At 69.8% G+C, this 54,878-nt stretch carries 57 protein-coding genes and 1 tRNA gene (2 of these 58 only partly in view); 31 read left to right on the top strand and 27 right to left on the bottom strand.

Annotated features, from left to right (window positions below; all coding sequences use genetic code 11):
• Together GA0070561_RS05350 and GA0070561_RS05355 are read left to right on the top strand one after the other, a co-directional pair.
• Window positions 1–112, top strand: the final stretch of a protein-coding gene (locus tag GA0070561_RS05350) for a SpoIIE family protein phosphatase (protein WP_091395749.1). The gene continues 1,961 nt to the left of window position 1, outside the view; 112 of the gene's 2,073 nt are visible here — the last part of the coding sequence; its start codon lies off the left edge, out of view; its stop codon occupies window positions 110–112.
• Between the two features lie 48 nt (window positions 113–160).
• A complete protein-coding gene (locus GA0070561_RS05355; protein WP_091395752.1) occupies window positions 161–592 on the top strand; it encodes a hypothetical protein in 432 nt (143 codons plus the stop codon).
• A 69-nt stretch (window positions 593–661) separates the two neighbouring features.
• Here the strand turns inward: GA0070561_RS05355 and GA0070561_RS05360 are convergent, their stop codons facing one another.
• Window positions 662–2,020, bottom strand: a complete 1,359-nt coding sequence (locus GA0070561_RS05360) for an FAD-binding oxidoreductase (RefSeq protein WP_091397433.1) — start codon at window positions 2,018–2,020, stop codon at window positions 662–664.
• A gap of 96 nt (window positions 2,021–2,116) precedes the next feature.
• Here GA0070561_RS05360 and GA0070561_RS05365 point away from each other — a divergent pair, with 96 nt between their 5' ends.
• Window positions 2,117–4,213 (top strand): S9 family peptidase, encoded by a 2,097-nt coding sequence (locus GA0070561_RS05365; RefSeq protein WP_091395756.1) that lies wholly within the window; start codon window positions 2,117–2,119, stop codon window positions 4,211–4,213.
• A gap of 19 nt (window positions 4,214–4,232) precedes the next feature.
• Window positions 4,233–4,409 carry a hypothetical protein gene (locus tag GA0070561_RS33485; RefSeq protein ID WP_167362312.1) on the top strand — a complete coding sequence of 59 codons (177 nt, stop codon included), beginning with the start codon at window positions 4,233–4,235 and terminating at the stop codon, window positions 4,407–4,409.
• A gap of 25 nt (window positions 4,410–4,434) precedes the next feature.
• On the opposite strand, the gene GA0070561_RS05370 is transcribed toward GA0070561_RS33485, so the two are convergent.
• From GA0070561_RS05370 to GA0070561_RS05395, 6 genes are all read right to left on the bottom strand, one after another.
• Complete coding sequence (locus GA0070561_RS05370; protein ID WP_091395759.1) at window positions 4,435–6,552, bottom strand: bifunctional polysaccharide deacetylase/glycosyltransferase family 2 protein; 2,118 nt, start codon at window positions 6,550–6,552, stop codon at window positions 4,435–4,437.
• Between the two features lie 2 nt (window positions 6,553–6,554).
• Window positions 6,555–6,980: a superantigen-like protein SSL4 gene (locus tag GA0070561_RS05375; protein ID WP_091395762.1), complete on the bottom strand. Its 426-nt coding sequence runs from the start codon at window positions 6,978–6,980 to the stop codon at window positions 6,555–6,557.
• A 105-nt stretch (window positions 6,981–7,085) separates the two neighbouring features.
• A complete protein-coding gene (locus GA0070561_RS05380; RefSeq protein WP_091395765.1) occupies window positions 7,086–8,621 on the bottom strand; it encodes an ABC transporter permease in 1,536 nt (511 codons plus the stop codon).
• A complete protein-coding gene (locus GA0070561_RS05385) occupies window positions 8,618–9,319 on the bottom strand; it encodes an ABC transporter ATP-binding protein (protein WP_091395768.1) in 702 nt (233 codons plus the stop codon). Before GA0070561_RS05385 ends, GA0070561_RS05380 begins: the two co-directional genes overlap by 4 nt.
• The gene (locus GA0070561_RS05390; RefSeq protein WP_091397436.1) at window positions 9,316–9,852 is read right to left on the bottom strand and encodes a PadR family transcriptional regulator; all 537 of its coding nucleotides are present in this window, start codon (window positions 9,850–9,852) and stop codon (window positions 9,316–9,318) included. Before GA0070561_RS05390 ends, GA0070561_RS05385 begins: the two co-directional genes overlap by 4 nt.
• A 148-nt stretch (window positions 9,853–10,000) precedes the next feature.
• The gene (locus GA0070561_RS05395) at window positions 10,001–10,603 is read right to left on the bottom strand and encodes a TIGR03086 family metal-binding protein (RefSeq protein ID WP_091395771.1); all 603 of its coding nucleotides are present in this window, start codon (window positions 10,601–10,603) and stop codon (window positions 10,001–10,003) included.
• A 31-nt stretch (window positions 10,604–10,634) separates the two neighbouring features.
• Here GA0070561_RS05395 and GA0070561_RS05400 point away from each other — a divergent pair, with 31 nt between their 5' ends.
• Window positions 10,635–11,462, top strand: a complete 828-nt coding sequence (locus tag GA0070561_RS05400; RefSeq protein ID WP_091395774.1) for a helix-turn-helix domain-containing protein — start codon at window positions 10,635–10,637, stop codon at window positions 11,460–11,462.
• Window positions 11,463–11,476: 14 nt separating this feature from the next.
• Here GA0070561_RS05400 and GA0070561_RS05405 read toward each other — a convergent pair whose 3' ends face one another.
• From GA0070561_RS05405 to GA0070561_RS05430, 6 genes are read right to left on the bottom strand one after another with little or no spacing between them, the layout of a single operon-like run.
• Window positions 11,477–13,006 (bottom strand): SpoIIE family protein phosphatase, encoded by a 1,530-nt coding sequence (locus GA0070561_RS05405; RefSeq protein ID WP_208603685.1) that lies wholly within the window; start codon window positions 13,004–13,006, stop codon window positions 11,477–11,479.
• A 13-nt stretch (window positions 13,007–13,019) separates the two neighbouring features.
• A complete protein-coding gene (locus GA0070561_RS05410) occupies window positions 13,020–14,381 on the bottom strand; it encodes a sensor histidine kinase (protein ID WP_091395779.1) in 1,362 nt (453 codons plus the stop codon).
• A complete protein-coding gene (locus GA0070561_RS05415) occupies window positions 14,378–15,391 on the bottom strand; it encodes a SpoIIE family protein phosphatase (RefSeq protein ID WP_091397439.1) in 1,014 nt (337 codons plus the stop codon). Before GA0070561_RS05415 ends, GA0070561_RS05410 begins: the two co-directional genes overlap by 4 nt.
• Complete coding sequence (locus GA0070561_RS05420; protein WP_091395782.1) at window positions 15,388–15,807, bottom strand: anti-sigma regulatory factor; 420 nt, start codon at window positions 15,805–15,807, stop codon at window positions 15,388–15,390. The genes GA0070561_RS05415 and GA0070561_RS05420 overlap by 4 nt, the downstream gene beginning before the upstream one ends.
• Window positions 15,804–16,214 (bottom strand): STAS domain-containing protein, encoded by a 411-nt coding sequence (locus GA0070561_RS05425; RefSeq protein WP_091395785.1) that lies wholly within the window; start codon window positions 16,212–16,214, stop codon window positions 15,804–15,806. Before GA0070561_RS05425 ends, GA0070561_RS05420 begins: the two co-directional genes overlap by 4 nt.
• The gene (locus GA0070561_RS05430; RefSeq protein WP_091395788.1) at window positions 16,214–17,074 is read right to left on the bottom strand and encodes an STAS domain-containing protein; all 861 of its coding nucleotides are present in this window, start codon (window positions 17,072–17,074) and stop codon (window positions 16,214–16,216) included. Before GA0070561_RS05430 ends, GA0070561_RS05425 begins: the two co-directional genes overlap by 1 nt.
• Window positions 17,075–17,237: 163 nt before the next feature.
• Between GA0070561_RS05430 and GA0070561_RS05435 the strand changes: the two genes are divergently transcribed.
• Entirely contained in the window at window positions 17,238–17,594 is a 357-nt protein-coding gene (locus GA0070561_RS05435) for an STAS domain-containing protein (protein WP_091395791.1), read from the top strand.
• A gap of 13 nt (window positions 17,595–17,607) precedes the next feature.
• Here GA0070561_RS05435 and GA0070561_RS05440 read toward each other — a convergent pair whose 3' ends face one another.
• Window positions 17,608–18,759 (bottom strand): MFS transporter, encoded by a 1,152-nt coding sequence (locus GA0070561_RS05440; protein WP_244166105.1) that lies wholly within the window; start codon window positions 18,757–18,759, stop codon window positions 17,608–17,610.
• 179 nt (window positions 18,760–18,938) lie between these two features.
• Between GA0070561_RS05440 and GA0070561_RS05445 the strand changes: the two genes are divergently transcribed.
• The 4 genes from GA0070561_RS05445 to GA0070561_RS05460 all read left to right on the top strand — a co-directional run bounded on the left by GA0070561_RS05445 (window position 18,939) and on the right by GA0070561_RS05460 (window position 21,130).
• Window positions 18,939–19,655: a FadR/GntR family transcriptional regulator gene (locus tag GA0070561_RS05445; protein ID WP_091395796.1), complete on the top strand. Its 717-nt coding sequence runs from the start codon at window positions 18,939–18,941 to the stop codon at window positions 19,653–19,655.
• Window positions 19,656–19,694: 39 nt separating this feature from the next.
• Window positions 19,695–20,168, top strand: a complete 474-nt coding sequence (gene mscL, locus GA0070561_RS05450) for a large conductance mechanosensitive channel protein MscL (RefSeq protein WP_091395799.1) — start codon at window positions 19,695–19,697, stop codon at window positions 20,166–20,168.
• An 81-nt stretch (window positions 20,169–20,249) separates the two neighbouring features.
• Window positions 20,250–20,501, top strand: a complete 252-nt coding sequence (locus GA0070561_RS05455; RefSeq protein WP_030486188.1) for a hypothetical protein — start codon at window positions 20,250–20,252, stop codon at window positions 20,499–20,501.
• A 257-nt stretch (window positions 20,502–20,758) separates the two neighbouring features.
• Window positions 20,759–21,130, top strand: coding sequence for a hypothetical protein (locus GA0070561_RS05460; RefSeq protein ID WP_091395802.1), 372 nt, complete (start codon window positions 20,759–20,761; stop codon window positions 21,128–21,130).
• A gap of 67 nt (window positions 21,131–21,197) precedes the next feature.
• Here GA0070561_RS05460 and GA0070561_RS05465 read toward each other — a convergent pair whose 3' ends face one another.
• Complete coding sequence (locus GA0070561_RS05465; RefSeq protein WP_091395804.1) at window positions 21,198–22,538, bottom strand: benzoate/H(+) symporter BenE family transporter; 1,341 nt, start codon at window positions 22,536–22,538, stop codon at window positions 21,198–21,200.
• 55 nt (window positions 22,539–22,593) lie between these two features.
• Between GA0070561_RS05465 and GA0070561_RS05470 the strand changes: the two genes are divergently transcribed.
• The 8 genes from GA0070561_RS05470 to GA0070561_RS05505 all read left to right on the top strand — a co-directional run bounded on the left by GA0070561_RS05470 (window position 22,594) and on the right by GA0070561_RS05505 (window position 29,387).
• Window positions 22,594–23,151, top strand: coding sequence for an XRE family transcriptional regulator (locus tag GA0070561_RS05470; RefSeq protein WP_244166067.1), 558 nt, complete (start codon window positions 22,594–22,596; stop codon window positions 23,149–23,151).
• 115 nt (window positions 23,152–23,266) lie between these two features.
• Complete coding sequence (locus GA0070561_RS05475; RefSeq protein ID WP_091395810.1) at window positions 23,267–23,986, top strand: PP2C family protein-serine/threonine phosphatase; 720 nt, start codon at window positions 23,267–23,269, stop codon at window positions 23,984–23,986.
• 102 nt (window positions 23,987–24,088) lie between these two features.
• The gene (locus GA0070561_RS05480; RefSeq protein ID WP_091395813.1) at window positions 24,089–24,427 is read left to right on the top strand and encodes a PadR family transcriptional regulator; all 339 of its coding nucleotides are present in this window, start codon (window positions 24,089–24,091) and stop codon (window positions 24,425–24,427) included.
• The gene (locus GA0070561_RS05485; protein WP_091395816.1) at window positions 24,424–25,269 is read left to right on the top strand and encodes an ABC transporter ATP-binding protein; all 846 of its coding nucleotides are present in this window, start codon (window positions 24,424–24,426) and stop codon (window positions 25,267–25,269) included. The genes GA0070561_RS05480 and GA0070561_RS05485 overlap by 4 nt, the downstream gene beginning before the upstream one ends.
• Window positions 25,266–25,958: a hypothetical protein gene (locus tag GA0070561_RS05490; protein WP_091395818.1), complete on the top strand. Its 693-nt coding sequence runs from the start codon at window positions 25,266–25,268 to the stop codon at window positions 25,956–25,958. The genes GA0070561_RS05485 and GA0070561_RS05490 overlap by 4 nt, the downstream gene beginning before the upstream one ends.
• A 68-nt stretch (window positions 25,959–26,026) precedes the next feature.
• Window positions 26,027–27,217 (top strand): GNAT family N-acetyltransferase, encoded by a 1,191-nt coding sequence (locus GA0070561_RS05495; RefSeq protein ID WP_091395821.1) that lies wholly within the window; start codon window positions 26,027–26,029, stop codon window positions 27,215–27,217.
• A 54-nt stretch (window positions 27,218–27,271) separates the two neighbouring features.
• The gene (locus GA0070561_RS05500; RefSeq protein WP_091395824.1) at window positions 27,272–28,021 is read left to right on the top strand and encodes a ZIP family metal transporter; all 750 of its coding nucleotides are present in this window, start codon (window positions 27,272–27,274) and stop codon (window positions 28,019–28,021) included.
• A 181-nt stretch (window positions 28,022–28,202) separates the two neighbouring features.
• Window positions 28,203–29,387, top strand: coding sequence for a hypothetical protein (locus GA0070561_RS05505; RefSeq protein ID WP_091395826.1), 1,185 nt, complete (start codon window positions 28,203–28,205; stop codon window positions 29,385–29,387).
• Between the two features lie 178 nt (window positions 29,388–29,565).
• Here GA0070561_RS05505 and GA0070561_RS05510 read toward each other — a convergent pair whose 3' ends face one another.
• Window positions 29,566–30,648: an NAD-dependent epimerase/dehydratase family protein gene (locus tag GA0070561_RS05510; protein ID WP_091395829.1), complete on the bottom strand. Its 1,083-nt coding sequence runs from the start codon at window positions 30,646–30,648 to the stop codon at window positions 29,566–29,568.
• A 141-nt stretch (window positions 30,649–30,789) separates the two neighbouring features.
• The gene (locus tag GA0070561_RS05515; protein ID WP_091395831.1) at window positions 30,790–31,092 is read right to left on the bottom strand and encodes a hypothetical protein; all 303 of its coding nucleotides are present in this window, start codon (window positions 31,090–31,092) and stop codon (window positions 30,790–30,792) included.
• Window positions 31,093–31,303: 211 nt separating this feature from the next.
• On the opposite strand from GA0070561_RS05515, the gene GA0070561_RS05520 reads away from it, so the two are divergent.
• Window positions 31,304–31,375 (top strand) — tRNA-Lys (locus GA0070561_RS05520).
• A 130-nt stretch (window positions 31,376–31,505) separates the two neighbouring features.
• On the opposite strand, the gene GA0070561_RS05525 is transcribed toward GA0070561_RS05520, so the two are convergent.
• The 4 genes from GA0070561_RS05525 to GA0070561_RS05540 are packed head-to-tail and all read right to left on the bottom strand — an operon-like array spanning window position 31,506 to window position 35,073.
• Window positions 31,506–32,030: an SMI1/KNR4 family protein gene (locus GA0070561_RS05525; RefSeq protein ID WP_091395834.1), complete on the bottom strand. Its 525-nt coding sequence runs from the start codon at window positions 32,028–32,030 to the stop codon at window positions 31,506–31,508.
• A 60-nt stretch (window positions 32,031–32,090) separates the two neighbouring features.
• Complete coding sequence (locus GA0070561_RS05530) at window positions 32,091–33,311, bottom strand: tyrosine-type recombinase/integrase (protein ID WP_091395838.1); 1,221 nt, start codon at window positions 33,309–33,311, stop codon at window positions 32,091–32,093.
• The gene (locus GA0070561_RS05535; protein ID WP_091395841.1) at window positions 33,311–33,508 is read right to left on the bottom strand and encodes an excisionase family DNA-binding protein; all 198 of its coding nucleotides are present in this window, start codon (window positions 33,506–33,508) and stop codon (window positions 33,311–33,313) included. The genes GA0070561_RS05530 and GA0070561_RS05535 overlap by 1 nt, the downstream gene beginning before the upstream one ends.
• Window positions 33,505–35,073, bottom strand: a complete 1,569-nt coding sequence (locus tag GA0070561_RS05540) for a replication initiator (RefSeq protein ID WP_091395844.1) — start codon at window positions 35,071–35,073, stop codon at window positions 33,505–33,507. Before GA0070561_RS05540 ends, GA0070561_RS05535 begins: the two co-directional genes overlap by 4 nt.
• Window positions 35,074–36,591: 1,518 nt before the next feature.
• Here GA0070561_RS05540 and GA0070561_RS32945 point away from each other — a divergent pair.
• Entirely contained in the window at window positions 36,592–37,728 is a 1,137-nt protein-coding gene (locus tag GA0070561_RS32945; protein WP_141710316.1) for a hypothetical protein, read from the top strand.
• Between the two features lie 465 nt (window positions 37,729–38,193).
• Here the strand turns inward: GA0070561_RS32945 and GA0070561_RS32950 are convergent, their stop codons facing one another.
• Window positions 38,194–39,144, bottom strand: a complete 951-nt coding sequence (locus GA0070561_RS32950; protein WP_141710317.1) for a hypothetical protein — start codon at window positions 39,142–39,144, stop codon at window positions 38,194–38,196.
• Window positions 39,145–40,387: 1,243 nt separating this feature from the next.
• On the opposite strand from GA0070561_RS32950, the gene GA0070561_RS05550 reads away from it, so the two are divergent.
• Together GA0070561_RS05550 and GA0070561_RS05555 are read left to right on the top strand one after the other, a co-directional pair.
• Entirely contained in the window at window positions 40,388–41,356 is a 969-nt protein-coding gene (locus tag GA0070561_RS05550) for a hypothetical protein (protein WP_091395849.1), read from the top strand.
• 608 nt (window positions 41,357–41,964) lie between these two features.
• A complete protein-coding gene (locus GA0070561_RS05555; RefSeq protein ID WP_091395852.1) occupies window positions 41,965–42,978 on the top strand; it encodes a hypothetical protein in 1,014 nt (337 codons plus the stop codon).
• Window positions 42,979–43,177: 199 nt separating this feature from the next.
• Here GA0070561_RS05555 and GA0070561_RS05560 read toward each other — a convergent pair whose 3' ends face one another.
• Window positions 43,178–43,579, bottom strand: coding sequence for a GntR family transcriptional regulator (locus GA0070561_RS05560; protein WP_091395855.1), 402 nt, complete (start codon window positions 43,577–43,579; stop codon window positions 43,178–43,180).
• A 367-nt stretch (window positions 43,580–43,946) separates the two neighbouring features.
• Between GA0070561_RS05560 and GA0070561_RS05570 the strand changes: the two genes are divergently transcribed.
• The gene (locus tag GA0070561_RS05570) at window positions 43,947–44,165 is read left to right on the top strand and encodes a flavin reductase (RefSeq protein ID WP_091395861.1); all 219 of its coding nucleotides are present in this window, start codon (window positions 43,947–43,949) and stop codon (window positions 44,163–44,165) included.
• Complete coding sequence (locus GA0070561_RS33490; RefSeq protein WP_167362340.1) at window positions 44,162–44,335, top strand: hypothetical protein; 174 nt, start codon at window positions 44,162–44,164, stop codon at window positions 44,333–44,335. The genes GA0070561_RS05570 and GA0070561_RS33490 overlap by 4 nt, the downstream gene beginning before the upstream one ends.
• Before the next feature lie 225 nt (window positions 44,336–44,560).
• Here the strand turns inward: GA0070561_RS33490 and GA0070561_RS05575 are convergent, their stop codons facing one another.
• Complete coding sequence (locus GA0070561_RS05575; protein ID WP_091395863.1) at window positions 44,561–44,815, bottom strand: hypothetical protein; 255 nt, start codon at window positions 44,813–44,815, stop codon at window positions 44,561–44,563.
• A gap of 295 nt (window positions 44,816–45,110) precedes the next feature.
• Between GA0070561_RS05575 and GA0070561_RS05580 the strand changes: the two genes are divergently transcribed.
• The 5 genes from GA0070561_RS05580 (at window position 45,111) to GA0070561_RS05600 (ending at window position 51,242) form a co-directional block, all read left to right on the top strand.
• Window positions 45,111–45,350, top strand: coding sequence for a hypothetical protein (locus tag GA0070561_RS05580; protein ID WP_141710318.1), 240 nt, complete (start codon window positions 45,111–45,113; stop codon window positions 45,348–45,350).
• Between the two features lie 124 nt (window positions 45,351–45,474).
• A complete protein-coding gene (locus tag GA0070561_RS05585) occupies window positions 45,475–46,377 on the top strand; it encodes an SdrD B-like domain-containing protein (RefSeq protein WP_112680864.1) in 903 nt (300 codons plus the stop codon).
• Between the two features lie 180 nt (window positions 46,378–46,557).
• A complete protein-coding gene (locus GA0070561_RS05590) occupies window positions 46,558–47,328 on the top strand; it encodes an IclR family transcriptional regulator (RefSeq protein ID WP_091395872.1) in 771 nt (256 codons plus the stop codon).
• A gap of 450 nt (window positions 47,329–47,778) precedes the next feature.
• The gene (locus GA0070561_RS05595) at window positions 47,779–49,209 is read left to right on the top strand and encodes an extracellular solute-binding protein (RefSeq protein ID WP_091395875.1); all 1,431 of its coding nucleotides are present in this window, start codon (window positions 47,779–47,781) and stop codon (window positions 49,207–49,209) included.
• A complete protein-coding gene (locus GA0070561_RS05600) occupies window positions 49,206–51,242 on the top strand; it encodes an ABC transporter permease (RefSeq protein ID WP_091395878.1) in 2,037 nt (678 codons plus the stop codon). The genes GA0070561_RS05595 and GA0070561_RS05600 overlap by 4 nt, the downstream gene beginning before the upstream one ends.
• 23 nt (window positions 51,243–51,265) lie before the next feature.
• Here GA0070561_RS05600 and GA0070561_RS05605 read toward each other — a convergent pair whose 3' ends face one another.
• Both GA0070561_RS05605 and GA0070561_RS05610 read right to left on the bottom strand, forming a co-directional pair.
• Window positions 51,266–52,210, bottom strand: coding sequence for a GNAT family N-acetyltransferase (locus GA0070561_RS05605; RefSeq protein ID WP_091395881.1), 945 nt, complete (start codon window positions 52,208–52,210; stop codon window positions 51,266–51,268).
• Window positions 52,207–52,818, bottom strand: a complete 612-nt coding sequence (locus GA0070561_RS05610; protein WP_091395884.1) for a dihydrofolate reductase family protein — start codon at window positions 52,816–52,818, stop codon at window positions 52,207–52,209. The genes GA0070561_RS05605 and GA0070561_RS05610 overlap by 4 nt, the downstream gene beginning before the upstream one ends.
• A 137-nt stretch (window positions 52,819–52,955) precedes the next feature.
• Here GA0070561_RS05610 and GA0070561_RS05615 point away from each other — a divergent pair, with 137 nt between their 5' ends.
• Window positions 52,956–53,837 carry a LysR family transcriptional regulator gene (locus GA0070561_RS05615; RefSeq protein ID WP_091395887.1) on the top strand — a complete coding sequence of 294 codons (882 nt, stop codon included), beginning with the start codon at window positions 52,956–52,958 and terminating at the stop codon, window positions 53,835–53,837.
• A 54-nt stretch (window positions 53,838–53,891) separates the two neighbouring features.
• Here the strand turns inward: GA0070561_RS05615 and GA0070561_RS05620 are convergent, their stop codons facing one another.
• Window positions 53,892–54,536: a TetR/AcrR family transcriptional regulator gene (locus tag GA0070561_RS05620; protein ID WP_244166069.1), complete on the bottom strand. Its 645-nt coding sequence runs from the start codon at window positions 54,534–54,536 to the stop codon at window positions 53,892–53,894.
• Between the two features lie 56 nt (window positions 54,537–54,592).
• Here GA0070561_RS05620 and GA0070561_RS05625 point away from each other — a divergent pair, with 56 nt between their 5' ends.
• Window positions 54,593–54,878, top strand: partial view of a hypothetical protein gene (locus GA0070561_RS05625; RefSeq protein WP_091395890.1) — the 5' portion only. The gene runs 8 nt beyond the window's last position; only the first 286 of its 294 coding nucleotides appear in the window; its start codon is at window positions 54,593–54,595; the stop codon falls past the right edge of the window.

A 54,878-nucleotide genomic window follows, 5' to 3' on the forward strand; every position in this document is an offset into this window, starting at 1 on the left:
ATATTCGGCCGACGTGGTGGCCGCCCGACTGCGCGCTGCGGCGATCAACTTCTCGGTCGAGCCACCCCGGGACGACATCGCCGTCCTGGTGCTCCGCAACGACGCGACCTGACCGCAGCGCGGCCCCCGGCCATCGGGTCCGCTCGGTAGATTGACGGCCATGACGAGCGTCGCGCAGGTCACGTCGTACCCCCGGCGGGCGGTCCGGGCCCTGATCGTCGCGCAGTTCGCGACCATCGGCGCCTTCCTCACCGTGCTGCTGCTCTACGTCGGTCGGATGACGAGCGCCGGCGTCGGCCCGGCCGAGATGCTGACCGGCGCGTACGACCCGAAGGACATGGTCCCGTTCGGGACGGCTGGGCTGAACCCGTTCCTCTGGCTCTATGCCGTGGTCGGGGTGCTCTACCTGACGGGTGCGGTGCTCGCGCTGCCGTTGGCGATCGTCGCGGTGGCGCTGGTCGCCAGGGAGCGCGAGGCACTGCCCCGGGCGATCCGGTCACTGCTGCTGGCCGGCGCGGTCGGAGGCCTGCTGGTGCTGGTGGCCCGCTTCACCCCGCCGCTGCTGGACATGCACCGGTGGTGGCTGGACTGATCTCGGCCGGGCCGCACCGGCCGACGGGCTCACCCGGCCGCGCCGACGGCTCATATGGCCGGCCCGGCCTCACAGGCCGCCGGGGAGCCGCCCGGGCGCGAGGCGGTGCTCCGGATCCAGGTGCCGCTTCGCGGCCCGCAACTGGGCCAGGCCGGCCAGCTCGCCCCAGAGGTCGACCGCCTGGCGGACCGCCGCCGGGGCGGAGACCACCACGCAGCGGCCCTGCCGGGCCAACAGCACCCCTCGGACGGCGGCCAGAATGGACGCCACCCGATCGGCTGCCAGTGCCCCCGGCAACGCCGCGTGCACCACGCCCAGCCCGGCGGACCCCCGCACCGGCACCGGCGATCCGGCCGCGTCACGTAGCGCGTAGACGGCGGCGTGCAGGTCGCCGATCGGCACCTCCAGGCGCAGTGCCGTGTCACCGGGCGCGAACGGGTAGCGGCGCCACCACGTCGGCGCGGAGTGGGCGATCGTCGCCTCCCCGTGCAGCAGGCCGACCAGCCGCTCGGCACGCTCGGTGACGTCGGCGGGGCCGCCCTCCAGCAGCACCACCAGGCTGCCGGCCCGGGACGGAGCGCCGGCCCGGCCAGACATCGACGGATGACGCTCCCGGGCGGTGGCCGCCGGATGACCGGGCGGGTACGGCGCACGCGGGCGGGGGGTGCCTCCGGGCAGGTCCAGCTCGATGGCCGACGGTTCCAGCCGAGCGGCGAGGATCGTCCGGACCAGGTCGTGCACCTCCAACGGCGTCCACACCGGGCGGGACACCCAGAGCCTGCTCGCCGGCACCGGCTGCACCCGCAGGCTCGCCGACACCAGCACGCCGAGCGCGCCCTGGGAGCCGCAGAGCAGGCGGGCCAGGTCGAGCCCGGGCGCGCCACCACCGACGCTGATCAGCTCGCCGTCGGCGGCGAGGTAACGCACACCGAGCAGTTGGTCGCAGGGGCTGCCGTGGCGGTGGCGCAGCGGGCCGGCCTCGCCGGCTGCCAGCACACCGCCCAGGGTCGCGCCGGGCGAGGGGGCGTCCATCGCCAACCGCTGCCCGGTGCGCTCCAGGGTGGCCTGCACCGCCCGCAGTGGAGTGCCGGCCCCAACGTCGGTCACCAGCGCGTCGACCGGCTCGTGACCGATGCCGGCCAGCCGGCCGGTGTCGAGCAGGATGTCGACCTGGACCGGAGTGGCACCCCAGTCGATCTTCGTGCCCGCGCCTCGGGGCACCACCGTCAGGTCGTGCACGGCGGCCAGCCGCAGCACCTCGGCGGCGGCGTGCGGGCCGCCCGGAACGGCCACCCAACGCGCCGGTCGCCCCGCCACCTCGTCGGCCGGCCCGGCCAGCCGGGAGAACGGTGGACCGCAGATCGCCGCCAACCGCCGGGTGATCTCGAGGGCTCCGGACCGGCCGAGGGAACTCGCTGCTGCCGCCATGCCGGCCATCGTACATGTGTTCGAAAGCCGTGGTGGCGAGTATCGGGATGCCGCTGGTCCGGCGCGCTGCGCCTGCCGGCCGGTAACGTGGCCGCCGTGACCACCGAGACTGCCCCGCCCGCGGCGAAGCGGGTGCCCAGCGAGCGCACCCACCACGGCGACACCGTCGTCGACGAGTACTCCTGGCTCGCCGCCAAGGACGACCCGGAGACGATCGCCTACCTGACCGCCGAGAACGAGTACACCGACGCGCGTACGGCACACCTGGCCGACCTGCGCGCCGACCTGTTCGAGGAGACTCGCCGGCGCACCCAGGAAACCGACCTGTCCGTGCCGACCCGCAAGGGCGGGCACTGGTACTACACCCGGACGGTCGAGGGACAGCAGTACGGAGTGCAGTGCCGCCGGGCGGTCCGCGACGGTGAGACCGACCCGCCGGTCAGCGCGGACGGCGCCCCGCTCGACGGCGAGGAGGTGCTGCTCGACGGCAACCTGCTGGCCGAGGGGCACGACTTCTTCTCGCTCGGCGCGTTCGACGTCAGCCCGGACGGTCGCTGGCTGGCCTACTCCACCGATTTCTCCGGTGACGAGCGCTTCACCCTGCGGGTAAAGGACCTGACCACCGGCGAGCTGCTGCCGGACGAGGTGCCGGACACGTTCTACGGCACCGCCTGGTCGGCGGACGCCTCGGTGCTGTTCTACGTGACGGTGGACGACGCCTGGCGGCCGAACCGGGTCTGGCGGCACACCATCGGCTCCGCCGCCGCCGACGACGTGGTGGTCCACCAGGAGGACGACGAGCGGTTCTGGGTGGGCGTGGAGCTGACCCGGTCGGAGAAGTTCATCCTCATCGACGTGCACAGCAAGGTGACCAGCGAGGTGCTGGTGATCCCCGCCGGCAACCCGACCGGCGCGCCGGCCGTGATCGCACCCCGCCGACAGGGCGTCGAATACACGGTGGAGCACCACGGCCACCGTTTCCTGATCCTGCACAACGACGGCGCGGAGGACTTCGCGCTGGCGTTCACCTCGGCGGACCTACCGGGCGACTGGGTGCCGCTGATCGAGCACACCTCGGGCACCCGACTGGAGGCAGTCGACGCCTTCGCCAACCACCTGGTGGTGTCGCTGCGCACCGACGGGCTCACCGGGCTGCGGGTGCTGCCGGTGGGCAGTGACGACGGGTACGACACCGACTTCCCCGAGCCGCTGTACAGCGTCGGGTTGGACGCCAACCCGGAGTACCGCACCGGCCAGGTCCGGCTGCGCTACTCCTCGCTGATCACCCCCGACTCGGTGTACGACTACGACCTGGTCACCCGGCAGATGGTGCTGCTCAAGCAGAAGCCGGTGCTGCCCGGGCCGGACGGGCGACCGTACGACCCGGCCGAGTACGAGCAGCACCGCGACTGGGCGCTCGCCGACGACGGCACCCGGGTGCCGATCTCACTGGTCTGCCGCGTCGGCACCCCCCGGGACGGCTCGGCACCCTGCGAGCTGTACGGCTACGGCTCGTACGAGGCCAGCATGGACCCGTGGTTCTCGGTGGCCCGGCTGTCCCTGCTGGACCGGGGCGTGGTCTTCGCGGTGGCGCACATCCGGGGCGGCGGTGAGCTGGGCCGACGGTGGTACGACCAGGGCAAGCTGCTGGCCAAGAAGAACACCTTCACCGACTTCGTGGCGTGCGCCCGGCACCTCGTCAAGGCCGGCTGGACGGCCAGCGACCGGTTGGTCGCGCGGGGCGCCTCGGCCGGTGGCCTGCTGATGGGCGCGGTGGCCAACCTGGCACCTGACGCGTTCACCGGGATCGTGGCGCAGGTGCCGTTCGTGGACGCGCTCACGTCGATCCTCGACCCGTCGCTGCCGCTGACCGTCACCGAGTGGGAGGAGTGGGGCAACCCTCTTGAGGACCCTGAGGTGTACGCGTACATGAAGTCCTACACGCCGTACGAGAACGTGGCCACCGTGGACTACCCGGCGATCCTCGCGGTGACCAGCCTCAACGACACCCGGGTGCTCTACTCGGAGCCGGCGAAGTGGATCGCCCGGCTGCGGGCGGTGGCCCCGGGCGGCGACTACCTGCTGAAGACCGAGATGGGTGCCGGGCACGGTGGCCCGAGCGGTCGCTACGACTCCTGGCGCGAGGAGGCGTTCATCAACGCCTGGATCCTGGACCGCATCGGCCACGCCTGACGGCGATCGGGGGGCGGTCATGACCGACGAGGACGAGGACGGGGCGGAGGCCGGCGCGCCGGCGGGTGCGGCCCGGCGCGCGTCCGCCTGGATGATCCTCGCGATCGTGGCCGCCGCCCTGCTCGTCTGCTGCTGCTCCGCCGCCGTCGGCCTGCTGATCTCCTGGTCGGCCGGCCTCTTCCACACCCCGACCTGACGGCTGACGCCGCATCGAGGTGGCGTCAGCCGCGGCCGGCCCCGACCAACACTGCCGCCTCGCCGGTCCGCACCATCCGCTGCCAGCGCAGCCGGTTACCGATCAGCGCGGTGACCACCGACTGCACCACCACCAGGTACATGAGCTGCCGGTAGACCAGCTGCTGGAACGGCAGCGTCCACAGTGGGCCGTACCGCTCCCGGTCCAGTCGCAGCGCGTACGCGGCGGTGGCCGCCTGGAGCAGCAGCAGTCCCGCCCAGGCCAGGGCGAGGGTCGACCAGGGCAGGAAGAGCAGGCCGTACACGGCGAACACGTCGACCGCCGGGGCGGTGAGCGGCAACACGATCTGGAACACCGTGAGGTACGGCAGGCCGCGCCGGCCCAGTTTGCCTCCGGCACCCGACTCGCGCAGCGCGTGCCGGTGCTTCCACATCGCCTGCATGGTGCCGTAGCACCAGCGGTAGCGCTGCCGCCAGAGCTGGCGCAACGACGACGGGGCCTCGGTCCAGGCGATGGCCGACTCCTCGTAGACGACCCGCCAGCCGGCCCGGAGCACCTTCATGGTGAGGTCCGTGTCCTCGGCCAGCGTGTCCGACGGCACCCCTCCCACCCGCAGCAGCACCTCGCGGCGGAACGCGCCGATCGCGCCGGGGATTGTCGGCATGCACTCCAGCACGTCGTACATCCGTCGGTCGAGGTTGAAGCCGATCACGTACTCCAGGTGCTGCCACCGACCCAGCAGCCGACGCCGGTTGGCGACCTTGGTGTTGCCGCTGATCGCGCCCACCGACGGGTCGGCGAAGCCCTGCACCAGGCGGTGCACGGTGTCCGGCTGGAAGACGGTGTCGCCGTCGACCAGCACCAGAAGGTTCGCCCGGGCCGCCCTGATGCCCGTGTTCAGCGCCGCCGGCTTGCCGGCGTTGGCCTGCCGGATCACGCGTACCCCGCGCAGTCGCATCCGCTCGACGATGTCGGCGGTGCCGTCGTCCGACCCGTCGTCCACCACGATCACCTCCAACGCCGGGTACGCGCTGGCCAGCAGGGAACGCACCGTGGCGGCGATGTTCGCCGCCTCGTTGTACGCGGGCACGATCACCGACACCGGTACCCGCACCTCGGGACGGTCCCGGCGGGGCCGGCGGACGCGGCGCACGTGCCGCTGGGCGCAGATCACCTGCACGGCCAGACGCGCCACCCCGAGCACCAGTGCGGTGGCGAGGAGGAAGTTCATCACCTCGGCGGACCAGCGGGCACCGGTCTGGGTCCAGCGCAGTGCGGTGCCGCTCAGCCGGGTACCGGTGCCCGCCGGGACCATCGACGGTGCGGCGTCGATGCCGGCGGAGACGGTGGTGAACCGGTAGCCCTGATCGCCGAGCGCGGGCAGCAGGCGGTCCAGCGCGGCGAGGGTCTGCGCCCGGTCACCGCCGCCGTCGTGCATCAACACCACCGCTCCCTGTCCCCGCTTCGGGGTGGCCGCCCGCACGATCTGGTCGGTGCCGGGGCGCTGCCAGTCCTTGGTGTCCAGGTCGGTGAGCACCGCGACGTGCCCGGCACCGGCGGCGGCGCGCAACGCGGCGTACTCGGACCCGGTCAGCGCCGTCGGCACCGAGGAGAACGGCGGCCGGAGCAGGGTCACTTCCCGGCCGGTGGCCGACGCGACCGCCTTGCGGGTCAGCGACAGTTCGAGGTCACGCCGCGACGGCGACACCTCGGCGAGGTCGGCGTGGGTGAACGTGTGCGACCCGATCTCGTGCCCCTCGGCAAGGATCCGCCGGACCAGTTCGGGGTGCTCGTTGACCCGGGCGCCCACCACGAAGAAGGTGGCGTGCGCGCCGTGCCGACGAAGCACGTCAAGGACCTGTGGCGTCCAGCGCGGGTCCGGCCCGTCGTCGAAGGTCAGCGCGATGGTGCGGTCCGGCAACGCCCGGCTGACCGGTTCGGCACGATCCAGCCGTAGCACCGGGCCACCCGAGCTGACGGCGGCCGGCACGTCCGACGCGGGCTGTGCGGTGGCGTTTCCCGAGCCGCCCGCGAGACCGCTCAGCAGGCCGTTGACGGTGAGCGCCGAGAGCAGCAGGAGCAGCCCGAGCAGGAGCAGCAGCCAGTGCGCCCGAGGGTCCCGCCGGGCCACGTGTCTCGCCATCGTCACTGCGGCTTACCGGGCGACCTGCTCGGCTTGGCGTTCCTGCGGTGCTCGTCGCCACGGCCCGGTTGGTCGGTGGCGGATGGCGTCCCGGTGGCCGTGGCGGCCGTGGTCGGGGATCGGTCGCTGGTCGGGGTGGCGCGCGGCAGCGGCGCTGACGTACGGGCCGCCGGCGACGGCGACGGCGACTCGGCCACCCGGGGCGGCTTGACCCCGTCCACGCCGGCCTCCACCGGGCGCGTCCCCCGGGAGTCCTCCGACCAGCCGGGCAGCGGCACCGACGTGTCCAGGAAGAGCCCCGCGGCGATCAGGACGAGGCTGGTGAGCAGGCCGAGGCCCATGGCGGTGCCCGCGATGACGGTCAGCCGGCGGCGACGCCCGGTGCCGTCGACGAACACCGGCGGGACAGAGCCCGGTTGACTGTGCATCTGGCAAACTCCCACCGTCACCACGCCGACAACCGGCGTCGGAGACCCGATGGGCCGGGTCTCCGTTGCACACAGCGGCACCGCCACCAGCGGTGTTACATCGACTCAGGCCGTGCGCAACTCGTCCAGGGCGGTGCTGGCACGCAGGAAGAGCAGGCCGACACCGATCGTCACCAGCACCGCGGCCAGGGCGCCGGCACCGAGCCATGCCAGGTGCTCCAGAGGTACGGGAACGGCTCGCTGCACCTCGGGAATGTGCACGATCCGGTTGTACTGTGCGCTGGTGGCAGGGTCCTCACAGAGCGCTGCCGTGGCATCGCAGATCATCGTCGACCCGCCGCCCGCCGACACCTTCTCCTCGGCAAGCCCTCGGCCGAGCAGCGTGCCCACGGTGAGCGCGAGCAGGATCGCCGGTACGGCCGGCGCCAACGCCTGCCAGGCCACCGAACGGCTCAGCGTGGCGCGGGGCACCCCGGTGGCGACCAACGCGGCGTAGGCGCGTCGACGGGCGACGATCCCCTCGACCAGCGCGACGATCAGCCCGCCCGTCGCGATCAGGATGGCCACGGCGATCGCGCCATCGACGTAATCCATCGTGGACAGATAGAACGGGTTGGTGCCACCATCCAGCCCGGCGAACCGGCTCTGCTCCCGCTCAAGCTGGTCCTTGGTCCCGAAGTAGGCCCGCTGGGCGGCCGCGCCCCCGCCGAAGATCAGGGCGGCGAGCAGCGCCGCGAAGGTGCGGCTGCCCGCCCACGGGTCGGCCATCAGCCGGCCCGCCGCGAGCAGGGCAGCCGGACCGCGGGCGTGCCGACGCAACAACCGCCCGCAGTGGTACGACAGCCAGCCGGTGCCGATCACCACCCCGATCATCGCCGCGAGCGCGCCCACCACGAACAACATCGGCACCAGCCAGGCCAAAAACTCGTCGTCGTCGGCGAACCGGTGGACCACCGGGCGGATCACCGCGAACGAGGCCACGCCGAACCCGATCAGGAGCCCCGCCCACGGGCCCGGACCACGCTCGCGGGCGGCCTTGCGGTTCACCCCGAGCGGGCTGGTGGTGACCGTACGCAGCATCAGGGCGGTGGCCAGCGCCGCCACGACCGGCAGACCGAGCACCATGCCGGCCAGCGCGCCGGTCGATGGCAGCACGTCGGTGGGCAGGGCCAGTTGGCCTTGCGCGTCCGGCCGGTGCAGCAGATTGCGGCCAACCAGATGGACGCCCAGCCCGACGAGCGTGCCGAGCAGAGCGGCCACGCCGGTCTCCAGCACCACCAGCCGGGTGACCTGCCCGGGAGTGGCGCCGGCCAGCCGGAGCGCGGCCAACCGGCGGTCCCGTGCCGGCGCGCCGAGCCGGGCGCACTGACCCGCCAGCGCCAGCACCGGGATCATCAGCATCAGCAGCGCGAGCGCCGTGCCGCCGCGCAACCCGGGCTGCGCCAGCAGAGCGTTGTGATACTGCTCCGACCACCGGTCCTGGTTCTCATCCGTCGCCGTGGGGGTGGGGATGGCCAACACGGTGAGCGCCGCGAGCCCGGCCAGGGTCGCGAGCAGGGCGCTGAGCGCGGTGAGCACCACCCGGGCGGTGTCGGTGCGGGTGCCGGCGAGCGCGAGGCGGAGCAGCGTCGTCGGTCTCACCGGGCGCCGCCGGCCAGCGGCACGTCGAGCCCCAGGCCGGTGTGGTCCACCAGGCCGTCACGCAGCACGATCTCCCGATCGGCGTACGCGGCGATCCGCGGCTCGTGGGTGACCAGCACGACGGCGGTGCGCTGCTCGCGGGCGAGCCGGACCAGCTGGGTGAGGACCTGCTCGCCGGTGAGCGTGTCCAGTGCGCCGGTCGGCTCGTCGGCGAAGAGCACCCGAGGCTCGGTCACCAGCGCCCGCGCCGTGGCGCAGCGCTGCTGCTGACCCCCGGACATCTCACCCGGCCGGACGTCGGCCACCTCGGCCACCCCGAACCGTTCCAGCCAGGTGAGCGCCGCCGTCCGTGCCTCTCGCCGCCCCGTGCCGGCGAGGAGCAGGGGCAGGGCGACGTTCTCGGCGGCGGTCAACTCGGCCACCAGCTGACCGAACTGGAACAGCACCCCGAACTCGGTACGCCGCAGCCGGGACCGGGCCGCCTCCGACCAGGTGTCGATGCGGTGCCCGCGCCAGGTGACCTCGCCGACGTCCGGCCGGAGGATCCCGGCCAGGCAGTGCAGCAGGGTGGACTTGCCGCAGCCACTCGGCCCGGTGACGGCGACGATCTCGCCCTCAGCCACCTCGAGCGTCACGCCGCGCAGCGCGGGCGTCGGGCCGTACGCCCGAACCACGCCGCGAGCCTGAAGTTGCGTCACGGATGCACCTCCCGGTGCCAGTCGGCGACCCGGCCCAGGGTGGCGTGCAGCCACCGCAGATCCGCGTCGAGGTGGGCGATCGCGAAATCGGCCGCGACCACGTCGCTCAGGGTGGCGGCCGGGTCGCCCTTGACCGTGGTCAGCTCACGCAGCCGTGCGGTGTGCGCGGCCCGCTGGGCGATCAGGTACGACCGGGCCCGGTCGACATCGGCGACCAGCAGCGCCACCACGACCTTGGCGAAGAGCGTGCTGGCCACGTACGGCATGGGTGCTTCCACTGTGGACAGCCACTGGTCCAGCGTTACCCGCCCCTGGTCGGTCAGCGCGTACGCGGTGCGATCTGGCCCGCCCACCCGGTCCTGCCCGGCGGCGGCCACCAGCCCGTCACGTTCAAGGCGGCCGAGAGTGGCGTAGACCTGCCCGAAGGCCAGCGGCCGAGCCCGCGGCAGCCGCTCGTCGTGCGCACGCTTCAGCTCATACCCGTGCCGGCTGCCCCCAGCGAGCAACCCGAGCAGAACATGCGGCGTGGACACCCCGCCCACTATTCACCCAGCGAATACCCAAGTCAACAACCTCCCCCACCCCGCCTGGTTGATCAAGAAGTTTGCGTCACCAGCGCGCCGAACCTTGACGCAAACTTCTTGATCACCGAGGGCGGGGGTGGGGCAGTGGGGAGTGGGGTTAGGGGGTTTGGGGCCAGGTGGGGGTACGGCCGGTCTGGGTCAGGAGGTGGGCCAGGTCGGGGGCCAGGTCGGGGGTGGGGGCGGGGGTGGGGGCGGGGGTGGGGGCGGGTAGTGGGTCGGCGAAGACGCCCATCTTGCGGGCGGTGGGGCCCAACTGCTCCACCAGCGCGTGCAGCTCGGCCACCACCTCCGGGGCCGGGTGGTACGGCTGGCCGGTGGCGACCGCGAGGTCCCAGCCGTGCACTGTCAGGTCCAGCAGGGCCATACCGCCGATGACGGACTGTGGCATGGGCATACGCGGTGACATGCCCTCCACGCTGGACGGGTCCGACCAGGCGGCGATCAACCGGCCGGTCTCCACCTCGAAGCGGTCCCGCCAGCCGTCGCCCAGGTGGTCGGGCTTCTCGGCCCACTCCACCTGTCGTTTCTCGGCCAGGTCCTGAAAGTTGACCACCACCTGGAAGAGGTGATTGAGCAGATCACGGACCAGGTAGTCCTCGCACGGCGTGGGCAGGTCCAGTTGGTCGTCGGAGATACCCCGTACGACATCGACGGTTCGCGGCGCGGCGGCCGCCAGCAGCTCGCTAGTCTGAGTGGACATAGGGCCAGCGTATGAGGGTGGTCTTGAACAAATGCGACAGCGACCGCGTGGCGACAGCCGGGGCATTCTCGACCCCGGGCGCCTGCTGCGCGAGGTGCGCTTCCGGCGGCACCTGCCGGCCGAGTCGCTGCGCCCGTGGGTCGAGCACTACTGGTTGATCGACTGGGAGTTGAGCGCGCCGTTCGAGCAGCGGGTCGTGCCGCACCCGGCGGTCAACGTGGTGTTCCGGCGGGACGACGACGGGCCCGAGTCCGGCGAGGTTGCCGGGGTGGGCCGCGACCTGTTCCGGATCACGCTCAACGGCACCGGCCGGGTGTCCGGGGTGCAGTTCCGCCCCGGCGGCTTCCACCCGTTCTGGCGGCGCGCGGTCAGTGAGCTGACCGGCCGTAGCGTGCCGCTGCCCGCCGGCCGGCTGACCCAGCCGGACGTCCCGGTGGGCGCGGGCACGTTCCCGGGAGCACCCACCTCGGCGGCCGGCGACGACGAGCGCTGCCGGGCGCTGGACGCCCTCCTCACCGCCTGGCAACCGGAGCCGGACCCGATGGCCGAGGAGGCCGTCCGACTGGCCGAGGCGATCCGTACCGACCGGACGGTGCTGCGCGTCGACGACTTCGCCGCGCGGCACGACGTACCGGTCCGCCGGTTGCAGCGGCTGTTCCTTGAGTACGTGGGAGTCGGGCCGAAGTGGGTGATCCGCCGCTACCGGCTCCAGGAGGCCGTCGAACAGGCCGCCGGTGGCCCGCTGAGCTGGGCTGACCTCGCCGCCGACCTCGGCTACAGCGACCAGGCCCACCTGGTCCGTGACTTCACCGCCGTGGCCGGGGTGTCCCCCGCCGCGTACGCCCGCTCAGTGAGCTGAGGAGAGCCGACAGATCAGCGACGCCGCAGGACGACCACGGCGACGTCGTCCTGGATCTCCGGTGGGGCCAGTTCCACCAGCAGTCGGGCGCAGAACTGGTCCAGGTCACCGTCGACCGTCGCGGCGACCCCGGCCAGCGCTGCCAGCCCCTCGTCGATGGTGGCGTCCCGTCGCTCGATCAGCCCGTCGGTGTAGAAGACCAGCGTGGCCCCGGCCGGCACCACGAACTCCAGATCGGCCGGGCGCGGGGCGCGGACGCCGAGCAACGGCGCGGAGTGCTGCACGAACTCGACCTTGCCGTCCATGATCATCAGCGGCGGAAGGTGCCCCGCACTGGCCAACCGGACGTGCCCGGTCGGCGGGTGCAGCAGCAGTACGCAGAGCGTCGCCACCTCGTTCGGCAGCAGGGTCCGCATCAGCTCGTTGACCCGGTGCAGGATCTCGCCGGGCTGGTGGCCCTCGACCGCGTACGCCCGCACCGCGTGCCGCAGCTCGGCCATCACTGTCGCCGCGTGCAGCGAGTGGCCGGCGACGTCCCCGATCGCGAGCAGCAGGTGCCCGTCGAGCATCACCAGCTCGTAGAAGTCGCCGCCCACCTCGGTCTGCGCGCTGGCCGGCTCGTAGCGCACCGCCAGGTCCAGGCCGGCCACGGTGGGCAGCCCACGCGGGAGCAGGCTGCGTTGGAGGGTGACCGCGATCCGGTGCTCCTCGTCGAAGGAGCGCTGCCCCTCCACGGCCGCCGCCACCGCCTGAGCCAGCTGCTTGAGCACCGGGGTCCGCGCGGTCTGGGTGGCGGTCGGGACCACCACGTACAGCGGGGCCCGGTCCTCGCGCAGTCGGGCGGCGGCGACTGTCACCGTGTCGTCCGCCGGCCAGTCGACGAGCGCCCAGTTCGCCGGGGCCTCCACCCGGACGGTGGCACCGGTGGGCACCCCGGTGTCGTCGACGACCCACGGCACCACGGCGGCCACCGCGCCGGGACCGGCGCAGACACCCGCGAGGCAGTCGCCGTCGAAGGTTTCGGCGATCACCGCCGCCGGGCTCTTGAAGATATGGGCGGCGCCCTCGGCAGCGGCCTCCAGCAGGCGCGCGAAGGTCGGCGCCGCATGCACCGCGACGGTCGTGTCGGCCAACCCGAGCAGCCGCTCGGCGAGCAGTTCGGCACGCTGCCGGGCCTGGTAGTAGCGCAGCACCGCCCGGGTGGTGGCGATCAGCTCCTCGGGCTCGATCGGCTCGGTCAGGTAGGCGTCAGCGCCCCGGGTCAGCCCCTGGGCGCGGTCGGCCACGTCCACCGCATGCGCCGACACATGGATCACCGGCATCGCCGGGTGCCGCGCCTTGATCTGTTCGCAGACCTCGTAGCCACTCAGGTCGGGCAGCCGGACGTCGAGGACCACCAGATCGATCCGGTCCACCTCGACCCGAGCCAACGCATCGGCGCCGTTCTCGGCCTCCAGCACTGTGAACCCGGCCCGGGTCAGCCAGCTGACCAGCAGGTAACGCTTGGTACGGCTGTCGTCAACCACCAGGATGGTTGTCGGCATGGCGTCCACGCCGTCACGCCCCGCCGGTGGGCAGGGAGACGGTGAATGTGCTGCCTTCGCCGGCCGCGCTGGTCAGCTCCAGTGTCCCGCCGAGCAGCGTCACCAACCGCCGGGCGTACGGCAGACCGAGGCCGGTGCCGCCGACCCGGGTGGCTCCGGGGATCTGATAGAACTCCTCGAAGATCCGGTCGTGCAGCTCGGGAGCGATGCCCGGCCCGGTGTCGCTGACCTCGAACTGCCAACGGTCGCCGCTCTGGCTGGCCCGCAGCCGCACCTCGCCGCGCTCGGTGAACTTCAACCCGTTGTGCAGCAGGTTGCGCAGCACCTGGCCGAGCAGCACCTCGTCGGTGTGCAGCAGGGCCGGCCCGCTGGGCTCCTCCACGACCAGCTCCACCCCCGGGCGGGTGGCCAGCGCGCGCAGGGTGCCGCGCAGTTGACCGAAGACCGGCCGCAGGTCAACCTCGGCCAGCTCCGGCTCGATCCGGCCGGACTCCGCCTTGGCCAGGTCGAGGAGTTCGTTGACCAGGTTGAGCAGGTCCGCCGCCGAGGAGCGGATCAGATCGATTTGGCGGCCCTGCTCGTCGGTCAGCGGGTCGGAGGCGGAGTCGGTGAGCAGCCGCCCCAGGCCGATGATCGCGGTGACCGGCGCCCGCAGCTCGTGGCTCACGTTGGCCAGGAACCGGCTCTTCGACTCACTCGCCGCGCGGAGCTGGGCCGACTTCTCGTCCAGCTCGGCGTAGAGGGCGACGACACCGCGGTTGGTCTCCTCCAGCTCCTCGGTGAGCTGGTTGTAGAGCGCCAGCACACCGCGGTTGGTCTCGGCCAGCTCCTCGTTCAGCACGGCCAGCTCGTCGCGCTGGCTGCGCACCTCGTCGAGTGCGGCGATGAGCTGCCCGTTCTGCACTGTCAACTCGTCCAGCGCACTGCCCGGCGCGGTGCGGCCGAGTTCGGTACGGAACTCGGCGAGCCGCTCCGGGGTCGGCGTCGGCGCGTTGGCCGGGACTCGTCGGGACATCCGTACGACCGTAACCCCCTCGACGGTCAACACGCTCAGTGTGTCGACCAGTCGGGACACCGCGCCGGACTGCGGTTGGTAGCGACCGTCGGGCAGCGGGGACACCGGGGCCAGGTCGGCGCGTAGATGGAACCGGCCGTCGGCACCCGCGTCGACGTGGAAGGAGACGTCCGCTCCCCCGGTCGTCCGCAGCAGGTCCCGGGCGACTTCGCTGAGCGCGGTGGCGATCCGCACCTGGTCCTGGTGTTCGAGGCCGACCACAGCGGCCACCTCGCGCCCCCGCTGACGGATGACGAAGATGTCCTGCTCGACCCGCAGTGCCATCTGGAGCAGCGGCAGCGCGGCCGGCTCCCCGATCATGCCCAGGACCTCGCGACCAGTACGCAGGCGTCGTCACGTCGCACACCGGCGTCACGGAGCAGGGTCGCCGCCATGACCAGCGGGGATCGCTCCGCCAGGCCCGGGTAGTCGGTCATCCGCCACCGGTCGACCACCCCGTCGCTGTGCATCACCAGCCGGGCGCCGGGACCGAACGGGTAGTCGTACTCCCGGATCGTGGGCCGTTGGTGGCCGGCGATGCCGGGCAGCGACACCAACCCTCGACGGCGGCCGTCACCCTCGACGACCACGCCGGCGATGTTGCCCAGGCCGGCGTAGTGCAGCACGCCGGCCTCCGGCATCAGCTCGCCGACGGCGAGCGCGGCGCCCCGGGTGTGCGACATGCTCCGGTGCAGGTGACCGACCACCATCGCCGGTGGGCCGGCCGGAGCGTCGCGGAACGCGGCCAGCGCGGCGTCGGTGGCGGCCCCGGCCAACGGGCCGTGCCCCAACCCGTCACTGACCAGCACCTGGTGCCGCCCGTCGACGACCCGCACTGCGTAGCCGTCGCCGCTGATCGTCTCGCCGGTCAGCGGACGGGTGAGGGCGCCGGCCCAGGACGGCCGTGCCGCCTCGGCCGGCCAGACCTGCACGGCGAGGACGGTGCCCCGGCCGGGCAGCGAGTATCCGTCGAACCAGCTGGCCTGCCGGACGATGGCACCCAGACCGATGCCGAGTGTGCCGGTGGTGGAGTGCCCGTCCTGGGACGAGACGGTCAGGTCGGCCATGCCGGGCCCGGAGTCGATGGCCACCAACTCCACCCCGGCCTGCCCGGCGCGGCGTACCGGCCGGAGCAGCAGGATGCCCTCGTCGGCATGCTTGACCAGGTTGCTGGTCAGCTCGGCCGCGACGATGGCCAGGTCGGCGATGCGCGCCTCGCCCATTTCCACCTGTGCGCCGAGGCGTTCGGCGGCCCGCCGGACGGCGCTCGCCGCGCTACTGGCCTCCACCCGGAACCAGATGCCACTGTCGGTGACCGCGTCGGCGTTCACCTGGACCACTTGGTGACCGTGATCCGCGTACCGGTCTCCGCGGACGTCTCGATCTGGAACTCGTCGACCAGGCGTCGCGACCCACTGAGCCCGAGGCCGAGACCGCCGCCGCTGGTGTAGCCGTCGGTCATGGCCAGGTCGAGGTCCGCGATGCCCGGCCCGGAGTCGGCGAACACGATCTGCACGCCCTTGCGTCGGCCGTTGTCCACGACCGTCACCTCGACCGAACCGCCGCCGCCGTACACCAGGGTGTTGCGGGCCAACTCGCTCGCCGCGGTGACCACCTTGGTCTGGTCGACGAGGGACAGCTTGCTGGCCACCGCCACGGCGCGGACCAACTGCCGGACGCGCACCACGTCCTCATCGCTCCGGACCGACTGCGCCTGTGGCTGGCCCAGGTCGATGCCCGCGGTCACGGCGAGGCCGTCTCGGCGTCCGGATCGTCGTCGAGCTGGTAGTCGAGCTCGTCGGCGTGGGCCGCCGCGATCAGCTCCATGCCGCGTTCCACGTTCAGCGCGGTACGGATGCCGTTCAGCGACAGCCCGAGTTCGACAAGGGTGATGGCGACGGCCGGACGCATCCCGACCACCACCGTTTCCGCGTCCAGCACCTTGGAGATCGACGCGATGGTGGAGAGCATCCGCCCGACGAAGGAGTCGACGATGTCCAGTGCCGTGATGTCGATGATGACGCCGTGGCAGCCAGTCGCGACGATCCGCTCGGCCAGGTCCTCCTGGAGCTGGACCGCCGTCTGGTCGGACATGTCGAGCTGGATGGAGACGAGCAGGATGTCACCGATCTTGAGGATCGGAACCCTCTCCATCAGGCGTCCCGGCGCGGCTGGCGGCGGGCGGTCTCCACCCCGTTGAGCCGCAGCACGTGGCGCAGCGCGTCGGCGAGGCTCGCCTTGGTGGCGATGTCGCCGAACTCGATGCCGAGCGCCACGATGGTCTGCGCGATCTGCGGACGGATGCCGGAGATGATGCAGTCGGCGCCCATCAGCCGGGCGGCCACCACGGTCTTCAGGATGTGCTGGGCGACCTGGGTGTCCACCGCCGGTACGCCGGTGATGTCGATGATCGCGTACGGCGAGCTGGTGTCGACCAGGGTCTGCAGCAGCCGCTCCATGACGACCTGGGCCCGGGCCGAGTCGAGGGTGCCGACCAGCGGCACGGCGACGACGCCCTCCCAGAGCTTGACCACCGGCGTGGAGAGCTCGAGCAACTGCTCGGCCTGGTCGGCGATCAGGCTCTCCCGGGTGCGGACGAAGCTCTCGAAGGTGAACAGGCCCATCTCGTCGACCAGCTTCGAGAAGGCGACGTAGTCCGGTAGCGCGTTCGGGCCGCCGTTCTCCTGCACCAGCTCGGCCAGCACGTCCTTCAGCGCGAAGATGCTGACAGTGGTCTCGGTGGCGGAGAAGCCCTGCCGGGCCCGGCCACGGGACAGCTCGGAGAGCGCGGCGCGCAGTTCGGCGGCGCTGTCGGCGGACAGGTCGATGATGCCCTGCTCGCCGGTGGAGACGATGGCGCGGTGCAGGTCCTGGACCTGTCGGCGCAGCTCCGCCTGGCTCAGCCGGCCTCGCAACGAACTGGTGACGATCTCGGTCCACCGAGTCGTGACCCGTTCGTCCTGCCCGCTGAGCAGCGCGGCGAGCCGACCACTTTCTTCGGTGCTCAACGCCATTTCGAACCCCCTTGACCTGGACCGGGCGGACTCTATCACCGGGGCCTGACCAACTACTTGCCCCGTAGCAACGGAATGACGATGGCCACCGGATCACGGCTCCCGTTCTACCTCCGACCGTGGTCGTGGGATACCGTTCCCCCGATAACAGGAGGTCTGGCGAATGTCGTTGACGGTGCACACGGAACAACGCGGCGACGTGGTCGTCGTAGCGGTCGCGGGCGAGCTGGACATGGCCACTGCACCGCAGCTGCAGGACCAGATCACCGACCTGCTCGACAAGGGCCGCAACCGGCTGGTGTTCGACCTGGCGGACGTCTCGTTCTGCGACTCGACCGGTCTGTCGGTCTTCGTCCGCGCCAAGAACAGCTGCGACGAGGCTGGCGGCGTGGTCCGGCTGGCCGCCCCGCAGCGCGGCGTGCTGCGCATCCTTGAGGTGAGCGGGCTGGTCGAGGTGCTGCACACCTACCCGACGGTGGATGAGGCAGTCGCCGGCGAATCGACGCCGGCTTCCTCCTGACCGTCCGCGTGCGTCACTCGTCCTCGACGTAACGGGGACGAGCGATCGCCATGCCCGCCGTCGTCTGCACGGCGAGGGCACCCAGCAGGAACCCGATCGGCGCGGTCCAGCCGCCGGTGGCCTCGTAGAGGATGCCGACCATCAGCGGGCCGAGGGCGGCGATCACGTACCCGGTGCTCTGCGCGAACGCGGAGAGCGCGACAGTGCCCTCGGCGGTGCGGGCGCGTAGGCCGATGGCGGTCAGGATCATCGGGAACGCGCCCTGCCCGATCGCCAGCAGGGCGACCCAGAGCAGCGCGGCACCGTGTGGTGCGAGCGCCAACCCCAGGTAGGCCAGCGCCGACGCGGTGGTCAGCCCGAGCACCAGCGGCCGCAGGGTGCCCAGCCGACCGGCCAGGGTGGGCATCAGCAGCGCGATCGGCACGCCGAGCGCGGTCACCCCGGCGAGCAGCAGCCCGGCCGACTCCGGCTGGTAACCGGCGTCGCGGAACAGCTGGGCCAGCCAGCCCATGATCGCGTACCCGCTGAGCGACTGCGCCCCGAAGTAGACGGCCATCGCCCAGCCGAGCCGGGTCCGCGCCGGCCGGACCCGCATCGGCGTGGCGACGACCGCCGTCGGGGTCGCCCGCCGCGCCGCAGCGCGGGTCCGCAGTGCCAGCGGCACCCACGGGAGTACGGCCACCGCGGCCATCGCGGCCCAGACGCCGAGCCCGGCCCGCCACGATCCGAAGGCGTGCGCGATCGGCACCGCGGAGGCGGCGGCCACCGTCGTGCCCACTGTCAGCGCCATCGTGTACGCCCCGGTGACCAGGCCGGTGCGGTGCGGGAAGTGCTGCTTGACGAGCATCGGCAGCAGGATGTTGGCGACCGCGATGCCGGACAGCGCCAGCGCGCTGGTGAGCACGAAGATCAAGGCCGAGTCGGTGACGACCCGGAGCACCTGGCCCACGGCGAGGGCGAACATGGCGACCACCAGCACCCGGGCCGGTGCCACCCGGCGGACCAGCCACGGGGTGAGCGCGCCGAGGCCGGCGAACGCGATGGTCGGCAGGGTGGTGACCAGGCCGGCGGTGACACCGGAGAGGCCCAGCCCGTCGCGGACCTCGTCGAGCAGTGCGCCGAGGCTCGTCACCACGGCGCGCAGGTTGAGCGCGACCAGCAGCATCCCGACCAGCACCAGCGCGCCACCGGTCGCCGGGTGCGTCCGCCGGCCGGTGCCGGGGTCCCGCGTCGGGCGAGGGTCGACGGCGGCGGGGGCGGGCAACGCCGGAGCGGCGGTTGGTGGCGGGGTCATGACCCTTAACCTACAATCATGGGATGAATTTGGGACCGGTGATGTAACCAGTGCCACCGTCGGTTGAATTCCCCTCCGCGCCGCCGGCACCGCCCCGCGGCCAGCCCGCCGTGCCGCCCCGCGGCCACCGCGTCCGGCAGACCACCGAGCAACTCCGCGCCCGGATCCTCGGCGGCGAATGGCCCGTCGGCGGACGCATCCCCACCGAGCCGCAACTGGTCGCCGCGCTGGGCGTCGGGCGCAACACGGTCCGCGAGGCGGTCCGCGCCCTGGTGCACGCCGGGGTGCTGGAGTGCCGGCAGGGCTCCGGCACCTACGTGGTGTCCACCGACGAACTGGCACCGGTGGTCGCCCGCCGACTCGGCGACGACCGGATGACCGAGGTCATCGAGGTACGCCGCGCCTTCGAGGTGGAGGCCGCCCGGCTCGCCGCGCTGCGGCGTACCCCGGAGGACCTGGCGGCGCTCGACGGCGCGCTCGCCCAGCGCGAGGCCGCCTGGCACGGCGGCCGGGTCGACGCGTTCGTCGAAGCCGACGCGGCACTGCACACGGCGGTGGTCGCCGCCGCGCACAACGCCATGCTCGCCGAGCTGTACGCCTCGGTGGGCACCGCCCTGCGCAGCACTGTCGCCCAGGCCATGGGCGGGGAGCTCACCCCCGAGCGCTACGTCGACCACACCCGGCTGGTCGAGGCGATCCGGGCCGGCGATCCCGGCCGGGCGGCGCTCGAAGCCGGCGCTTTTCTGGAACCCGCCGAACGGGCATAGGTTGTGCCCGACAGAAAAGCGGACACCTCGGGAGTACGAATGCTCAAGGGCTTCAAAGACTTCATCATGCGCGGCAACGTCGTCGACCTGGCGGTCGGTGTCGTCATCGGCGCCGCGTTCACGGGCGTGGTCACCCAGCTCACCAAGTCGTTCCTCGAACCACTGATCCGGGTCATCGTGCTGGTCATCACGGGCAGCGACAAGGGTCTGGCCGGCACGGCACCCAAGTTCCGTGGCATCCCGTTCGACTGGATCGCCTTCGTCAACGCGGTGATCACCTTCCTGCTCACTGCGGCGGCGCTCTACTTCCTGGTCGTCTACCCGATGAACCGGCTGGCCGAGCGGCGCAAGCGGGGCGAGGAGCCGCCGCCCTCGGCGCCGAGCGAGGAGGTCAAGCTGCTCACCGAGATCCGGGACGCTCTGGTCTCCGCCGGCCACACCACCCCCGGCCAGCAGCGCGGGGCGCTGGACGACGTGCTGGGCCGCCGCCCGGAGCCGCCGACGCAGCGCTGACCCGAACGGATGCACATCGGCCCCTGTGGGATTCCCGCAGGGGCCGCACCTTCTCGTACGTGTGTTCGATAGAGTCCCGCCATGGAGCAGCGAAAGCACTGGTGGAACGGGAAGTGGGGGCGGCTGGCCCGGCGGGACGTCTTCCTGCGGGTGGACGCCGACCGGTGGCACGTCGAGCAGCGGGCCGGCGGCGCCGAGGGCATCTCCCGTTTCTACGAGTACGGCAGTGCGGACGAGGCCGAGGACACCGTCCGGGCGCTGCTCGACGGCCCGGACACCTGGCGGGAGCTGTCCCCCCGCCCGCCCGGCGGCTGGACCCTCCCGAACAGCTGAGTGTCCGTCGCCCGCCACCTTGCGCGGGCCGTGGAGACGGTACTGCTTTCGACGGTTATGACTCTGAGGAATAAATATGCCTCAGAGTCATAACGCTCTCCGGGCCATCGCTCTCCGGGCCATCGCCTGCGGACCTGCCGCCTCCGAGCCGCTGCTCTGGACGAGGTGCCGACCACACCGAGACCGCAGCGGCCGCTGAGCGTCGGGCGGACAGGCGGCGGCGTTTAGCGGCGCGCCGCCCTGGGAACCGCAGCGGGATGGACCAGCAGGACGAGCAGCAGGCGACCATCTCGCGGATCACCACCGGGATGCCGGTGATCGACTCAGCTGGCACCGAGGTCGGGACCGTGGACCTCGTCCAGCGGGGTGACCCGAACGCGGTGACCGTCCAGACACCGACCGCCGACCCGGGCAGCAGCCTGGACGAGCTGATCGAGGCGACCGCGGTCGAGGAGCCGGACGTACCGGCCGACCTGGCGGCGCGGCTGCTGCACAGCGGCTATCTGAAGGTCTCGACCGACCTGACCCGCACCGGCGCGGTCTACGTACCGGCCGACCGGATCGGGTCGGTGGCCGACGGCCGGGTCCTCCTGGCCGTCGGGGTGGCCGACCTGCCGCCCGAGGAGTGACCCCACCGCCCTGATTGACTCGGGTTCACGGAAATCGGGGCATCCGGAGCCTCGGGACAGCCCGACTTCATGAAACCCGAGTCGATCTTCGCTGCACGGTGGGGGCCGACTGATCCGGCGCGGCCGGCTGGTCCCCGGCGGGCTCATCCGGTGCGGCGGGCTGGTCCGGTGCGGCGGGCTGGTCCGGTGCGGCGGGCTGGTCCGGCGCGGCGGGCTCATCCGGCGTGGTGAGGGCGGGTTGGTCGGGCGCGGCGGGTTGCCGGCGATGGAAGAGCAGCAGCATCAGGCAGCCCGCGACCAGGCCCCAGAACGCGCCGCCCACGCCGATCAGCGTCACCCCGGACGCGGTCACCACGAAGGTGACCACGGCTGCCTCCCGGGTCGCCGGGTCGGTCACCGCCGAGGCGAGCGCGGTGGCCAGGGCGCCCAGTAGCGCCAGCCCGGCGACCGCCTCGATGAGGATCGGTGGGGCGACCGCCACCAGCGTGGTGGCCACGCCGGCGCCCAGGCCGAGCACGGCCAGCCCAGCGCCCGCGGTGACCGAGGCGATCCATCGGCGCTCCGGGTCGGGGTGCGCGTCGGGGCCGGCGGCCAGCGCGGCGGTGATCGCCGCGAGGTTCACCGCGTGCCCGCCGGCCGGGGCGGCGAGCAGACTGGCCAGGCCGGTGGTCCGCAGCGCGGCGCCGAACGGCGGCCGGTAGCCGTAGCCGACCAGCACCGCCATGCCGGGTACGTTCTGCGCGGCCATGGTGACCAGGAACAGCGGCAGGGCCAACCCGACCAGTGCGGACGCGTTCCAGGCCGGCGCGGTCAGCGTGACCGACGGGATCAGCGCGGCACCGGTCAGGCCGGTCGGCGGTGCGGTCAGTGCGATCGCCGCCACCGCCACCACCAGCGCACCGGGTACCGCCCAGCGTCGGGCGAACCGGTGCAGCAGCAGCCAACCGACCACCACCGATCCGGCCACCACCGGCAGCTCGACCAGCGCGCGGACCGGGGCGGTGCACAGCGGCAGCAGCACCCCGGCGAGCATCGCGCCGGCCACCGGCTTGGGGATGGCGGCCACCGCACGGCCGAGCGGCGGGAACAACCCGGCCGCGACGATCAGCACACCGGAGACGAGGAAGGCGCCCACCGCTACCGGCCATCCGCCCGGTGGCGACCCGGTCGCCACCAGCAGCGCCGCGCCCGGAGTGGACCAGGCTGCGCTCATCGGTATCCGGTACCGCCAGCCCAGCCAGACGGCGACGAACCCACTCGCCACGCAGAGAGCGAGCAGGCCGGAGGCGGCCTGTGCGTCCGACGCGCCCGCCGCTCGGAGCCCGGCCAACACGACGGTGAACGAGCTGGCGAAGCCGACCAGCGCGGTCACCACCCCCGCCAGCACCGGTTGCACGCGTCCGGCCACCCCACCCTCCCGACTGTTCCGTTTACGGAACGGAAGCGTGTAGCACGATAGCCGGGTGCCGCACCCACCACCAGCCCGCCCAGGCCTCGACGTGGATCCCGCCGTCGTCGGGCGCCGGGTTCGTGCCCTCCGCGAGGAGCAGGGAATCTCGCTGTCCACACTCGCCCGGCTCGCCGGTGTCGGAAAGGCCACCCTCTCCGGCCTGGAGCACGGCACCCGCAACCCGACCCTGGAGACGCTCTGGGCGGTCACCGCACAGCTCGGCGTACCGTTCACCGCCCTGCTGGCCGAACCGGCGGCCGAGCCCACCGTGCACGGCACCGCGGTCACCGCGACCCTGCTGGAAGTCTTCACCGACACCGACGCGACCTACGAGCTGTACCGGATGCGGGTCGCGCCCGGCGTCACCCAACTCTCCCCCGCTCACGCGCCGGGGGTCACCGAGCACGTCACCGTCTTCGCCGGGGTGCTGCGCACCGGGCCGGCCGACGCACCGCTGACCGCCCCGGCCGGCGGGCACCTCCGCTGGGTGTCGGACGTGCCACACAGCTACGCGGCGGTGGGTGACGAGGAGGTCGCCGCCAGCCTGCTGCTGCGCTATCCGCGCCGCTGAGACCCCGCCGAACGGTCACGGACCGTCGGCCCCGTCGACGAAAATCGCAATCATTTCTCGACCTAGGTAGGAGGCGTAGAGACGAATGCGGGTTGTTCTTGGCAAGCTTGACCCCATGACGCTGATCCTCCGCTCGGTCATCCTCAACGACATCGGCTTGGTGCGCACCAACAACGAGGACTCCGCCCTCGCCGGTGACCGCCTGATCGCCGTCGCCGACGGCATGGGTGGGCTGCCTGCGGGCGAGGTGGCGAGCGAGATCGTGATCCGGATCCTGGACGAACTGGCTCCGCCCACCGACCCCGACGGCGCCGCCGACGCGCTGCGTGCCGTGGTCAGCACCGCCAACCAGCGCATCCACGCCGCCATCACCGTCGACCCGAGCCGGGACGGCATGGGTACGACGCTCACCGCGGCGCTGCTGGCCGGGGAGACGCTGGTGCTGGCCCAGGTGGGCGACTCCCGCTGCTACCTACTGCGCGAGGGGGAGCTGACCCAGCTCACCCGGGACGACACGTTCGTGCAGGCGCTCGTCGATCAGGGCACCCTCTCTCCCGAGCAGGCCCGCCACCACCCGCAGCGGTCCCTGGTGACCCGGGCCGTGCAGGGCGCCGACACCCCACCCGCGGTCGGGGTGCTCACAGTGGCCCCCGGTGACCGGCTGCTGCTGTGCAGCGACGGGCTCTCCGACTACGTCGAGGACGAGGCCATCGCCGCGGCCCTGGGCATGTACGCCGACCGCCAGCAGTGCGGTGAGCAGTTGGTGAAGCTGGCTCACCACGCCGGCGCACCGGACAACGTCACAGTCGTGGTCTCCGACGTCGTCGCCCACTGACCCGTACGGCTCACTCGGCGGCTCACCCGAACCGACTGGTTCGGGTTCCGCTGCCACAGTAGGTGGTTGTGCCATCTAGCTTGCGCCGCTACTGTCCGACGCGTGGATTCCGACCGGCGCGGGCAGTGGCTGCGGGGGGTGCTCGACATCTGCGTCCTGGCCCTGCTGTCCAAAGGCGAGTCCTACGGCTACCAGCTCGCGCAGGCGCTCGACGCGGCGGGCGTCGGGCCGATCCAGGGCGGCACGCTCTATCCCGTGCTGCTGCGCCTACAGAAGACCGGCCTGGTGACCGCGCAGTGGCGGGAGGGCAGCGCCGGGCCGGCCCGTAAGTACTACCGGCTCACCGACGACGGGCACGAGGCGCTCCGCGCCGGCGGCAGCGCCTGGCTCACCTTCGTCCAGCCGGTGAACGACATCGTCACGAAGGGGGTCACCCGGTGAACGCCGACGATTGGCTGCGTACGCTCACAGCCGAGCTGCACCAGCGCCGGGTCGCGGCGGACGCCGCACGGCACGTGGTCGCCGAGGCCGCCACACACCTGCGCGAGGGCGGCGGCGACCCCTGGGTCGTCTTCGGCCCACCCCTGCAGTACGCGGGTGCGGTCGTGGAGAGCATCGGCACCGCGCCCGGACCCCGCCCCGGCCCGGTCCGGCTGCACGCGGCGGGCATCACCAAGCGGTACGGGCGACGAACCGTGCTGCGCGACGCCACGCTGACCGTCCGGGCCGGACAGATCGCCGCCGTCGTCGGCGCGAACGGCTGCGGCAAGAGCACCTTCCTCCGGATCTGCGCCGGACTCATGTCACCGGACGCCGGTGAGGTGACCGTCTCCGGTCGGCTCGGCTACTGCCCGCAGTCCGGCGGCACCGCCGACTTCCTGCTCGCCGACGAGCACTTCGTGCTGGTCGGCGCGGGTCAGGGTGTGGCCCGGGGCCCGGCCCGCCGCGCCGGTCGGGCGGCGGCCCGGCAGCTCGGCTGGGAAGCGGGCGGCGACGTGCAGGCCCGCCACCTGTCCGGCGGCACCCGACAGAAGCTCAACCTGACCATGTCCACGCTCAGCGCCCCCGACGTGCTGCTGCTCGACGAGCCGTACCAGGGCTTCGACCAGGGCACGTACGTCAACTTCTGGGACCAGCTCAGCAGGTTGCGCGACGCCGGCACGGCCATCGTCGTGGTGACCCACCTGCTCAACCAACTCGACCGGGTGGACATCGTGCTCGACCTGACCCCGGCACACGAGACCGGGTGGCACGCGCCCGGCATCCAGGGAGGCCGCCCGTGAACCGGCTCGTCACCGTCGCCGAGATGACCCTGCGGGAGCTGCTGCGGCGTCGAGGCGTACTCCTGCTGTTGTTGTTGATGCCGTTGACCTTCTACCTGATCCGGCGGGACGCCTACCTCGGGCAGTCGGTTCGCTCGCTGCTGCTGGGGGTGGGCTGGGCGGTGAGCACCGCCGCGCTGTTCGCCACGACCGCGGCCCGCGAGTTGGAGCCGAGGCTGCGGCTGGCCGGCTACCGTCCACACCATCTCTATCTCGGTCGGATGCTCGGTCTGTGGACGGTGGGGCTGGTCATCTCCGTACCCTTCTTCCTGCTCCCGATGATCGACGGCGCGGACCTGCGGTACGGCGGCCTCGCGGCGGCGCTGCTCTGTTCCGTCGCGGTGGCGGCGCCGTTCGGGATGCTGATCGGTGCGCTGCTGCCCCGCGAGTTGGAGGGCACGCTGCTGCTGCTCACCGTGGTGACGGTGCAGATGCTGATCGAACCGGCCGGGTCCGGGGCGAGGTTGACGCCGTTCTGGTCGAGTCGGGAGATCGCCACCTGGACTGTCGACAACACCGACCAGGGCTACCTCTCCCGTGGCCTGCTGCACGGGCTCGTCGTCACCGCCCTGCTGGCCCTGGGCGTGGCCGCGGTGGCCAGCGTCCGCCTGCGCCGCCGTCGTCACCTGCGGCACCTGCCGGTCGGCTGACCGCCGTGCCGGCCGCGGATCGGGCCAATCCGGTTGCTGCGACCCGCGCGGCGGGTTGAGATGGTCGAATGACCATCCGCCGGGTGACCGACGACGACCGTCTCACCACCAGCTTCCCGCTGGCCGCGTACGCCTTCGAGTCCTCGCCGCTCAGCGCTGCCCGGACTGCGGAGTTCCGCGACTACCTGCCCTACAACCAGGGCAACCGGACGCTGATCGCCGAGGAGGACGGCACCACGTTGGCCGCCGTCTCGGCCATCCCGATGCGACAGAACCTGCGCGGGGTGGTGCTGCCGATGGCCGGTGTCGCCGGGGTGGCGACCCATCCGCTGGCCCGCCGGCAGGGGCACGTCCGGACGTTGCTGCACCAACTGCTCGACGAGATGCGCGACGAGGGCCACCCGCTCAGCGCGCTCTATCCGTTCCGGCCCAGCTTCTACGCCCGGTTCGGCTACGTCGGGCTGCCCAAGCCGCGCCGGGTCACCTTCACTCCCGCCAACCTGGGTTCGCTGCTGCGGGTGGACCTGCCCGGCGAGGTGGGCTGGGAGCGCGTCGCCGCCGGCTATCCGGCGTGGCGGGCGTTCACCGAGCGCAACCTCCAGGAACGACACGGCTTCGCGATCTTCCCCGACTACCGGGCGGTCGGAATGCGTGACCGTGACGAGTACTGGCTGCTCACCGCCCGGGTCGGCGGGGAGGTCACCGGCGCGGTGACGTACCGGATCGACGAACACGGCGGCACGCTGCACGGCAACGAGTTGCTGGTCACCGACCCGCTCGCGCGGGCGCTGCTGTTGCAGTTCTTCGCCCGGCACGTCGACCAGATCGAGCGGGTCACCGTTCAGGTTCCGCCGGACGAGTTGCCCGAGCTGTGGCTGACCGACCTGGACGTGCACGTCGAGGCCCGTACGGCAGTGCCGGGTTCGTCCGCGCCGATGGCCCGGCTGCTGTCACTGGACGCGTTGAGCGGGCTGCCCGCCGGCCCGGGCCGGGTGCGGATCGAGCTGACCGGGGACCGTTGGCTGGCCGGCACCTACCTGCTCGACGGCACGACCGGCGCGCTGGAACTGGTCGACGACACCACCGGCCGCGCGCCGACCGCCACGCTCACCGCCGCCGGGCTCTCCGCCCTCGCGTACGGGGTACTGGACCCGGCCGAGCTGCCGCTACGCGGTCTGGGCGAGGTGCCGGTGGACGCCGCCACGGAGCTGCGCGGCCTCTTCCCCCGCCGGGTGCCGTACCTTTTCGCCGACTTCTGAGCCCTCCTCACAATCGGGTTTGTCGCTCCGGCGACCGTGGGTACGGTCCCGCGAATGCCGGAGTGGTTACAGGCGGGTGGATGGGGGTTGCTGGCCGGGTCGGCTCTGCTGGTCGGGGCGGCGGTCGGCTGGTTCGCCCGGGTGCCGCAGCGCGTCATCGCGTCGATCATGGCGTTCGGCGCGGGGGTGCTGCTCTCCGCGGTGTCGTTCGAGTTGATCGCCGAGGCGCACGCGCAGGGCGGGCTGCTGCCCACCGCTGTCGGCGCTGCCGTCGGGGCGGTGGTCTACACAGTGGCCAACCTGGCTCTCGCCCGGCACGGCGCCCGGCACCGGAAGCGGTCCGGCGACCAGCAACCCTCCGAGAGCGAGCAGCCTGGTTCCGGCTCGGCGCTCGCCGTCGGCGCGCTGCTCGACGGCGTACCGGAATCGGTAGTGATCGGCGCCAGCCTGCTCGGCGGCGGCACGGTCAGCCTGGTCACTGTGACGGCGGTGTTCCTCAGCAACGTTCCGGAGGGGCTGTCCAGCGCCGCCGGCATGCGCCAGGCCGGCCGCAGCCGACGGTACGTGTTCCTGCTCTGGACCGGGATCGCGCTGATCAGTGGCGTCGCCGCGCTGGTCGGCAACACGCTGCTGGGTGGCGCGCCGCCGGAGGTGCTGGCCGCCATCACCGCGTTGGCCGCCGGGGCGATCCTCGCCATGATCACCGACACCATGGTCCCGGAGGCGTTCGAGAACGCGCACCTACTGGTCGGCCTGATCACTGTCGCCGGCTTCCTGACCGCCTTCGCCCTCTCCCACACCTGACCACCGGTCACGCCGCCACAACCGGCGCGGCAGGCGGGCGGCGACGGCGGGTGGCGGCGGCGCGTGGGGTGGGCGGCGGGCGGCGATGGCGGGCGGCGACGGGCGCGGCTTAGCTGCGCATTAAACCGGCCCGGCGGATTCGTCGCGATGCCGTCGCGGCTCCTAGCATCACGGGGTGCGCATGACGTCGCTTGCCGCTCTCCTCGCCCTCGGTGTCGCCACCGCGACCCTGCCCGCCTGCGCGCCCAACGATCCGGCCCCCGCCTTCGAGGCCGGCTCGACCGCCTCGCCGACGGCGCTGCCCACCGGCGGTCAGAGCGCCGCTCCGGGGGCTCGCGACGGCCTCGGCGGCCCGGGGGCCAGCGCCAGCCCGAAGCCCGCCAACAAGGTGCTCGCCGCCGGCAACCCGAACGGCAGGGCCACCGTGCCGGCCGAGGCGCGGGCGGTGGACATCTCGAAGCCGACCCGGACCATCGGCACCGGCACCCCGGCGAGCTGCACCTCCGCGGCGGTCGTGAAGGCCGTCGCGGCGGGCGGTGTCATCACGTTCAACTGTGGACCGGCCCCGGTGACGATCAAGATGGCCGCCACCGCGAAGGTCCGCAACGCCAACGGGCCGAAGATCGTGCTGGACGGCGGCGGCACTGTCACGCTGAGCGGCCAGGGGCAGCGCCGCATCCTCTACATGAACACCTGCGACGAGGCCCAGGGCTTCACCACCTCGCACTGCCAGAACCAGGATCACCCGCAGCTCACCGTGCAGAACCTCACCTTCGCCGACGGCAACTCCACCGGCGAGAAGGCCGAGGGCGGCGGCGGTGGGGCGATCTTCGTACGCGGCGGGCGGCTGAAGGTCGTCAACTCGCGCTTCGTCCGCAACCGCTGCGACCGCACCGGCCCCGACCTGGGTGGCGCGGCCGTCCGGGTGCTGAGCCAGTACGAGAACAAGCCGGTGTACGTGGTGGGCAGCACCTTCGACGGCGGTTCCTGCTCCAACGGAGGGGCGCTGAGCAGCATCGGCGTGTCGTGGGTGTTGCTGAACAGCCTGCTCAGGAACAACGAGGCGATCGGCAGCGGCGCCAACCCGGCCAAGTCCGGTACGCCCGGCGGCGGCAGCGGCGGCGCGATCTACTGCGACGGCAACGAGTTCACCGTACGGATCGCCGGCACGATCATCGAGAACAACACTGCCAACGAGGGCGGCGGCGCGGTCTTCTTCGTGAGCAACAACCGCACCGGCACGATGAAGATCGAAAACTCGACCCTGCGCCGCAACCCCAGCGCCAAGTTCGAGACCCACGGCTTCCCCGGCATCTTCTTCCTGGGCGCCCGCAACCCCACGCTGACCAACTCCAAGCTCACCTAACCCGGCCGCCCGACCCCGGCGGGCCCCCGCGCCCGCGCGTCTCCGCCGCCGCCCGCGCGCCCGCGCCGCCCGCATACCCGCGCGCCGCCCGCGCCGCTCGCGCCGGTGATCAAGAGGTTTCGGTCATCGGGGCGGCATTTGTTGACCGAAAGCTCTTGATCAACACGCTGGGGTGAGGTCAGTAGGGGTTTCCTTGGCCTGGGGGGCGGGCGCGGAGGAGGGCGGCGGGGCGGCCGGGCAGGTCCCGTGCGCCGGACATCGGCGGGCTCGGCGTGTGGTCGCCGTCGGCCATCCCGGCGAAGAGTTCCTTGAGTGCCGTCAGCGCACTGATCTTGGGCTGCCAGCCCAGCTCGGTCTCCGCGCGCTCGCTGGACATCAGTGGGGCGTTCAGACCCAGCTCCACCCAGCCCACGTCGACCGGTTGCAGCCGCGCCCGCCAGGTTAGGGCCGCCGCCGCCCGCAGCACCGGCGCGGCGACCGGCACCGTCCAACCGTGGAAGTGCCGGGCCACCAGCTCCGGAGTGAGCACCGGGTCCGCGGCGACGTTGAAGGCACCGCGCGCATCACCCAACACCGCCCGGGCGTACGCGTCAGCCACGTCATCGGCGTGCACCGCCTGCATCCGCAACCGGCGGTTCGTCGGCACCAGCGGGATCCGGCCGTAGCGCAGCAGCCGCACGGGCGCCAACGGGCCGAGGAAGTAACGCGTGATCTCCGCACCCGCGGCCCGCTGGAAGATCAACCCGGGTCGCATCCGCACCACCCGCAGCGTCGGCTGATCCCGTTCGACCCCGTCCAGCAGCGCCTCCACCTCGGCCTTGTGCTCGCTGTACGACGAACCGGGCACCCCGGTGGCCGGCCACCGCTCACTGATCGGGTGGTCCTTGGGGCCGGGCGCGTAGGTGCCGACCGACGAGGCGTACACCAGGGCTGGCACACCGGCCTGGACCACCGCGTTGATCACCGCCCGGCTGCCCTCGACGTTGGTCCGGCGCAGCACCCGCTGGTCGTGGCTGGGCTGGATCTGCCAGGCCAGGTGCACCACCGCGTCCGCACCCGCGAACACCTCGGCGAGCTGCCCGACCGCGCTCGGCGCGCCGATGTCGCAGGAGTGCCACTCCACCTGGTCGTACGGCTCGCCGGCATCCGGGCCGGGCAACCGTCGAACGACCCCGGCCAGCTCCACGCCCCGCTCCCGGCGCAGCCGCCGCAGCAGCGCCGTACCGACGTTGCCGCTCGCCCCCACCACCACGATCCGCATGACCGACCCCGTACCCGCCCAGCAGCAGCTCAACCACCCACCAACGGGTGGCCCCCGCCCCACCGGTTGATCCACTCGACTTCGTGAAAGTCGCGGCATCCGCGCGCACAGGACAGCCCGACTTCCGGGAAACCGAGTCGATCAAGGGCGAGGAGACTCCCGTACCCAGCCGTGCTTCTCCTTGCCCCGCCGACCGGCGGTGGCGGCCAGGCAGCGTGGGCAGATCCAGCCCACGGCGTCCGCCTCGGTGAGCACGTCGGTACCCGAGAAGTCGAAGGGCACATGCGGGAAGCGACGCAGTCGGGTCCGGCTCAGTGCCAGGCCACAGACCGTCTGGTTCTGGCCGGGCAACCAGGCGTGCACCTCCCCACCCGGCTGGCGTACGCCATCGCGCCCGACCTCCTCCCCGGAGGCCGCCACGGCCGGCAATCGGCTCGATCCCATGCCGGTCCTGGTTCCCCACCGACCCAAACCCATGCACCGCCGCGCAAGGTCGCTCGATTCATCCCAGCTCACCGACCCAGCGCCCCGGACCCTCGGCCGCGCCCCGACAGGTGATGATCAACTGCGGCGGACAGCCGGCCAGCCGCAGCCATCGACGGCCGGCCGGAAGCCGAGAGCGGTCGGCACTCACCGTCGGGTAACCTGAGCGCGCGGGCCGCTAGCTCAATGGCAGAGCTGTGGACTTTTAATCCATAGGTTCAGGGTTCGAGTCCCTGGCGGCCCACTCCTCCGTAGCTCAGCGGCCCTTTGCGGGGCCGCTGTTGGTGTCATTCGGGCCGGTGCAGCAGCAAAGTACAGCAGTCGACTCTCGCCGGTCCGACTCTTGCCGAGGCGCTGCCCATCTCGCACGCCAACTACCGGCAGAGTGAGCCGATCAGCTCTTCGAAGCCGGGGAACTCTTCCCGCGCTGCGGTAATGACCTCATCCGCCGACCTGCGATGCGATGGTGCCCAGCGTTGGGCGATCTCCGCGAGGCGCTCATCCGTGCGCGGCTCATGTTCATGATCGGGATAGGCCGTTGCTTCCCATGGACCGAAGCCGTCGGCGAGAAGCCACAGGTAGTCCCACAGGTTCTGCGCCACGACGGCCGTTTCGCCCTCCGAACCGAGAAACACCACCGGCTGCTGCTCGATCGGCTCACCATGGCGCACCAGCCAGAAGGCGGCGAGGCCACCCGTGCCGTCCTGCCCGAAGACCCGGAACTCGGAACCATCAAGCTCCGCGTTTCCCGTCCACGCCCTCCACCACTCGGCAATCTCGGCCGAGTCGAGGAAGTGGGAGTACGGCTCGAAGTCAACGCCGGCCCCGTCCCTGTAGTCGAAGCCGGCCTCGTGAGCTTCGGACAAAGGAGTCGGCAAGGTACGACCATCGTGATCCACGGCAGCACCCTAGCGAGGAGAACCGACGGAACCGCCGACAGCGGATCGGTCAGGGGTCCTTCACCGATCCAGCGCTTGGCCGAGCCGCTTGAGCGCGTCGCGGGTGGCCGCCGAGGACACCACCGTGTAGATCTCCATGGTGATGGCGAATTGGGCGTGCCGAAGGATCTGCATTGCCACCCGGGGATGCACATCAAGGTCCGCCAGGAGCGAGGCGCAGGTCCGCCGGGCATCCCGGACGGTGATGCGCCGGACTCCCGCCGCGTCGCAGCGCCGGTCCCAGAAACGGTTGAAGTTGCGTGGCTCGACCGGCCGGCCGTAGCGGGTGGTGAAGATGAGATCCGAGGGGTGCCAGGCCGGGCCGGCGGCGTCCCGGGCGGCGGTCTGCGCGGCGCGACGGCGGTCGAGCGCCACGGTGCAGATGTCCGGCAGCGGCAGGGTGGCGTCCGAGGCGGCCGTCTTGGTCTCCCGGTGCAGCAGTTCGGCACCGACCCGCTGGAGCTGCCGGTCGATGGTCAGCTCTCCCGAGTCGAGGTCGATATCGGCCCAGGTGAGCCCCAACATCTCGCCCTTGCGCAGGCCGAGCACCAGGACCAGGACGTACGCGGCGTATAACGGGTCCTCGTCGGCGCGGGCCGACTCCAGGAAGCACCGCGCCTCGTCGCTCGTCCACGCCTTCTGCTTGCGCTTCCGTACGGGTGGCAGCTTCACCAGAGACGCGACGTTGCGGGAGATCAGCCCTTCGGTGATCGCCTGGGAGAGCAGCGTCCGGAGCACGGTCCGCAGGTGAGTGACGCTGGTGGCCGAGGGCAGATCCCGGCAGCAGCGGCCGAGGGCACAGCAGCGACGCTGGGCGGCCTTGCGCCGCTCGTCCTTTCCCTGGGCGCAGCACTGGCAGGTGCGACCCACCTCATTGATCCAGGTCTGCACGTCGCTGACCCGGAGCTTGTCGAGGCGCTTCCGACCCAGCCCCGGCACGAGGTAGAGCCGGACCACCACCTCGTAGGTGACGTAGCTGCCCGGGGCGAGGTTCGGCTTGACGATCTCGCGCAGCCAGTAGCCGGCGTACTCCCCCACCGTCGGGGACCGCGTCGCCACAGGGCCGGCTTTGGCCTGCCCATGCAGCTTGATCCACTTGTCGTGGACCTCTTCCCGGGTCTTGCCGTAGGCCCACTTCCGGCCCCGCTTGCCGTCGGGCTTTTCCACCCAGACGTAAGCGGCGAAGCCATTGCGGTACGGGAAGATGGAGCCTTCGCCGTTGGCGCGGACGCGTCCGGGCATCAGGCCGCCTCCTGCCGCTCGACCTGGTCGCGGATGTAGTCGTCGACCCATCCGGGGAGGATGCGGCGGTACTTGCCATCCTTGATGGAGCGCAGCTCGCCGGTGGCGATCTTCATCTTGACCTTGGAGATGCCGAAGCCGAGAAGGACGGCGACCTCAGCAGGTGAGTACCAGCGCGGGGTGAGGTTTCTGCTCATGCGGCGGCCCCGCTGAGCCACGTTTCGTGGGCGAGTTCTTCCCGGCCGATACGTCTGCTCTCTCGTCGCCGCCTGGCGGCGGTGTTGGCAAGCAGGGCGTCGCCGTCGCTGAGCCAGCCGGACCCGATGTAGGTGAGGGTGCCGACGGTGACGGCGTCGGTGGCGGCGTCGTCTTCGGTGCGGCGGTAGGTAGCTCGGGTGTTTCGGAGCAGGCCGAACGTGACCAAGTAGCGGCGGGCCTTGGTGAGGAAGTGGCCGCCGAAGCCGAGCATGTGTGCCCAGCGGCGCAGCCCGGCGTAGACGTTCCGTTTGGTGTCAAGGCTGGCTTGACGGTCGACGGCCGTTGCGGCGCCGTTGGCGGTGTCGGTGTCGGTAGGCCGTCCGAGGTGCCAGCAAGCGTCGATGAGGCGGGCGAGATGGTCTCCTGTCGGGTCGGCGTAGTCGTCGATAGTGGCCGGAGTGAGTCGGGTGGAGCAGTGGCCGGTGGCCTCGGTCGCCTTAGTGGCGTACTTCGCCAGGTAGGCAGCAACCTTGCCGTCGGTCAGCTCGCCGTCGGCGGTGTTGATCCGTCGGACGTCGACCTGCTCACCCCAGGCCACCAGCCAGCCTTCCGGGCGGTCGGGATGCGGCGGTGTCCTCACGATGATCTGGGAGGCGGCGGCCTGAACGGCAGTGTCCAGGTCGTCGACGGCGATACCGGCTGGTGGCGGAATGCGAGCGTTCGGATCGTCGGAATCGACGCCGTCGAGGCGCAGCAGGACATGAAAGTGCACGGCTGCTCGGCGCTGCATCTCGGCGACCTTGCCGTGCGACACCCGCACGGGCGGCACCTGGCGGACCTTCCCCGAGGCGGTGACGACCCGGACGAAGGGGATGCCGCGTCGGCGGCAGAGGGCGGCGAGGTGCCGTTCGATGGCTTGCTTGGTGCGCCGCCACAGTTCGCCGGAGAAGTAGTTCCAGACGGCGTGGTGGTCGTGGTCGTAGCAGTCCAGGCACAACGGCTGCCCGAGCTGCGGATCGTCGGCGTCGTGGCGGGCGAAGCACGCCGCGGGCTTCCCGTGCTGGCAGGTGCCGGCGGCACTCCGGGCACGGCAGGGAGCAGGCCGACAGTCGCAGCGCTGCCGGGAAGCACAGGTGTGACGGGCGACGTGCCGGTGGTGGACAGCGCCGAAGGATGGTGCGGTGAAGGTGGCGAAGACGACCGGGTGCCGGCCGACCGAGGCAGGCACGCCCTTGCCGCCGGTAATGCCGCAGCGGACGACCTGGTATGCGTCGCCCGCGTAGACCCAGGCGCAGTCCGGGCATTGCGATTCGCGGCGGTTGCCGCACGCCTTGTACAGCGCTCGGTCGGGTAGCTCGTCGGTGTGCTGGTCGATCAGAACCCGGCCGGTGTCTCGCTCTACGGCAGAGATGCTGCCGGAGAGGCGGATCGGGCGAGAGCAGCCGCCGGCGGAAGCGGTGTGCTCCAGCCAGCCGGAGAACTCCGGCGTAGCGGCCCGGTGCAGGGCTTGGGCGTCACGGTCGCAGGCGACGCCGGGACGATACAGGGTGAGCGGGGTGGACACGGTCTTCTCCTCAGGGGGTGGCAGGGACGGGAGACAAAGCACCACCAGCCGTGGACCTTGGTCCGCTGGTGGTGTTCGTCGTGTCTCCTGGCACCGCCGGGAGGGCGGCTGACGCCGGAGGGCGGGTTCGTGGTGGTGCACCTCCCGCCGATCGTCATGTTCCTTTCGCGCTCGTGGACTCAGTGACGGAGGCCGGCACGGGTGGGGAGCCCGGGATACGAGCATCCGGCCGGTTGCCGCAGGCTGTCCCCGCCCGTGGAGGTGTGCGAATCCGGGCCATCGTGGACGGCAGAAGGCCGTGCTGGGCCGCTCAGCGGATTCGGGAGACCGGCGTGGCGTCCGGTGCAATCGAGAGCCGGCGGGACGTGGCCCGCATCGGCGGCAGGAAGGCCGCTCGGCATCTCCGAAGTCGTGTCCAGCGATCCGGCAGGAAGGCCGCGCTGGCGTGCTCGACGAGCGCCAGAGTGGCACCGGGTTCCGACACGTCAACCCACCGTGATCCCGGAGGCTGTGGCGGGACGGTCGGCTGCCTGCCGTGTCGGGCTCCAGTTGATCCGCTACAGCCGGCTGCCTGCCGGCGTGGGAGGACTTTCTGTACGTCTATCAAGGCGGCCCGCAGCGGGCCGCACGCGCCGCCGCTTGGGCGCGCGTCCGTCGCTCCGCTGACGCTCCGACTCCGGCCAAGCAACACGCCCGGCGGCTGGCGCGGAAGCGGAAAGCCCAAGGGGCCGCCGCAGCACGACAGACCGTTGACGAGGGAGGTGGTGGGCCGGCAGCCGGCCGGGCCGCGCGGCCACGAGCCGCGCGGCGTAGGGAGCGCACGCCGGCCGCGTCGGCGAGCTAGCGGCGGTCTCGGGTTGCGGCTACTGCGCCTCCGGCGGGGGCGCTCCGGCTCCAGGATGGCCGGGGCTCCGTCGGCGGGTCACGGTCCGTGGGTGGTCGCGGTAGGCCATCCCGCCTGCCATCGACCCGGGCAAGCCGAGCAGACCACCGCCCGACCCGCCAGCGCCCGTGCATGCGTCAAGGCCGTCTTGACGTGGCGGGCCGGGCAGCGGCCCGCTTCCCAGGAGGGCGGGCCGACGGCAGACGGGATGCCGACACGTCGTTTGCGGGCCTACGCTCGATAGACCAAGCTATGTGACGACCTAATCCAGCCATGCTGATCTCAATAGCTGGTTCAGCACAATTGGGGGCGCAGTGCCTGAGCAGCTGTCGCAGAAGAGGCGCGTCCCAAGACAACGTCGCGTGCGTCGAGAGGTCCGTGTTCGATTTGTCAAGGCTGGCACAACCGCGAGGCGAGGCGAGGGCGCAGAGCGACGGCTTAAGGAACGGCTACTCGCGCATCTCGTTGACATGAGCGAGAGTGGCCTGCGGTTGAGGGAGCTGTACAGTGCATTGAGGGAGCTGCATAGGGCGTTCGCCGAAGCTTCCGCGTTTTTGCATCCGATTAGAAAGAATTACCGGAGGGCCGAGACTCTACGGCGAGCGCGCGCGAGTTATTTTTCGGATCGATCCCTCTTGAACTTGGACAAAAGCGATCGCATTGCTCCTGCGGCCTTCCGAATTCGCCTTCGCCGCCTGCGTGTTCAAGTTTGCGCCCTTCAGTTAAGGATGGAGCGGTTGCGGGCACTTTTTCTAGGTTCCACTCTTGCCATTTTGGTGATAGGGACAGCTGCCGCCTTCACTCTTAAGCTCAACTCCCATCTGGGGTTCGGTGCCTTCTGGCTAGCCTTCGTTGCAGCCATTGCTATTCAGGTCGGGCTGCTCGCCTTGATCGAAAGAATATTCTCCAGCTTATTATCCAGCCTAGTCGCTATCGCGATACCGGCTGGATTCATAGCCCTAGCTTGGCAGCTTAGCCAGGGTCTACCCGCCTCGTCGATAGAAAAGCTGATGTTCTCTGACGTAGAAACCATCCATGAAGGTTTCGTCTCTGGGATTCTTCTGGCCGGAGTAGTGATCCTCCCGCTGATCGGGAGCGTTGTTCTTTGGGCGTTATTCGCTATTCCCCAGCAGCGCTACGACACTAGGCGCTACTCTGACGCCCTTGCGCTCGATGCGCTAATGTCCGTTCTTAACGACTTGCATCTACCCGAGCATCGCTTCGCAGACTCGGCAGTAAGAAGAAGAGCCGCCTATCACCTAGAGTTTGCGACACGCGTAATTGAGCTTGATTTGCGCCGAGCTGCCCGGATCTCCGATGTCGCGATCGATGAAGCTGCGGTAGTGCGAATTCGTCAAATTACTCGGTGGATGCATATGCAGCAACTATCGTTGACCTTGCCGGACGTCGATAACTTGTTCGAGCTTAGGAGAATGGTGCGTGCCGTAGTGTCTGCGGTGTGTACTGGACGTTTCGGCGCGCTGCCTCTTAAAGTGATCGAGTTGAACGATATCGGTGGTGGAGGACACTGGGCGAGAACGTCCCTTGCCTACGTTCGATCCCTCTTGGTTGCCCTAATCCCGTTGGGTTCTGTAATCGCCCTCGATCGCGCCGGAATTCTAGCCAAAGATGTGGCAGGTCGCACCATTGTGACCGCCGCCGTGGTATGGGCAATCATCGGCGTCCTCAGTGCATTCGACCCCTTACTTCCGACGCGAGTGCAGGCCACCAAGGACATCATGTCTATCTTCAAGCCTGATGCGAAGAAATGAAATCTTAAGGGACGCAGCCGTTAAGGATGAGTGCTGCGCTGAGTGAGCGAGTGCGGATCCCGGGGTCAACTCGACGCTGGAGTGACCTACGCGAGTAGGCCTTGGCTGGCCGACTCGTTGGCTGAGGTGTATGACGGCGAGCAGCCTGCCCGTCATCCTGAGTGCTTGCTTGAGATGCATCTCGCTGAGGAGGCGATAGAGGTGCGGCCGCTACGGCGTGATAGACGGCAGCCGGCACCGCCGCAGGCCGTTGGAGTTGAAGCCATCATCTGCTTTGCCGAACACGAGGCATACGAGCCTGAGTGACTAACTGGGTGACGATCACGGCGTACAAGCGTGGACGTTGGTGGATGATGAGGGACGCGGATGCCTGGCGAAGACGGCAGCTGGGGCAGCTTGACGGGTTCTGATCGTTGCCTGGGGGTCAAGGGGTCGGGGTTGACGTCCACAGGAGCATCGGGAGGATTACAGGTTGTCTTCGACGGGGATGGCAAGATCCGGGGCGTTTTGTCTCTCCGTCAACTCCGCCCGATAATCTGCGACCTTCTTATGTAGCTCGCGAAGCTCCTGTGGAAAATCGCTCGAAAAATCTTCAGTTGCAGTAAAGATGCGTCCTGCATTCCGCCCTTTTTCCGTCAATACGAAGACAGTTTTATTCGGATTTTGCGGCAGTCTAACTTGCCGAACCAGACCTCGCTTGAATAGCTCTTTCCCCATAGGGAGAATGGATAGGCCGGGCCCAAGTCTTGTGCCCGGCCGCCTGCTTTGTAGCTCATCTTGCGCCAGTAAGGACAGATAGTAGGCTTCTCGCACTGTGGCCTTAGCTAGGGCATTCTTTGCAGCTTCTAGATCCGCGCCCTCGGGTAGTTTCTGCATGAGTTCGATAATCTGCTTATTTTCCTCGCTCTTCGCGGGAGGCGGGTACGGAGGGCTAAGGTCCCTTCCGTTTTCGTTGCTACGCGTCGGGAGTGGGTCTTCCCGGCGTTGCGGTGGCACTTGAATAGAGTGGATGTGACGGGCAGAGCTCTCCATTTCAGCTGCCATTGCCTCTTTTGCTACAGGTTCTGGAAGGGCTCCGGATAATACGCGCGACAAGAGCTTTTCGCTCATGGTGTGGACGGTTTGCCGCGTGCCCTCCATCTTCTCTTCAATGAGAGTTAAGGCTCGCATTGTTTGTGCGTAAACTTCTTGGGCTTTCTCTTGTTGCTTGCTTGCTGCGGCGGCCTGAACGATGAACATGATAATTTGAGCAACAAATGCAATCACTGCAAGGGCTAGGGCTACGACGGAAAGGGTGTCCGCGTCCTTCAGCGTCGATACGACTGATACGACTGCCACTAATGCGACGCATAAGACAATGGCGGAGATCGCGATATCCCGCCAAGCTAACCGTACAGAAGCATGATGCTCGCTCAACGTCGCTCCTGGAGCTGGAACCTGTCTACCAATCGCAAGGATCCTACTGCCGTGGGTGGGGATTCGGCGGTAGGACTTAGGGATGGTGACCAATGAGGAGCGTAGGTTGCTGTTGACAGCAACGGCGACAGCAACCGGCCAAGTCGAGGACGGCACCAGGCAGCCAGCGGTGAACGGTTGCCCGAGGTCGCGAACGCCGGCAGGCCCGGTCGGACGGAGCGCGTTCAGAACTTGTACGCGAGATGTCGCAGACCGTCACACCTAAGGCAGCGCTCACGAGCTACGCAGGAGTACGTCACCTCGTGGATGACTACTTAAACAAGTCGTCCCAAGGATCTCGGTTTCCCGGATCCTCTGGCGGTCCCAAGGCACAGAACACGATGACCATGACAACCACCACGAACGTCCAGGGCAGCCAGAGAGCGCCCCCCGTGCTTAAGTCCCAGAGGACGCCAGACACGGGTTCCGGACCTTCGGGCTTTACCAGTCTGCGACGTAGACGGCGCTGCTGCATGGCCGGTCCAAGCCACTTCATCCACACGAATGAACCCCACACCAACAAGACCAGTGCCCAGCCGAGGACCGATCCCAACTGACCGTCGTGGCTCTCGCCCATCGCTTGGGCTAGGCGCTGTCCAAGTAGGTACGGCATGACTCCGAGCGTGGCAAGCAACAGCATCGCGATGATCAGGCCTATTGCTCCCATCGGCCAGATCCCTCCCCTGCGGATGTCTGCGCCCTACGAGCCGTCATGGCCCTCCAAAGCCGGTAGACGGCGACCGTACAGCATGAAACGGGCTAGTCGTGGCAGCCAAACACGCCAGACCTGGGCAGCAAAAAGGCAGCGGAAGCATCGATGTCAACCGGGCAGGCCCGTCGATGGACCGCAGGCAGCAGTCATCCGACATCGCTGATCCGCGCGGAACCTCACTCACCGGCAACCTGTACCCGGCTCCCCCCGACGGAGGTCGGCGCGGGTCGCCGGAGGAATAGCTGTCGACAGCAGCGCTGACAGCAACCGCGCCGGACGACGGCACGCTGACGTGGGCTGGCATGGACGAGGCTCCGAGTGTGCGGCCGTTTCCCGACGAGGGCGGACGCGGTGCACAGAGCTTGTAAGCGAGGCGTTCCCCGGCTCAGCTCCCTGCTCAAAGAAGGTGGATGCGCAGGCGCCCGATCCAGGCAAGAATCACGTGTTCCTGTCCACTGCGCGTGTAGGCACGATCATGAGCGAGGCGCTCCGATGCCTTCTGAACCCGCTGTCGACTTCCTTCATCGAGCCCACCAACTCTGCGAGGACCAGGCCGACGACATGCGGGAGGCCTTAAGCAGGTATATGGACAGTGTGGGTGGGCCGGGCACGGTGGCCGCGCGCGATCATGCGCGCCTGCTGGCATCGGTGCGTAGCGCGGATCGCCAGACGCTGTGGAGCAAGGTGGGCATCAACTGCCTGCATCTGGCGGTGAATGTTGCCGACCATGTACGAGCAGTCGCAGTGCTTCTGGCGCAACCGCAGGCCGGGGTGCCGATCTATGCACACGAGACCGTGGCGCGGGGTGCGGTCGAATCTGCGGCGATGCTGATGTACATCCTCGACCGGGAGCAGGCCTTCGAGGCCCGGTTTGCTCGCGGAGTCGCCCACCTGATCGCCGACGTGATGGCAGCTCGGAACGCCGCATCCGTGGTACCAAGGAACGCGGTCATGGCATCACCGCTAGCTGCGGTCACCCAGGAACGGGATCGGCTGATAGAGCTAATCCGGCGAGCTCGGATTGAGCTCGTGATGGGTAGGCGGGATGTAAAGGGCGTCCGAGTGGTAGCAACGGGTCCGGAAGCGCCCGTCGCGGTGAAGGCGACGGACCTGATCCGGGCCCGGTTCGCGGACCTGCCGGCGGTCTACCACATGCTGTCCGGTGTAGCCCATGGCATGCCTTGGCGGTTGTCGGACAGCGCCCATGTCGAGGGGCGGTTCGCATCCTGGGAGCCCGATCCGATCTATGTAGGCACATCAGCGCTAGTCGCGATGGCCGCTGCGGAGCGCGCGGTCAAGGTGCACGCTTGGTATCGGGGGTTCGACGAGGATCCGATGGCAGCACGCATGCAAGCCCGGGTTGCAGCGGCTGACGCAGCGCTTGCAGCGTTTGGCCGGAAGCGCCTGGGGCTGACACGGATGCCGCCGTCAGTAGCTCCATTCTTGTCACCCAGCGTGTGAGTCGGTCCGCCGGATGTGCCCTGGGGCAGCGTCACCCTTTCTGGGTGGGATCCGACAGCAACGGCGACCTGACATCCAACGGTGGCGGCCAAGAACGGACGAGCGCGGACGGATGTTGCCTCCGGGACTGGCAAGATCAGCGGGCACAAGGCGGGCACAAGTGACGCCGATAAGGGCTGTCAATCGCTGTAAGGCAGCGGAAGAGTCGGCCCGGGTCAAGACGACGATCCGTCCGATCTGAGGTAATCCACAGACAGCCGGAGGGGTTCAGGGTTCAAACCCCGTCGACGAGCCGGCGGCGGGTGGCGACGGCTTCCTCGATCGCGGCCAGGGCTTCGTTGTGCCGGCACTCGATCAAGACGTGAGGGACCAGCCGCGGGACTGGGCCCTCAGGTCTTCGTCCGGTGCCTTCGCCGTCGACTTAGAGGGGCCAGTGGGCGATGACGGCAGAGATCAGCGAGCCGAGCAAGACGATCAGGCCAAGGGTTTCTGCGACGAGGCCGCGGACCGACCGCACCAGCCGTGAAATCTCGACAATGCGAGTTTGGAGGTTCCTAAGCTTCGACATACCTAGATGCTGTTGCATCCGGTTGCAATAGGCTAACCGGATGCAAGAGGCGGACGTGCGCAGAGCCCTGGCGAAGAAGCTCAGACGTACGAACATCGACAGCCTGTGGTCCTTCCTGTTGCAGAAGGGGTACGTCGGCGAAGTCCTCGCCGGCTACGACTCCTTGGACGACCTGCTGGCGACCGCCAAGCAAGTCCTTCAGGCAGGGAAGGGTGACTCCACCGCCGTTCGGACAGCAGCCGCCGGTGGCCCACAACCTGGCGAGGCGCGGGCGTGGGCCCTCTCGATGCTCGTTGCTGCTGAGGTGAGGAAAGACAGCCGTGTCATGTCCTTCCGTGCCGAGGTGCTGAACGGCGCCCTTCTGTCGACCACGCGTGCAGCCGACTGGATCAAGGGTCACCCCGACGTCACCTCGACCATGACGCAAGACATCACCATCACGCTAAGGACCGACCAGATCGACTACGAAGGGGGCGGTTGGGCTCGGCTACTACTTCCCTCAGATCGGGTGCGGATCGCCGAAGTGTCGGCGCGTGTTCTCGCGTACGCGGACGGGAACGACGGCTGGGCGCACCACATCAAGGTTCCCGCCCACGGACAGTTAGACCGGTTACGCCACCTGTCGGAGTCACTTGCCAAGGAGTGCTGCTGGCAGCCGGCACAGGCGACGATGTTCGTCCTGACCGACGGCGTACCGCTGATCTCGCGGATACGGTCGACGACGAGCACGGGGCGTCCTCTCTGGGCCAGCCGCATCCGGCTCGACATCGACCCGGCGGAATCCGTTCGAGAAGTGGCAGATGCCTTCGCGTCTCTTGCGCGTACCGGGCCGGCTGGGCACGCGCGGCCGATCAAGGAGAAGCACGCACGACTGGCAGTTCACGCACTCGTCGACCATGTACATGTGCCATGGAGCGAGCGGGCACGTCTCTGGAACGCTGAGCATCCTCAGTGGCGCTACAGCAGCGAGGCGAACTTCCGGAGGGACGCCTTGGATGCGCGAGAACGCCTCTACCGAACGCAGCGGGTCGGCGGCCGGGGTTCCGACGGCTAGCGCGCGCATCGGGCCTGACGATGGCCCAGTAGCGGTAGAGGCAGCAAAGAGGCAGCGAACGCCCCGGCCAAGGCCGTGACGTAGCGTCATCGAACCGCTGGTACCTGCCGAGATCCGGCCTTGCTTGGCACCCGACCTCATCGGTCGGCAACCTGTGCCCGCTTACCCCCGACGGGGTTCGTCGACGGCTACGACAGGGTCAGCGGCCGACGCGGATGCGGTCGGCGGCGTACAGCTCGCGGGATCCGTCGGCTCGGAAAATCACGATGACCGGGATGCCCTCACCGATCTCTAGTTCGCGCCGTTCAGCCGGGGTCGGCATACGCGCGGTCGCGGTGTCGCCCTTAAGGAGGGCCACCGTTTCGGTCGGCTCGTCGGCGCGGACGAACGTGCCGCGCGGTGGTTCCACGATCACGAGCCCTTCCGACCGGAGTAGCGCTACCGCTTGTCGGACGCTCGTGCGACTCAGCCCGTACTCCTGAGCCAGTCGCAACTCGCTCGGTAGCGATGCGCCGGGCGCGAGGTCGCCAGACGTGATCCGGTCTCGCAGGAGGTCTGCGAGCTGCCGGAACACGGCCCGATCCGCGCTGGGGTCGATCACAAATGTGACGCTACGTGTCCAACAGCTCTACATCTTATTGTATCTACAGTCCTACGTCGTTACGGTGACATGAGCTGGGACAACAGCCAGCGACCTCCACCTGCCGTGAGATCGAAGAACGCCCGAGGGGAGACCTGGTGCCTCGCGTGTCGTACGAGGAGTACCTAGTGGCCGTCGCGCTAACCCTGGCAAGGCGGCACCGGCCGGTCTGGTCATGGCAGCGATGGCGGAAGGTCTGCGGGTGCGGGGGCGAGTTGCCCTGCCATACGAGGCATCGAGTCCCGATCAACCGAGGCCACTGGCCTTTAGAGGACGGCCGGCTATCCGCTCCGTCATCCGAACCGCCGGCCGAGCGGGGGACGCCGAAGTGACGACCCACCTCCCGATCACGCCGGCCTGGACCTGCGGCGGCTGCGGTGCCGACTGGCCCTGCCACACCCGCCGTCGTGAGCTCCGAGCCGAGTACGACCGAGCCCCGGTGTCACTCGCCCTGCACCTGGCAGCCCAGCTCGTCGAGGCCGCCCAGGACTTGGCCCATGTCCCCGCCGGCCACCTGCACTATCGATTCCTCGGCTGGAGCCGATGAGCATCCTGCGACCCGGCGACGAGAAGTTCCACTACAGCGACGGCTCGCACAAGTGGATCCCGCCGGACCCCGACTACGACCAGGAGGTCTGGGACGAACAGGTCCGCCAGCACAAGCACGGCCACCTGAGAAATGAGCGTCCGAAGGTACGCATCCAGCGCCTCGTTTGACGCCAGCAGTACAGCAGCGAAGTACAGCAACCGTGCCAGCCAAACCAGACCGAGAAGCGCGCCAGCAGGCCGGATGACCTCGCACCACACCCCATCCGGCCGCCTCGCCGGCAATCCATAGGTTCAGGGTTCGAGTCCCTGGCGGCCCACTCCTCCGCAGCTCAGCGGCCCTTTGCAGGGTCGCTGTTGCCGTATGTGGGGCCGGTGCAGCAGCGAAGACAACGATCACCATTGCTCATCGAGGACCGCAATCTGCTTGCGGAGAGTTCGGGCATCCTTCGGCGGCAGGACCGCAACGGCGACGTCCAAGATCCAGCGCAGCTCGGGCGGGTTCGGACAGCACTCCATCACCCCGCAGCCGGAGGTGGGGTCCCACAGGCGATGCCACGGGTCGTCCACGAACCAGGACCAGGTCCGCAGTGCATCAGTGACCGCGTGGCTCCAGAGGCGGGTGCGTTCGAGGTAGGCGATGGCTCTCATGCCCCGCCCCGAGAGCCCGGGGACGACAGAGGTCGACCCATCAAGCGGTCGCCGGTACACGGAGTCGGAACGCAGTTGTGCGGGGCGCCTACGCGGCATTGCCCTTTCGTGGAGTCGACATGCGGATCATCGTTGCACACCGCAGCCGGCCAAACTCCACATGGAATAGGGAGTTGGACCCACATCCTCACTCTCGGCAAACCACCTGGCGCAACCGACACCAAAGGAGGTCCCAGACCCGCGTTCAGGACAGAGAGGTCGAGTGGGGCAGCAGATGGTGTGCCACGATCGGCCCGTGCGCGCCTGGGAGGTACGCCGGATGTTCGTCGACGGCAGCGGCGGCTACGAGGTGGTTCCCCCCGGGCAGCTTCCCGAGGTGCTCGCCGACCAGGCTGCGTGGGAATACACGGATCACAGTTGGATCCATCGCGACGAGGGCCTGGCGATAGTCGAAACCCAGGCGGGGCGGGAGTTGTCCCGCACCGCTCGATCGGGCGTACCGGATCCCCAGAGCTCGAACCCTTACCTGAAGTAGCCGGCGGCCGGGCGCCGCCTGTGTAACGCCGGGCTGATCGGCGACGCCGGATGAGTGGAGATCTTGATCTCCAATGCGGCCTTCACTCTCCTGGGAGGGCCGTCACCTGCGACGTGAGGAACCTATGCGCCCTCGTTCCCTTTCCCGCTCGATCCGACGTACCTTTTCCACCTCGCTGGCCACCCTCGCCCTCGTCGGGGGCGCGGCGGCGCTCGCTCCGGCCGACGCGGTGGCGGCCGGGCGACTCCAGCCCGATCTGGTCGTCGATCTGATGATGACCGACGTGCTGAATCCGGCGGAGGGCGAGACCTTCTCCGGCGAGATCGACATCCGGAACTACGGCACCGGAGCGTCGGACCCGATCAGCGTCACTGTCGCGGTGCCCGCCGGGCTCAGGACCACGACCCCGTCGGTCGGTGACCCTGCCTGGACCTGCACGGCAGTGAGCACGACGAGCTACACGTGCTCGTATCCGCAATTGGCGGCCGGTGGTCGGGCGAGCCGGCTGTTCGTGCCGTTCGTCGTGGCCGGCGCGACACCGGGCAGCAGGGTGCCCATCACCACGAGCATCACCCCGCAACGCCGCGAGGCGAACACCGACAACAACACCGAATCCGTCACGGTGGCGATCTCGGGCACGTGCGTCATCCGCGGCAGTGTGTGGCACGACCTTGACCGGGATGGGCAGCGCGAGGCGGATGAGCCGGCCATCGCCGGTGGCCCGGACGGCGTGTTGAAGGTGAGTCTGTCGAGTCCGCAGCGACAGGCGATTGGCGGTGGCTCGGCCACCGTCAACCCGGACGGAACCTGGTCGATCACCGCCCGCACCGAGCTGCTGTACGAGGTCCGGCTGGAGGCAGCCGCCACGTACGGCCGGACTGTCGCAGACGTGGGTGACGACGCCACGGACTCGGACATCGTGAGGTCGTACCAGTTCGAGCCGACCCTGCTCGTCGCCAGCACCGAATTCCAGGCCGTGCATGGCGCAGAGTACGTGGTCGACGCCGGCCTGGTCAGCCAGAGCTGAGCCCCTCGCCGCCCGCCCGAGATGTTTCGGGCGGGCGGCGATCCGGACAGACAGCAGCGGCTCCGCCGGTGGGGGTGGTGATGACACCTGGCGCCGGAGGCTGACGTAGATATCCTCTTCAGGTGCTGGCCCGTGTGGAGATCGTTGACATGGGTCCGGCGCTGCGAAGGGACTATCGACATGCCCCGTGTGGTACCGGCGGTCAACCGCGCGCTCGACGTCCTCGAACTGTTCCTGGACTGCCCTCAGTTGTCGGCCCGCCAGGTGATGGAGCGGCTCGGCCTGCCCCGCACCACGGTCCATGAACTGCTCGTCACGCTTGAGGCTCGCTCGTACCTGATCTCCGTACCGGGGCAGCCGGTGCAGTATCGGCTCGGCATGCCGCTGTTCCAGCTCGGTGCGGCGTTCGCCGGCCGGCTTGATCTGGTCCGCGAGGCGCAGTGCGTGGCGCGGGACGTGGCGGCCGCGTGCGACGAGGCGGTCCATGTGGCAGTGCTCGACGGCGCCGATGTCATCTACCTGGTGAAGTTCGACAGCACGCACCCCGTCCGGATGGTCTCCGCGGTGGGGCGGCGGCTGCCGGCGCACTGCACGGCGGTCGGGAAGGTTCTGCTGTCGGGCCTCGATCAGGCGGGCCTGGACGCCCTCCTGCTGAAGGGCGCCCTGCCGGGCATGACGCCGGACAGCATCACGGACCCGGACCGGCTGCGCGAGCATCTTGAACGGGTCCGGGCGGAGAACGTCGCGGTCGACATCGGCGAGTCTGACACCGCCATGCGCTGCGTCGCTGCGGCGATCCGGGACCATTCCGGCACCACCATCGCCGCCATGAGCTTGTCCGCGCCGATCATCCGTTGGACGCCCGAGGCGCACGTGGAGTGGACCGGGCTGGTTCGCGAGGGTGCGGCGGCGCTGTCGGCTCGCATGGGTTATCGGGCCCAGCCTCGCTAGCTGGCTCCCGTTTTCGGTTCGAAACCCCATCGAAACATTGACATCCGTCTTGACGCTGCTCTAGCGTCGCGTCCACTCGATACGGTATCTCGAACTCAGTTCGAAATCTCGAACGGTGGTGGTCTCGTGGCCCGACCGAACTGCAACGTCAGCGCAGCTTTCTCGGCCCGGTCGCCGATCGCCTCAACCTCGTCGCGCTTCCCGGCAAGCGGCACGCGGAACCTCTCGCGCGGCTCGCTCGGCAGCCGAGACGACGCGTGCGTCAGCGGACTCCCGACAGTGAGCGACGGCAAAGGCAGGCCCGTCGCTACCCCGTCAACCGCAACAACGGGTACGCGAGCGCACTGATCGATGCGGGCGACGCGTCCATGGTCGCCGTCATAGGGACACCTGGAGCACAGGCACGCCTTCGGCGTGCAATGACGCGGGAAACAGAGGAGGCGAACGTCCATGGAGGACAACTCGGGGTGGTCCCGGCGCGGCTTTCTGGGGATGGGAGTGGGGGTGCTCGGCGCGGCCGGTCTGGCCGCGTGTGGGGGCAGCTCCGAATCGCCCAGCAGGGTGCAGCCGGAGGTTCCGCAGGAGCTGATCGACGCCGCGGCGGCGATGAAGGGCTCCTCGATGGGCATGCTGTCGCAGAAGCTGTACTCGACTGCGGCGAACGAAGCCCTCGACAGCTCGATCAAGAAGTTCGCCGACACCACCGGAACGAAGATCGAGAACAGCCTGGTCCAGGCCGACGCCGGTGACGTGGTGGCCAAGATCGACGCCGAGGTCAAGGGCGGGGTGGCCCGTGACCTGGCGTTCATGACCGACTCGCGGTTCGTCGCGCAGTTCCAGGCGCTGGGCGACCTGGAGGACGTGACGGACGTCGTCAAGGCGCTGACCGCCAAGTACGGCGAGCCCTGCGCCGAGGCCAAGAACTTCTGCGTCTTCGACGGCAAGTGGTTCGCCATCCCGTACCACTTCATCGGGATCGGGTCGTTCCTGCGCAAGGACTGGATGCAGGACAAGGGCATCTCCCCCAAGGACATCTACAGCTGGGAAGAGCTGCGGGACCTGTGCCTGGAGATCTCCGATCCGACCAAGCGCCGGTTCGGCTGGGGCATGACGGTGAACCGGTCCGGTGACGGCAACGGAATGATCGAGGCGCTGATCAACGCCTACGGCGGGTCGATCGCCGCCAACGACGGCCGGAAGGTCACCTTCAACTCACCGGAAACGGTGCAGGCGGTGACCTTCCTCGGCGACATCTACACCAACCCCAAGTACAAGCCGATGTTGCCACCGGGAATCGCCAGTTGGACCGACACCAGCAACAACGAGAACTGGCTCGCCGGGATCCTCGGCTACACCCGCAACCAGTTCAGCGTCTACGCGGACTCCAGGACCAAGAAGAACCCGGTGCACGCGAACACCCACGTGTTCTCCGACTGCATCGGACCGGCGACCGACAACCCCCTGCTGCTCGGCCAGTCGCAGGGCTTCGTCGTCTTCAAGGGTGCCAAGAACCCCGCGCTCGCCAAGCTTCTGGCCCAGTACCTGGTCAGCGCGCCCGCGCTGCTCGGGGTGGCGAAGGAAGCACCCGGCCTGGTGATGCCCGCCTGGGAGAAGGTCTGGGACGCCGACCCGTTCTTCACCAGCGGCGACCCGGCGTTCCCCATGCTGCGCAGGATCACTGAACTGAAGCTGCCGCTGAACACGAAGAACGGCCTGGCCTTCCCACAGAAGGCCAGCGCGGGCCAGCAGGCGGTGGGGTCGGCCTACGTCCTCACCGACATGATGCAGCAGGTCGTGCAGGGCGCGGCGCCGGCGCAGGCCGTGACGGCCGCCCACGCGAAGATGGTGCAGATCTTCAACCAGCAGGGGCTGCCGCAGTGAGGTCGGTCCGTCCTGCGCGGGTCCCGACGGCGAGGAAATCCCCGCCGTCGGGGCCTGGCTCCCTCACCGCGGTCCAACGGCGGCTGGGCCGCGACTGGCGACTCGCGGCACTGTTCCTGGCGCCGATGGCCGTGCTGGTCGGCGGGCTCGTTCTCGTGCCCATCGCCCGATCGATCATCACCAGCACCACCGAACGGCACGGGCAGGACAGCGTCTTCGTCGGCCTGGACAACTACCTCGCGCTCGTCGGCGACGACCAGTTCCACACCGGCGTGGTGAACTCGTTCGTCTTCACCGCGTACGCCGAGGTTTTCAAGGTCGTACTGGGGTTGGCCGCGGCCCTGCTGCTGCACCATCGCCGCCGTGGGCGGGCCGTGCTGGCCGGGTTGCTCCTGGTGCCGTGGGTGGTGCCGACGGTGGTGACGGCATTCAGCTGGCGTGCGCTGCTCGACCCGATCTTCGGCAGCGTCAACACGCTGCTCACCGCCACCGGAATCGGGCCGTTGCTGGCCAGCGCCCACCTGGTCGACAGCTGGCCCGCGGGCTGGCTGTCCGACCCGTCGCTGGCCATGCCGTCGGTGATCCTCGTCAACGTCTGGAAGGGAGTGCCGTTCTTCACCGTCTGTTTCCTCGCGGGGTTGAAGGCCATCCCGGCGGACCTCTACGAGGCGGCGACCATCGACGGCGCCTCGGCGTGGCAGCGGTTCAGAAGCGTGACGCTGCCCGGACTGCGCCACGTGATCACCGTGACGGTGACCCTGTCGTCGATCTGGACGTTCAACAACTTCGACCTGGTCTGGTTGCTGACGCAGGGCGGCCCGGGTGACGTGACAGCGCCGTACGTGCTCATCGCCTACTCGAAGGCCATCCTGCAGCTTCAGTACGGCGCGGGCGCGGCGGTCACACTCGTCATGCTGCCGATCATCGGCGGGCTGGTGTTCGTCCTGGTCCGGTTGTTGCGCCAGGACACCAACATCAAGCTGCCCCGGCGACGGCGGGCGGCGCGGTGGATCGGGACACAGCGATGGGCCGCGACGGCGCGCAAGGCGCTGCCGTGGGTCGTCGCCGCACTGGTCACCGGCCTGCTGGTCTGGGCATCACCGCAGATCTTCTGGAAGGCGGCGGTGGTCCTCGGTGTGATCCTGCTGATCGCGGCGGGGGTCGGCCGGGTGGTCTCGACCCTTCAGTCCCGAGGTGGTCGCCGTTCGTCGTCGGTGGTGTCGGGCCTGGGTTCCTGGGCCGCGCTGGCCGGCCTGCTCTTCTTCGTGCTGGGCCCGCTGTACTGGATCGCCGTCACGGCCTTCAAGTCCGAGGGCCAGGTCGTCATGCGTACCGACGACCTGTGGCCGACGCCGTGGACGCTTGAGCAGTTCGGCGCCCTGTTCGACAACCAGCCGTTCGGCCGCTGGTATCTGAACACCCTGCTGGTGTCCGCGGCGTCGACAGCTGTGGCACTGGTCTGCGCCGCCCTGGCGGGGTACGCGCTGGCCCGGCTGCGGTTCCGCGGGGCGCAGGGCTTCACCGTCACTGTGTTGCTCACCTACGTGATGCCGGGCGCGCTGCTGTTCATCCCGCTGTACCAGATGCTCATCGGCGCCCGGCTCACCGACTCGTTGGGGTCCCTGGTGGTGACGTACCCGACCTTCACGCTGCCGTTCGCCACCTGGCTGCTGGTGGGGTACTTCTCGTCGATCCCCATCGAGTTGGAGGAGGCCGCACTGGTCGACGGTTGCAGCCGCATCCAGGCGTTCGGCAGGGTGGTGCTGCCGCTGGCCAAGCCAGGGCTGCTGGCGGTCGCGCTCTTCACCCTGACCAACGCCTGGAACGAGTTCCTCTTCGCTTTCGTGTTCATCACGAAGGACGAGTACAAGACGCTCCCGGTGGGGATGCAATCGATGATCGCCGGAGACGTCGTACCGCAAGGACAACTCGCCGCGGCGTCGCTGCTCGTCAGCATCCCCGTGGTGATCATGTACGCCCTCGGGCAGCGCTTCCTGACCGAAGGGCTCACCGCGGGCGCGGTGAAGGGCTGATTGGGGGCAGCCGACCGCTCGCGCTACCAGGCCATGTTGATGGCCCGCTCGAAGTTGACGTAACCGGCACGGGCGAAGGCCTCTGCCATGGGCACGTTGCCCAGGTCGGTGGCCGCGCGGATGCGTGGGACGTCCTCCGCGGCCAGGGTTCGGGTGCCTTCGGCGAGGAGACCGTCGACGTAGCCGTGGCCCCGGTGCTCCGGAACGACGCCGAGGTAGGCGATCACCGGGTGGTAGGCGTTGCGGGCCGGAACGACGAACCCGACGGGCTCGCCGTTCTCGCCCAACGTGCCGATGCGCCACCACTCACGAGGGCTGGAGTACGTGGCCAGTTCCTGCTCGTAGTGCTTGAGCGCGGCCTCGTGCGGCGACATCTGTGCCAGGTCGGTACGGCTGTGCGCGTCCAGGGTCCCGTCCAGTGCGCGGGTCATCAGTGCGACCAGCTCGTCGGTGTCCAGGGCCGGGCGGAAGGCCAGTCGCCGGTCGGGCGTGGGCAGGCCGGCCGCGGGGCGCCATTCCAGGCGTAGGCGTTCGACAGTCAGCCGTGCGCCGGTGCTCTCGAGGACGCCCATCCTGGTGCACACCGCCCGGTACGTGTCCGGGTTCTCGCGCCAGTCCGCCGGGATGAAGCGGCCGTATTCGGGAGGGACCGCGCCGGGTGCCAGGACCTGCTTCGCGGCGGTCTCGTACAGCGTCTGCGCCACCTCGGTCAGGTCCTCGGCGGTGTCGTCGACGTCGAGGACGTCCAGCAGCAGCGGAGTGTCGTCGCCGCTGCGGCCCCACCAGGCGACCCTGGCCAGCAGTCGGTCGCCGCGCACTGCCACCCACATCCACTCCGGTCGCCGGCGCTTGTCGGCAAGGTCGTCGTCGAGCTCGTGATTGATGGTGTACGGCAGGCGGTTGAACAGGGGGATCTCGTCCGGCCCGGTGATGGGACGGATCGTGACGGTGTCATGGGACGTTCTCATGCGGACTCGTTTCCGGTCTGTGTGCGCGTGTAGGTGAGGAAGAGAGCGCCACTGTCCAGAACGGTGTGGTCGGTCAGGCGCCAGGTGCGTGGTGCGAAGACGGCGTCGCGGCCGAAGAGCGGGATGCCGGCGCCAATGGTCAACGGGGCAAGCTTGATGATCAGCTGGTCGATCTCGGAGTAGAGGGCACCGGCCAGCGCACCGCCGCCGATCACCCACACGTCCTTGCCGTCGTGCCGCTTCAGCTCTCGTACCGTGGCAATCGGGTCCTGGCCGATGACCTCGACGGCCGGGTCCGGGCTGCTGCCCAGCGTGCGGGAGAACACCAGGTGGCGCAGGTGCGGGTACGCGTCGGTCACGCCGGCCTTCAGGCCCACCTCGTACGAGTGGCGCCCTTCCAGCACGGTGTCGAACCGGCTGCCCTGGTCGGTGATGCCGAACGCCTGCCGGGCCGGACCGGGGAGGGTCTCCGGATATTCGCTGACCAGGTGGTGCAGGTAGTCGTCCGGGATGGGCCAGAAGCCGTCCGGGCCGGTGGGGTCGGCGCCGTCGGGACCGGCGATGAAGCCGTCCAGGGTGGCGGCGATGTAATACACGAGCTTGCGCACGACGATCTCCTCGTTCAGGCTGCCGGATGCTGTTCGGCGACGACGTCCATCAGCCTGCCCGGCGAGGCACCGGGCTACAAGATCACAACTGGTAACGTGCCATAACCCTTCGCTAATGGGTGGATCGGGAACAGCACATGGAACTCCGCGACATCGAGATCTTTCTGACCCTGGCGGAGGAACTGCACTTCACCCGCACCGCCGAACGGCTGCACGTGACCCAGGCCCGGGTCAGCCAGGCGATCAAGAAGCAGGAACGTCGGATCGGGGCCGCGCTGTTCGAGCGGAACAGCCGGCAGGTGATGCTCACACCGATCGGCCAACGGCTCTTCGACGACATTCAGCCCATGTACCGAGGTCTGCACGAGGGCATGGACCGGGCCAGGCTCGCCGCCCGCGGCAAGACCGGGGTGCTGCGGGTCGGGTCGATCGCCGTCAACCTCCACGATTTCCGCGAGTTGTTCGACGGGTTCGCGAAGGACCACCCTGAGTGCGAGGTGCAGCTCCGGCATGTCGACTTCGGCGATCCCTTCGGTCGGCTGCGCGCCGGCGACATCGACGTGCAGATCGTGTGGCTGCCCGTCAAGGAGCCGGACCTCACCGTCGGCCCGGTGATCTACACCGAACCCATCGTGCTGGCCGTCGGCGCAACCCACCGGCTGGCCGGCCGGAAATCGGTCTCCTACGAGGACCTGGCGGACGAGACGGTCATGGGCGGGGCCCGGCCGGACTACTGGCGGGAGATCCTGGTGCCCGTACGCACACCCAGCGGACGGTTGATCCCGATCGGCCCGTCGGTCTCCAACTTCCAGGAGATGATCCCGATCCTCGTCACTGGCGAAGCCGTCTCGCCCGTGCACGCCCAGGCCGCCCGCTACTACGCGCGGCCGGACATCGCCTACGTGCCCATCCACGACGCACCGCCGGGCCGGTGGGGGCTGATCTGGCGGACCGGAGGCGAGACGGAACTCATTCGATCCTTCGCCGGCATCGCGCAGGGCCTCCACTGCGTCGAATAGCCCGCCGCGCCGGCGGGCCAAGCCTCGGCAGCACGCCATGACCAGCGCTTTCCGCTATTCGGCGCCGGCGATGATCGCGCCGCTGACCGTGTCCACATACCACCGCTGGTACTGCTCGATCGCCCATCCGCGTTGCCGGACGAGCCAGTCGAAGTTGCGGACGTCCTGGGCCAACCAGAGGATGTCGGCCACCTGATCGACGCCCAGGTCGGGGCGTACGCCTCCCGTGCCGACGAGTTCGGCGGCGAACATGGCCATGCCGCGGCGGCGGTCGTCGACGTTCTTGCGCCAGATCTCGGCGGCGTCCGGGTCGGCCGTGGCCGCGCCGGCCAGCGCGAGCATCACCTGGGCCTGCCGGGCGTTGACCTCGGCCAGGTGGCGGGCGTAACGGGTGAGCTTGGCCCGAGGGTCGGTGAGTGCCCGGATCTCGGCGACGAAGGGCCGGTCCGGCAGGGCCACCGGTTCGTCGTCGCCGGCCAGGGTGACGTCGACCAACTGGGAGAGCAGCTGCCGCTTGCTGCCGAACACCGCGTACAGGGTCTGGACCGCGACGCCGGCCTCCACGGCGACAGCGGTCAGCGGTGTGGCCGCGTAGCCAGGGTCGACGAACAGCCGACCAGCCGCTTTGAGGATCGCTCGCCGGGTCTGTCGGGCCTGCTCCTGTCGGCGGGAAGAGTCATAACGTCTCTTGACAACCACCTCTCAAGTGTAGTGCTCTATTGGATAGAGGCTCACTCTATCGAGAGGTGACGGCCATGCCGTTCGGTGTGTTGCAGGAGATGCCCGGCGTCAGCGAGGCGGAATACCGGCAGGTGGAACGACACCTCGGCCCGGACCGTCCACCGGGCCTCCTCGCCCATGTCGCCGGGCCGACAGAGGACGGCTGGCGGATCATCAACATCTGGCAGGACGAAGCGGCATTCCGCCGTTTCCAGTCCGAACGGCTGGTCCGGGCTGCTGGCTTGGCGGCACAGGAGGAGGGTTTCGACCCGACGAAGGCGGCTCACTTCCGCTCGATGAGCGTCGACGGCGCCGAGATGC

Source organism: Micromonospora saelicesensis (assembly GCF_900091575.1).
In the GTDB taxonomy this organism is placed as follows: Bacteria; Actinomycetota; Actinomycetes; order Mycobacteriales; family Micromonosporaceae; genus Micromonospora; species Micromonospora saelicesensis.

What these genes read in the sequence shown, in the direction of transcription:
- GA0070561_RS05595 (WP_091395875.1), top strand. Translation starts at nt 47,779, where the DNA reads ATGGAGGACAACTCGGGGTGGTCCCGGCGCGGCTTTCTGGGGATGGGA.
- GA0070561_RS05400 (WP_091395774.1), top strand. Translation starts at nt 10,635, where the DNA reads ATGCGACAGCGACCGCGTGGCGACAGCCGGGGCATTCTCGACCCCGGG.
- GA0070561_RS05550 (WP_091395849.1), top strand. Translation starts at nt 40,388, where the DNA reads ATGCCTTCTGAACCCGCTGTCGACTTCCTTCATCGAGCCCACCAACTC.
- GA0070561_RS33490 (WP_167362340.1), top strand. Translation starts at nt 44,162, where the DNA reads ATGAGCATCCTGCGACCCGGCGACGAGAAGTTCCACTACAGCGACGGC.
- GA0070561_RS05615 (WP_091395887.1), top strand. Translation starts at nt 52,956, where the DNA reads ATGGAACTCCGCGACATCGAGATCTTTCTGACCCTGGCGGAGGAACTG.
- GA0070561_RS05375 (WP_091395762.1), bottom strand. Translation starts at nt 6,980, where the DNA reads ATGCACAGTCAACCGGGCTCTGTCCCGCCGGTGTTCGTCGACGGCACC.
- GA0070561_RS05425 (WP_091395785.1), bottom strand. Translation starts at nt 16,214, where the DNA reads ATGGAGAGGGTTCCGATCCTCAAGATCGGTGACATCCTGCTCGTCTCC.
- GA0070561_RS05500 (WP_091395824.1), top strand. Translation starts at nt 27,272, where the DNA reads ATGCCGGAGTGGTTACAGGCGGGTGGATGGGGGTTGCTGGCCGGGTCG.
- GA0070561_RS33485 (WP_167362312.1), top strand. Translation starts at nt 4,233, where the DNA reads ATGACCGACGAGGACGAGGACGGGGCGGAGGCCGGCGCGCCGGCGGGT.
- GA0070561_RS05510 (WP_091395829.1), bottom strand. Translation starts at nt 30,648, where the DNA reads ATGCGGATCGTGGTGGTGGGGGCGAGCGGCAACGTCGGTACGGCGCTG.
- GA0070561_RS05505 (WP_091395826.1), top strand. Translation starts at nt 28,203, where the DNA reads ATGACGTCGCTTGCCGCTCTCCTCGCCCTCGGTGTCGCCACCGCGACC.
- GA0070561_RS05360 (WP_091397433.1), bottom strand. Translation starts at nt 2,020, where the DNA reads ATGGCGGCAGCAGCGAGTTCCCTCGGCCGGTCCGGAGCCCTCGAGATC.
- GA0070561_RS05530 (WP_091395838.1), bottom strand. Translation starts at nt 33,311, where the DNA reads ATGCCCGGACGCGTCCGCGCCAACGGCGAAGGCTCCATCTTCCCGTAC.
- GA0070561_RS05370 (WP_091395759.1), bottom strand. Translation starts at nt 6,552, where the DNA reads ATGGCGAGACACGTGGCCCGGCGGGACCCTCGGGCGCACTGGCTGCTG.
- GA0070561_RS05410 (WP_091395779.1), bottom strand. Translation starts at nt 14,381, where the DNA reads ATGATCGGGGAGCCGGCCGCGCTGCCGCTGCTCCAGATGGCACTGCGG.
- GA0070561_RS05455 (WP_030486188.1), top strand. Translation starts at nt 20,250, where the DNA reads ATGGAGCAGCGAAAGCACTGGTGGAACGGGAAGTGGGGGCGGCTGGCC.
- GA0070561_RS05575 (WP_091395863.1), bottom strand. Translation starts at nt 44,815, where the DNA reads ATGAGAGCCATCGCCTACCTCGAACGCACCCGCCTCTGGAGCCACGCG.
- GA0070561_RS05555 (WP_091395852.1), top strand. Translation starts at nt 41,965, where the DNA reads ATGCAAGAGGCGGACGTGCGCAGAGCCCTGGCGAAGAAGCTCAGACGT.
- GA0070561_RS05405 (WP_208603685.1), bottom strand. Translation starts at nt 13,006, where the DNA reads ATGCCGACAACCATCCTGGTGGTTGACGACAGCCGTACCAAGCGTTAC.
- GA0070561_RS05495 (WP_091395821.1), top strand. Translation starts at nt 26,027, where the DNA reads ATGACCATCCGCCGGGTGACCGACGACGACCGTCTCACCACCAGCTTC.
- GA0070561_RS05355 (WP_091395752.1), top strand. Translation starts at nt 161, where the DNA reads ATGACGAGCGTCGCGCAGGTCACGTCGTACCCCCGGCGGGCGGTCCGG.
- GA0070561_RS05430 (WP_091395788.1), bottom strand. Translation starts at nt 17,074, where the DNA reads ATGGCGTTGAGCACCGAAGAAAGTGGTCGGCTCGCCGCGCTGCTCAGC.
- GA0070561_RS05535 (WP_091395841.1), bottom strand. Translation starts at nt 33,508, where the DNA reads ATGAGCAGAAACCTCACCCCGCGCTGGTACTCACCTGCTGAGGTCGCC.
- GA0070561_RS05395 (WP_091395771.1), bottom strand. Translation starts at nt 10,603, where the DNA reads ATGTCCACTCAGACTAGCGAGCTGCTGGCGGCCGCCGCGCCGCGAACC.
- GA0070561_RS05440 (WP_244166105.1), bottom strand. Translation starts at nt 18,759, where the DNA reads ATGCTGCTGGTCGCGCTCAACCTGCGCGCCGTGGTGACGAGCCTCGGC.
- GA0070561_RS05435 (WP_091395791.1), top strand. Translation starts at nt 17,238, where the DNA reads ATGTCGTTGACGGTGCACACGGAACAACGCGGCGACGTGGTCGTCGTA.
- GA0070561_RS05475 (WP_091395810.1), top strand. Translation starts at nt 23,267, where the DNA reads ATGACGCTGATCCTCCGCTCGGTCATCCTCAACGACATCGGCTTGGTG.
- GA0070561_RS05515 (WP_091395831.1), bottom strand. Translation starts at nt 31,092, where the DNA reads ATGGGATCGAGCCGATTGCCGGCCGTGGCGGCCTCCGGGGAGGAGGTC.
- GA0070561_RS05605 (WP_091395881.1), bottom strand. Translation starts at nt 52,210, where the DNA reads ATGAGAACGTCCCATGACACCGTCACGATCCGTCCCATCACCGGGCCG.
- mscL (WP_091395799.1), top strand. Translation starts at nt 19,695, where the DNA reads ATGCTCAAGGGCTTCAAAGACTTCATCATGCGCGGCAACGTCGTCGAC.
- GA0070561_RS05590 (WP_091395872.1), top strand. Translation starts at nt 46,558, where the DNA reads ATGCCCCGTGTGGTACCGGCGGTCAACCGCGCGCTCGACGTCCTCGAA.
- GA0070561_RS05460 (WP_091395802.1), top strand. Translation starts at nt 20,759, where the DNA reads ATGGACCAGCAGGACGAGCAGCAGGCGACCATCTCGCGGATCACCACC.
- GA0070561_RS05585 (WP_112680864.1), top strand. Translation starts at nt 45,475, where the DNA reads ATGCGCCCTCGTTCCCTTTCCCGCTCGATCCGACGTACCTTTTCCACC.